Source organism: Niallia sp. Sow4_A1, from assembly GCF_052116745.1.
Classification (GTDB): domain Bacteria; phylum Bacillota; class Bacilli; order Bacillales; family Cytobacillaceae; genus Niallia; species Niallia hominis.
This window is the reverse complement of record NZ_JBQKKM010000037.1, coordinates 1-54,005: the sequence shown is the minus strand read 5'-3', so window position 1 is coordinate 54,005 and position 54,005 is coordinate 1. Positions and strand designations below refer to the sequence as shown.

Annotated in this window: 62 protein-coding genes, 4 pseudogenes and 3 riboswitches; of the genes and pseudogenes, 43 read left to right on the top strand and 23 right to left on the bottom strand. The window is 34.6% G+C overall.

The window, feature by feature from the left end:
- Positions 1 to 116 precede the first annotated feature (116 nt).
- Positions 117 to 254, bottom strand: coding sequence for a hypothetical protein (locus ACTQ5K_RS18370; RefSeq protein WP_155986731.1), 138 nt, complete (start codon positions 252 to 254; stop codon positions 117 to 119).
- Positions 255 to 551: 297 nt separating this feature from the next.
- Here ACTQ5K_RS18370 and psiE point away from each other — a divergent pair, with 297 nt between their 5' ends.
- The 5 genes and pseudogenes from psiE to ACTQ5K_RS18345 form a co-directional block, all read left to right on the top strand.
- Positions 552 to 965 carry a phosphate-starvation-inducible protein PsiE gene (gene psiE / locus ACTQ5K_RS18365; RefSeq protein ID WP_035415921.1) on the top strand — a complete coding sequence of 138 codons (414 nt, stop codon included), beginning with the start codon at positions 552 to 554 and terminating at the stop codon, positions 963 to 965.
- Positions 966 to 1,052: 87 nt separating this feature from the next.
- On the top strand, positions 1,053 to 1,373 hold the full coding sequence (locus ACTQ5K_RS18360) for a putative quinol monooxygenase (protein ID WP_441994191.1): 321 nt from the start codon (positions 1,053 to 1,055) through the stop codon (positions 1,371 to 1,373).
- A 243-nt stretch (positions 1,374 to 1,616) separates the two neighbouring features.
- Positions 1,617 to 2,840, top strand: coding sequence for an ATP-binding protein (locus tag ACTQ5K_RS18355; protein WP_441994190.1), 1,224 nt, complete (start codon positions 1,617 to 1,619; stop codon positions 2,838 to 2,840).
- Positions 2,841 to 3,123: 283 nt separating this feature from the next.
- On the top strand, positions 3,124 to 3,567 hold the full coding sequence (locus ACTQ5K_RS18350; RefSeq protein ID WP_441994189.1) for a cell wall hydrolase: 444 nt from the start codon (positions 3,124 to 3,126) through the stop codon (positions 3,565 to 3,567).
- A gap of 246 nt (positions 3,568 to 3,813) precedes the next feature.
- Positions 3,814 to 3,936 (top strand): annotated as a pseudogene (locus ACTQ5K_RS18345) (VOC family protein); the annotation flags it as partial.
- 466 nt (positions 3,937 to 4,402) lie between these two features.
- Here ACTQ5K_RS18345 and ACTQ5K_RS18340 read toward each other — a convergent pair.
- Positions 4,403 to 4,783 carry a ferritin-like domain-containing protein gene (locus ACTQ5K_RS18340; RefSeq protein ID WP_031534646.1) on the bottom strand — a complete coding sequence of 127 codons (381 nt, stop codon included), beginning with the start codon at positions 4,781 to 4,783 and terminating at the stop codon, positions 4,403 to 4,405.
- 491 nt (positions 4,784 to 5,274) lie between these two features.
- Between ACTQ5K_RS18340 and ACTQ5K_RS18335 the strand changes: the two genes are divergently transcribed.
- Both ACTQ5K_RS18335 and ACTQ5K_RS18330 read left to right on the top strand, forming a co-directional pair.
- Positions 5,275 to 5,658 carry a DUF302 domain-containing protein gene (locus ACTQ5K_RS18335; protein WP_031534647.1) on the top strand — a complete coding sequence of 128 codons (384 nt, stop codon included), beginning with the start codon at positions 5,275 to 5,277 and terminating at the stop codon, positions 5,656 to 5,658.
- Between the two features lie 620 nt (positions 5,659 to 6,278).
- Positions 6,279 to 8,240: a CoA-disulfide reductase gene (locus ACTQ5K_RS18330; RefSeq protein WP_441994188.1), complete on the top strand. Its 1,962-nt coding sequence runs from the start codon at positions 6,279 to 6,281 to the stop codon at positions 8,238 to 8,240.
- Positions 8,241 to 8,446: 206 nt separating this feature from the next.
- On the opposite strand, the gene ACTQ5K_RS18325 is transcribed toward ACTQ5K_RS18330, so the two are convergent.
- Positions 8,447 to 8,623: a hypothetical protein gene (locus ACTQ5K_RS18325; protein ID WP_235247660.1), complete on the bottom strand. Its 177-nt coding sequence runs from the start codon at positions 8,621 to 8,623 to the stop codon at positions 8,447 to 8,449.
- 290 nt (positions 8,624 to 8,913) lie between these two features.
- Here ACTQ5K_RS18325 and ACTQ5K_RS18320 point away from each other — a divergent pair, with 290 nt between their 5' ends.
- The 15 genes and pseudogenes from ACTQ5K_RS18320 to cydC all read left to right on the top strand — a co-directional run bounded on the left by ACTQ5K_RS18320 (position 8,914) and on the right by cydC (position 20,644).
- Complete coding sequence (locus ACTQ5K_RS18320; protein ID WP_441994187.1) at positions 8,914 to 9,264, top strand: rhodanese-like domain-containing protein; 351 nt, start codon at positions 8,914 to 8,916, stop codon at positions 9,262 to 9,264.
- Between the two features lie 49 nt (positions 9,265 to 9,313).
- The gene (locus tag ACTQ5K_RS18315) at positions 9,314 to 9,577 is read left to right on the top strand and encodes a metal-sensitive transcriptional regulator (RefSeq protein WP_031534652.1); all 264 of its coding nucleotides are present in this window, start codon (positions 9,314 to 9,316) and stop codon (positions 9,575 to 9,577) included.
- 86 nt (positions 9,578 to 9,663) lie between these two features.
- Complete coding sequence (locus ACTQ5K_RS18310; RefSeq protein ID WP_341192842.1) at positions 9,664 to 9,891, top strand: sulfurtransferase TusA family protein; 228 nt, start codon at positions 9,664 to 9,666, stop codon at positions 9,889 to 9,891.
- A gap of 63 nt (positions 9,892 to 9,954) precedes the next feature.
- On the top strand, positions 9,955 to 10,434 hold the full coding sequence (locus ACTQ5K_RS18305; protein WP_031534654.1) for a DsrE/DsrF/DrsH-like family protein: 480 nt from the start codon (positions 9,955 to 9,957) through the stop codon (positions 10,432 to 10,434).
- A gap of 41 nt (positions 10,435 to 10,475) precedes the next feature.
- Positions 10,476 to 10,841: a rhodanese-like domain-containing protein gene (locus ACTQ5K_RS18300; RefSeq protein WP_031534656.1), complete on the top strand. Its 366-nt coding sequence runs from the start codon at positions 10,476 to 10,478 to the stop codon at positions 10,839 to 10,841.
- A 12-nt stretch (positions 10,842 to 10,853) separates the two neighbouring features.
- Complete coding sequence (locus tag ACTQ5K_RS18295) at positions 10,854 to 11,150, top strand: rhodanese-like domain-containing protein (RefSeq protein ID WP_031534658.1); 297 nt, start codon at positions 10,854 to 10,856, stop codon at positions 11,148 to 11,150.
- Between the two features lie 53 nt (positions 11,151 to 11,203).
- On the top strand, positions 11,204 to 11,779 hold the full coding sequence (locus tag ACTQ5K_RS18290; protein WP_235247657.1) for a sulfurtransferase TusA family protein: 576 nt from the start codon (positions 11,204 to 11,206) through the stop codon (positions 11,777 to 11,779).
- A gap of 104 nt (positions 11,780 to 11,883) precedes the next feature.
- A pseudogene (locus ACTQ5K_RS18285) lies at positions 11,884 to 12,216 on the top strand (DsrE/DsrF/DrsH-like family protein).
- A gap of 1 nt (position 12,217) precedes the next feature.
- On the top strand, positions 12,218 to 13,345 hold the full coding sequence (locus tag ACTQ5K_RS18280) for an MBL fold metallo-hydrolase (protein WP_441994186.1): 1,128 nt from the start codon (positions 12,218 to 12,220) through the stop codon (positions 13,343 to 13,345).
- A gap of 26 nt (positions 13,346 to 13,371) precedes the next feature.
- On the top strand, positions 13,372 to 13,599 hold the full coding sequence (locus ACTQ5K_RS18275; protein WP_031534664.1) for a sulfurtransferase TusA family protein: 228 nt from the start codon (positions 13,372 to 13,374) through the stop codon (positions 13,597 to 13,599).
- Between the two features lie 53 nt (positions 13,600 to 13,652).
- Positions 13,653 to 14,429, top strand: a complete 777-nt coding sequence (locus tag ACTQ5K_RS18270) for a sulfite exporter TauE/SafE family protein (RefSeq protein WP_031534666.1) — start codon at positions 13,653 to 13,655, stop codon at positions 14,427 to 14,429.
- Positions 14,430 to 14,793: 364 nt separating this feature from the next.
- Positions 14,794 to 16,146 (top strand): cytochrome ubiquinol oxidase subunit I, encoded by a 1,353-nt coding sequence (locus ACTQ5K_RS18265; RefSeq protein WP_441994185.1) that lies wholly within the window; start codon positions 14,794 to 14,796, stop codon positions 16,144 to 16,146.
- Positions 16,143 to 17,156, top strand: a complete 1,014-nt coding sequence (locus tag ACTQ5K_RS18260; RefSeq protein ID WP_349204498.1) for a cytochrome d ubiquinol oxidase subunit II — start codon at positions 16,143 to 16,145, stop codon at positions 17,154 to 17,156. Before ACTQ5K_RS18265 ends, ACTQ5K_RS18260 begins: the two co-directional genes overlap by 4 nt.
- A 39-nt stretch (positions 17,157 to 17,195) precedes the next feature.
- A complete protein-coding gene (gene cydD, locus ACTQ5K_RS18255; RefSeq protein ID WP_441994184.1) occupies positions 17,196 to 18,929 on the top strand; it encodes a thiol reductant ABC exporter subunit CydD in 1,734 nt (577 codons plus the stop codon).
- Positions 18,926 to 20,644 (top strand): thiol reductant ABC exporter subunit CydC, encoded by a 1,719-nt coding sequence (cydC, locus tag ACTQ5K_RS18250; RefSeq protein WP_081836528.1) that lies wholly within the window; start codon positions 18,926 to 18,928, stop codon positions 20,642 to 20,644. Before cydD ends, cydC begins: the two co-directional genes overlap by 4 nt.
- Positions 20,645 to 20,801: 157 nt before the next feature.
- On the opposite strand, the gene ACTQ5K_RS18245 is transcribed toward cydC, so the two are convergent.
- The 3 genes from ACTQ5K_RS18245 to ACTQ5K_RS18235 all read right to left on the bottom strand — a co-directional run bounded on the left by ACTQ5K_RS18245 (position 20,802) and on the right by ACTQ5K_RS18235 (position 22,449).
- A complete protein-coding gene (locus ACTQ5K_RS18245) occupies positions 20,802 to 21,185 on the bottom strand; it encodes a VOC family protein (protein ID WP_031534672.1) in 384 nt (127 codons plus the stop codon).
- Between the two features lie 109 nt (positions 21,186 to 21,294).
- On the bottom strand, positions 21,295 to 21,786 hold the full coding sequence (locus ACTQ5K_RS18240) for a CBO0543 family protein (RefSeq protein WP_031534674.1): 492 nt from the start codon (positions 21,784 to 21,786) through the stop codon (positions 21,295 to 21,297).
- Between the two features lie 99 nt (positions 21,787 to 21,885).
- Positions 21,886 to 22,449 carry a GNAT family N-acetyltransferase gene (locus tag ACTQ5K_RS18235; protein WP_441994183.1) on the bottom strand — a complete coding sequence of 188 codons (564 nt, stop codon included), beginning with the start codon at positions 22,447 to 22,449 and terminating at the stop codon, positions 21,886 to 21,888.
- A 160-nt stretch (positions 22,450 to 22,609) separates the two neighbouring features.
- Between ACTQ5K_RS18235 and ACTQ5K_RS18230 the strand changes: the two genes are divergently transcribed.
- Positions 22,610 to 23,317 (top strand): DNA alkylation repair protein, encoded by a 708-nt coding sequence (locus ACTQ5K_RS18230; RefSeq protein WP_031534678.1) that lies wholly within the window; start codon positions 22,610 to 22,612, stop codon positions 23,315 to 23,317.
- Positions 23,318 to 23,376: 59 nt separating this feature from the next.
- Here the strand turns inward: ACTQ5K_RS18230 and ACTQ5K_RS18225 are convergent, their stop codons facing one another.
- The 4 genes and pseudogenes from ACTQ5K_RS18225 to ACTQ5K_RS18210 form a co-directional block, all read right to left on the bottom strand.
- Positions 23,377 to 23,856: a CBO0543 family protein gene (locus ACTQ5K_RS18225; RefSeq protein WP_031534680.1), complete on the bottom strand. Its 480-nt coding sequence runs from the start codon at positions 23,854 to 23,856 to the stop codon at positions 23,377 to 23,379.
- Complete coding sequence (locus ACTQ5K_RS18220) at positions 23,849 to 24,343, bottom strand: CBO0543 family protein (protein WP_031534681.1); 495 nt, start codon at positions 24,341 to 24,343, stop codon at positions 23,849 to 23,851. Before ACTQ5K_RS18220 ends, ACTQ5K_RS18225 begins: the two co-directional genes overlap by 8 nt.
- A 102-nt stretch (positions 24,344 to 24,445) precedes the next feature.
- Positions 24,446 to 24,928, bottom strand: a complete 483-nt coding sequence (locus tag ACTQ5K_RS18215; RefSeq protein ID WP_081836529.1) for a hypothetical protein — start codon at positions 24,926 to 24,928, stop codon at positions 24,446 to 24,448.
- Positions 24,929 to 25,580: 652 nt separating this feature from the next.
- Positions 25,581 to 25,928, bottom strand: a pseudogene (locus tag ACTQ5K_RS18210) (manganese catalase family protein); the annotation flags it as partial.
- A gap of 20 nt (positions 25,929 to 25,948) precedes the next feature.
- Here ACTQ5K_RS18210 and ACTQ5K_RS18205 point away from each other — a divergent pair.
- On the top strand, positions 25,949 to 26,497 hold the full coding sequence (locus ACTQ5K_RS18205; protein WP_441994182.1) for an ATP-binding protein: 549 nt from the start codon (positions 25,949 to 25,951) through the stop codon (positions 26,495 to 26,497).
- Between the two features lie 227 nt (positions 26,498 to 26,724).
- Here the strand turns inward: ACTQ5K_RS18205 and ACTQ5K_RS18200 are convergent, their stop codons facing one another.
- From ACTQ5K_RS18200 to ACTQ5K_RS18180, 5 genes are all read right to left on the bottom strand, one after another.
- Complete coding sequence (locus ACTQ5K_RS18200) at positions 26,725 to 27,087, bottom strand: hypothetical protein (protein ID WP_235247650.1); 363 nt, start codon at positions 27,085 to 27,087, stop codon at positions 26,725 to 26,727.
- Between the two features lie 16 nt (positions 27,088 to 27,103).
- The gene (locus tag ACTQ5K_RS18195; protein WP_031540030.1) at positions 27,104 to 27,433 is read right to left on the bottom strand and encodes a YolD-like family protein; all 330 of its coding nucleotides are present in this window, start codon (positions 27,431 to 27,433) and stop codon (positions 27,104 to 27,106) included.
- 310 nt (positions 27,434 to 27,743) lie between these two features.
- Entirely contained in the window at positions 27,744 to 27,986 is a 243-nt protein-coding gene (locus tag ACTQ5K_RS18190; RefSeq protein WP_031540028.1) for a DUF2164 domain-containing protein, read from the bottom strand.
- A 44-nt stretch (positions 27,987 to 28,030) separates the two neighbouring features.
- Positions 28,031 to 28,477 (bottom strand): GNAT family N-acetyltransferase, encoded by a 447-nt coding sequence (locus ACTQ5K_RS18185; protein ID WP_031540026.1) that lies wholly within the window; start codon positions 28,475 to 28,477, stop codon positions 28,031 to 28,033.
- An 18-nt stretch (positions 28,478 to 28,495) separates the two neighbouring features.
- The gene (locus ACTQ5K_RS18180) at positions 28,496 to 29,053 is read right to left on the bottom strand and encodes a GNAT family N-acetyltransferase (protein WP_031540025.1); all 558 of its coding nucleotides are present in this window, start codon (positions 29,051 to 29,053) and stop codon (positions 28,496 to 28,498) included.
- A gap of 176 nt (positions 29,054 to 29,229) precedes the next feature.
- On the opposite strand from ACTQ5K_RS18180, the gene ACTQ5K_RS18175 reads away from it, so the two are divergent.
- Positions 29,230 to 30,276: an LLM class flavin-dependent oxidoreductase gene (locus ACTQ5K_RS18175; RefSeq protein ID WP_031540024.1), complete on the top strand. Its 1,047-nt coding sequence runs from the start codon at positions 29,230 to 29,232 to the stop codon at positions 30,274 to 30,276.
- A gap of 17 nt (positions 30,277 to 30,293) precedes the next feature.
- Here the strand turns inward: ACTQ5K_RS18175 and ACTQ5K_RS18170 are convergent, their stop codons facing one another.
- The 6 genes from ACTQ5K_RS18170 to ACTQ5K_RS18145 form a co-directional block, all read right to left on the bottom strand.
- A complete protein-coding gene (locus tag ACTQ5K_RS18170; protein ID WP_031540023.1) occupies positions 30,294 to 30,761 on the bottom strand; it encodes a hypothetical protein in 468 nt (155 codons plus the stop codon).
- Between the two features lie 167 nt (positions 30,762 to 30,928).
- A complete protein-coding gene (locus ACTQ5K_RS18165; protein ID WP_155986788.1) occupies positions 30,929 to 31,114 on the bottom strand; it encodes a hypothetical protein in 186 nt (61 codons plus the stop codon).
- A 70-nt stretch (positions 31,115 to 31,184) separates the two neighbouring features.
- A riboswitch (cyclic di-GMP riboswitch) is annotated at positions 31,185 to 31,267 on the bottom strand.
- Positions 31,268 to 31,505: 238 nt separating this feature from the next.
- Positions 31,506 to 31,985, bottom strand: a complete 480-nt coding sequence (locus ACTQ5K_RS18160; protein WP_031540022.1) for a hypothetical protein — start codon at positions 31,983 to 31,985, stop codon at positions 31,506 to 31,508.
- A 64-nt stretch (positions 31,986 to 32,049) separates the two neighbouring features.
- Positions 32,050 to 32,790: an AAA family ATPase gene (locus tag ACTQ5K_RS18155; RefSeq protein WP_031540020.1), complete on the bottom strand. Its 741-nt coding sequence runs from the start codon at positions 32,788 to 32,790 to the stop codon at positions 32,050 to 32,052.
- Positions 32,791 to 32,803: 13 nt separating this feature from the next.
- Positions 32,804 to 34,021 (bottom strand): Y-family DNA polymerase, encoded by a 1,218-nt coding sequence (locus tag ACTQ5K_RS18150; RefSeq protein WP_268817775.1) that lies wholly within the window; start codon positions 34,019 to 34,021, stop codon positions 32,804 to 32,806.
- Positions 34,022 to 34,085: 64 nt separating this feature from the next.
- The gene (locus ACTQ5K_RS18145) at positions 34,086 to 34,415 is read right to left on the bottom strand and encodes a YolD-like family protein (protein WP_235247648.1); all 330 of its coding nucleotides are present in this window, start codon (positions 34,413 to 34,415) and stop codon (positions 34,086 to 34,088) included.
- A 230-nt stretch (positions 34,416 to 34,645) separates the two neighbouring features.
- A riboswitch (SAM riboswitch) is annotated at positions 34,646 to 34,754 on the top strand.
- Positions 34,755 to 34,831: 77 nt separating this feature from the next.
- Positions 34,832 to 35,021, top strand: a riboswitch (cobalamin riboswitch).
- A gap of 219 nt (positions 35,022 to 35,240) precedes the next feature.
- On the opposite strand from ACTQ5K_RS18145, the gene metE reads away from it, so the two are divergent.
- The 10 genes from metE to ACTQ5K_RS18095 all read left to right on the top strand — a co-directional run bounded on the left by metE (position 35,241) and on the right by ACTQ5K_RS18095 (position 44,395).
- The gene (gene metE / locus ACTQ5K_RS18140; RefSeq protein WP_284561654.1) at positions 35,241 to 37,526 is read left to right on the top strand and encodes a 5-methyltetrahydropteroyltriglutamate--homocysteine S-methyltransferase; all 2,286 of its coding nucleotides are present in this window, start codon (positions 35,241 to 35,243) and stop codon (positions 37,524 to 37,526) included.
- Positions 37,527 to 37,895: 369 nt separating this feature from the next.
- Positions 37,896 to 38,615 carry a YebC/PmpR family DNA-binding transcriptional regulator gene (locus tag ACTQ5K_RS18135; protein ID WP_031538040.1) on the top strand — a complete coding sequence of 240 codons (720 nt, stop codon included), beginning with the start codon at positions 37,896 to 37,898 and terminating at the stop codon, positions 38,613 to 38,615.
- A gap of 239 nt (positions 38,616 to 38,854) precedes the next feature.
- Entirely contained in the window at positions 38,855 to 39,892 is a 1,038-nt protein-coding gene (locus ACTQ5K_RS18130) for a serine hydrolase domain-containing protein (protein ID WP_235247646.1), read from the top strand.
- 565 nt (positions 39,893 to 40,457) lie between these two features.
- A complete protein-coding gene (locus ACTQ5K_RS18125; protein WP_441994181.1) occupies positions 40,458 to 40,904 on the top strand; it encodes a DinB family protein in 447 nt (148 codons plus the stop codon).
- Between the two features lie 174 nt (positions 40,905 to 41,078).
- Positions 41,079 to 41,237, top strand: coding sequence for a hypothetical protein (locus ACTQ5K_RS18120; RefSeq protein ID WP_441994180.1), 159 nt, complete (start codon positions 41,079 to 41,081; stop codon positions 41,235 to 41,237).
- A 120-nt stretch (positions 41,238 to 41,357) separates the two neighbouring features.
- Positions 41,358 to 41,804: a hypothetical protein gene (locus tag ACTQ5K_RS18115; RefSeq protein WP_441994179.1), complete on the top strand. Its 447-nt coding sequence runs from the start codon at positions 41,358 to 41,360 to the stop codon at positions 41,802 to 41,804.
- A gap of 254 nt (positions 41,805 to 42,058) precedes the next feature.
- Positions 42,059 to 42,523, top strand: a complete 465-nt coding sequence (locus ACTQ5K_RS18110) for an HIT family protein (RefSeq protein WP_235247643.1) — start codon at positions 42,059 to 42,061, stop codon at positions 42,521 to 42,523.
- A gap of 60 nt (positions 42,524 to 42,583) precedes the next feature.
- Complete coding sequence (locus tag ACTQ5K_RS18105; protein WP_031538032.1) at positions 42,584 to 43,072, top strand: hypothetical protein; 489 nt, start codon at positions 42,584 to 42,586, stop codon at positions 43,070 to 43,072.
- A 203-nt stretch (positions 43,073 to 43,275) separates the two neighbouring features.
- Positions 43,276 to 43,701 (top strand): hypothetical protein, encoded by a 426-nt coding sequence (locus tag ACTQ5K_RS18100; RefSeq protein WP_031538031.1) that lies wholly within the window; start codon positions 43,276 to 43,278, stop codon positions 43,699 to 43,701.
- Positions 43,702 to 43,972: 271 nt separating this feature from the next.
- Positions 43,973 to 44,395, top strand: coding sequence for a VOC family protein (locus ACTQ5K_RS18095; protein WP_031538030.1), 423 nt, complete (start codon positions 43,973 to 43,975; stop codon positions 44,393 to 44,395).
- 181 nt (positions 44,396 to 44,576) lie between these two features.
- Here ACTQ5K_RS18095 and ACTQ5K_RS18090 read toward each other — a convergent pair whose 3' ends face one another.
- Positions 44,577 to 45,908 carry a methyl-accepting chemotaxis protein gene (locus ACTQ5K_RS18090; RefSeq protein WP_441994177.1) on the bottom strand — a complete coding sequence of 444 codons (1,332 nt, stop codon included), beginning with the start codon at positions 45,906 to 45,908 and terminating at the stop codon, positions 44,577 to 44,579.
- A 373-nt stretch (positions 45,909 to 46,281) separates the two neighbouring features.
- Here ACTQ5K_RS18090 and ACTQ5K_RS18085 point away from each other — a divergent pair, with 373 nt between their 5' ends.
- The 7 genes from ACTQ5K_RS18085 to ACTQ5K_RS18055 all read left to right on the top strand — a co-directional run bounded on the left by ACTQ5K_RS18085 (position 46,282) and on the right by ACTQ5K_RS18055 (position 51,340).
- On the top strand, positions 46,282 to 46,677 hold the full coding sequence (locus ACTQ5K_RS18085) for a VOC family protein (RefSeq protein WP_031538028.1): 396 nt from the start codon (positions 46,282 to 46,284) through the stop codon (positions 46,675 to 46,677).
- A gap of 18 nt (positions 46,678 to 46,695) precedes the next feature.
- On the top strand, positions 46,696 to 47,289 hold the full coding sequence (locus tag ACTQ5K_RS18080; protein ID WP_441994175.1) for a kinase: 594 nt from the start codon (positions 46,696 to 46,698) through the stop codon (positions 47,287 to 47,289).
- Positions 47,290 to 47,528: 239 nt separating this feature from the next.
- Positions 47,529 to 47,735 (top strand): helix-turn-helix transcriptional regulator, encoded by a 207-nt coding sequence (locus ACTQ5K_RS18075; RefSeq protein ID WP_235252741.1) that lies wholly within the window; start codon positions 47,529 to 47,531, stop codon positions 47,733 to 47,735.
- Between the two features lie 30 nt (positions 47,736 to 47,765).
- A complete protein-coding gene (locus tag ACTQ5K_RS18070) occupies positions 47,766 to 48,140 on the top strand; it encodes a hypothetical protein (protein WP_031538025.1) in 375 nt (124 codons plus the stop codon).
- Between the two features lie 175 nt (positions 48,141 to 48,315).
- On the top strand, positions 48,316 to 49,077 hold the full coding sequence (locus ACTQ5K_RS18065) for an AAA family ATPase (RefSeq protein WP_031538024.1): 762 nt from the start codon (positions 48,316 to 48,318) through the stop codon (positions 49,075 to 49,077).
- A gap of 175 nt (positions 49,078 to 49,252) precedes the next feature.
- Positions 49,253 to 49,921 carry a Type 1 glutamine amidotransferase-like domain-containing protein gene (locus ACTQ5K_RS18060; protein ID WP_031538023.1) on the top strand — a complete coding sequence of 223 codons (669 nt, stop codon included), beginning with the start codon at positions 49,253 to 49,255 and terminating at the stop codon, positions 49,919 to 49,921.
- Positions 49,922 to 50,404: 483 nt separating this feature from the next.
- Positions 50,405 to 51,340: a DNA/RNA non-specific endonuclease gene (locus ACTQ5K_RS18055; RefSeq protein WP_251627977.1), complete on the top strand. Its 936-nt coding sequence runs from the start codon at positions 50,405 to 50,407 to the stop codon at positions 51,338 to 51,340.
- A gap of 751 nt (positions 51,341 to 52,091) precedes the next feature.
- On the opposite strand, the pseudogene ACTQ5K_RS18050 reads toward ACTQ5K_RS18055, so the two are convergent.
- Positions 52,092 to 53,226 (bottom strand): annotated as a pseudogene (locus ACTQ5K_RS18050) (IS3 family transposase).
- Between the two features lie 152 nt (positions 53,227 to 53,378).
- On the opposite strand from ACTQ5K_RS18050, the gene ACTQ5K_RS18045 reads away from it, so the two are divergent.
- Positions 53,379 to 53,816, top strand: a complete 438-nt coding sequence (locus ACTQ5K_RS18045) for an SMI1/KNR4 family protein (RefSeq protein ID WP_031538011.1) — start codon at positions 53,379 to 53,381, stop codon at positions 53,814 to 53,816.
- Positions 53,817 to 54,005: the final 189 nt, after the last annotated feature.

Genomic DNA, 54,005 nt, shown 5'->3' with positions numbered 1-54,005 from the left:
GTCATGTGGTCACCTCGGAAAACAATTTACACATCTAAGTTTAAAAGGCGGTTACAATCAATCATCAATAGCTATCAGTTTTTCAGTGCCCTCCGAATAGGGGTCAGGGGTTGGAGCTATTTTCTTTTTGGCTCCTGGATCGATACATGCTTTGGACGTTTTGGATACGATGCTTTGCCTGCATCTGGTCCAGTAAGATCATTTCGCTGGTCTAGAACTTTCCCAGTATATTCAATCGGATTTTGCTTGTTCATCTTTACCACCTCCAATAATAGGATGGGTAAAAATAAAAATCCAATGACAGGTAATTTTTCCATGGAGGAGTAAACCTTTTTTCATCGATAGGGGAAAAAAGGTTACAAGGATAAAAATTGGAAATGATATCTACTTAAAAGAGTCTGATTCAAATGAAAAATTCCATTCCGATTAGCTTCGTTTTGTTTTGTTCGATTTGTACTATTGAGAAAGTGTCCGCTCTTTACTTCTTGGTTATTTGATCCAAAAATAGCTCATATTAAGTTATACACACTTAAAAAAGGAGTTATAGATAATTGAATCAAATAAAGATATTCTCGCTTATACCTATATTTTTACAAATACTGTTAAATGCTTCCCTGTTTCTTATAGGATTGATTTTAAGTTTTCTGCTTATAAAGGAAACATGGTATATTTTTACATATGTAGCCTTTGTACCAGAGAATGAACAAGATTATTATTTATTCACAGAGGAGCTGCTTACTTACTTTTTATACTTTGAATTTATCGCTTTAATTATAAAGTATTTTGGATCTCAGTTTCACTTTCCGTTACGCTATCTTATTTACATTGCTATTACAGCAATTGTAAGACTAATTATTATTGAGCATGATGATCCAATTAATGCTTTCTGGTGGGCATTGGCTATTCTCATTTTAATTATTTCCTTATTATTAACAAACTTAAAACTTCTAAAAAAGGATTATTAATCCATTATGTTTCCTTATTGAATAAAAGGATTAGATGGGGGGGATGTAGAAACAAATATGGGGGTTGATAAAGGAAGGAGGACCAGTATGGGGAAATTCAGTTTGTTTGGAAAATTTACTGTTCAAGAGGGCGAACGTGAAACAATGGTTTCTATTTTGTTGGAAGCAGCAGAATCAATGAAGAATCTGGATGAATGTGAAGTGTATCTTGTTAATATTTCTGAAAGTGATCCAAATTCTGTTTATATTTATGAAGTTTGGAGTAATGAAAATGCCCATCAAGCCTCTCTGACTCTTGAAGTCACACAAACATTAATAAGGCGCGCCAAACCACTCCTTACTGGAATGGAAAGAATCAATACTCTTCAAACAATAGGTGGAAAAGGAGTACGATCAAAGTCTTACTAGTTTCAATAGCCTCAAAGTTCAGATGTTACATACTATGTAAAAATTAAGCGTCTATCCCTTTTTTTCATAAAGGTAGACGTTTTTTCTTATTTAATAAGAAATAGAAGGCTAAATAATAGCTTTAGAGAAAAACTAGACTACAAAAAGAAGGAACATTAAGGTAAAATAGACTTTTATATAGCTAATGGACCATTTTTTTCGAGTAATTTAGAAAGATACAATAGTATTGTGAGGATTTTTTAAATGATAGACAATGAATTTTTACCTAGTATAAAGCTTTATCGTATGATTATTGGCATTTTTATTGTATTAATGAGTGCAGGGTTAGTTTTAATATACATAGAAGATGATCGAATCATTTCTTTATCTTTCCTTTTGCAATTTATATTCGTTATAAGCATTTCTGTGCTATTAATCATCTTTCCAAAAAGGGATTCCGTAAATTATAGAGCTGCGATTATTATTTGCATGTCAGCATACTTTTTCTTTATGTATTTACGGTTTCCCGAGAGATTTGCTTTGCTATTACTTATTAGTTTTATCCCAGTTATTCCAGTGTTATTTTTGCATATCCGATTATTCTATATCACATTGATTGGTAACATTACAATTACTATTAGCATTATTATCTACATGATGATGGTTGATACACCTAGTATACATATTTATAATTATTTGGACTTCTTTGGAGTTGCGATTAATTTCTTGGCGACACAGCTTTTGCTACTTTTTCTTTTTCTTCTCTTCCAAAAAAGGATGAAGAATCAAGAATTATATTACGATCAAGTGAAGCAAGCTGAAAAACTTAGGACAACTGGACAGCTTGCGGCAGCTGTTGCACATGAAATTCGCAATCCTATAACGGTGGTAAAAGGATTTATTCAACTACATGAAAATGATAAGGCATTGCCAGAACATATCAAAAAGCATTACAAACTAATGTTGGATGAGCTACTAGTTGCCGAAACGGTTATTTCTGATTTTTTATCACTGGCAAAACCGGCGGAAACCAAGATGGAGATTGTATCGGTCAATACTGCACTTCATACTGTGATGGACTTACTAAACACCTATGCTATGAATGATACGATTCATATTGAATTAGAAATGGCAAGAGATTATGAAATTAAATGTAATATAATGGAGTTTAAGCAATTATTTATAAATTTATTAAAAAATGCGATTGAAGCTTCTCATCATGGAGATACAATTCGAGTAAAAGTGACCGGTGAACAGGATAATGTGAAAATAATGATAATCGATAGCGGTTCTGGAATGAGCCGAGAACAACAGGAGCAGATAGGAACCCCTTTCTATTCCTTAAAAGCCAAAGGTACAGGACTCGGCTTAATGATCTGTTATAGCATTATCCAAAAGTATGATGGAATGATTAACATTTGGAGCGAGGAAGGAAAGGGGACAGAGGTGACAGTCACCTTTCCTATTGTTAAAATCGATTCTTTGTAAAATTTTGTGTGAAACGTCTGACTCCTTGCTACATAAGGATTTAGACGTTTTTTTTATTAGGTGGAGGATTCGTTGAAAAAACTTTTTAAAAGGTTATCTGCCTATTATTTCATTTATAGAATAATAATTTATTTTTTAGGTAATCGGACAGGGATTTCATTGAATAAAACTATAAAAAAGAATGCTTTTCATTTTTTTTAGGGCAAACGAAGTATTCTTATTTTCTTAATAAAAATTTTGTTAATGAATCTTTTTTTTATACTATATTTTAGGGGTGACAAAAATGCCAAGAGTTAGCTACAAAAGTTCAGACGTTGACCTAATGTCAAGGATGATGAGGGCGGAAGCAGAAGGGGAAGGCCCACAAGGAATGCTGTATGTTGGAAATGTAATTGTTAATCGTCTTAAAGCAGATTGTACAGATTTTAAAGGTTTAAGAACCATTTCACAGGTTATTTTTCAAGTACAAGGAGGAAATTATTCTTTTGAAGCTGTTCAAAAAGGGAATGTATTTTATCAAAGAGCAAGAGCAGCTGAAAAAAAATTAGCAAAACAAAATTTAGATTACTGGCGAGAACATCCAGGAAAATATGCCCTTTGGTATTTCAATCCATATGCTCCATGTCCTCCAACGTGGTATGGTCAACCGTTTGCAGGTCAATATAAAGATCATTGTTTTTACGAGCCAAAACCTGGAACCTGTGAAACTGTTTATACAGGAGGATAAGCCTATTTTAATCTGTACAGTAGATGATGGAGTAGGGTTGCAATAGGTTCATTTGGTAATAAAAAATAAGAGCTCTAAAATCCAATATAAATACAGAATTTAGCCCAAGTATCGGAATTAAGTTCAAAGAATTTAAAATATTTATTAGGAGTCTGTAACCTGGTATGCTAATTTCAATGGTTACAGACTCCTTTTTAGAATGAGAATATGAAGTATTTGGAACAGTGTAAATTGTATTTCAATTAGAGTCCAGAATTATCTGAATTTAATCAACACTTAATTGATAATCAAGTTAAGGTAGAGGAGATAAAAGAAGATAATGGTCATACTTTTTTCCACTTTTATGACCCAAATGGTAATAAACTTTAAGTACCTGGTAAGATTATTATCAATAAATTACCTTATTACATTACCGTGTGCTTTAGCCGAGCAAGAAAAGAAATTTATGTAGATTGTTCAAATAATAACAGAAAATTTTGTATAATTCATATTAATGCTACAATAATTTCTAATGATATACGTCTAAAACCTCGATACATAAGGGATTAGACGTTTCTTTATTATATCATAAGTAAGGCTAAGAAGAATTATCACTCAAAATAAGAGTTAACGCTTATTTTATTAGATTAAAAATTGTACAACCTTTTTTTATGCAGTCTTGAGATTACTATTTCTGTAATCTGATGGATTTATAGGACTACATTGTGGAAATTATACTTAAACTACCCTGAGTATTGACTCGAGTAAGATTAATGCTCTTTCTTGTATAAGACCATTAGGCACAGTCTTAAATAAATTTTATAAAAAAACTAGGTTGGTACCTAGAATTAAAAACTTATTTCAAGAAATATAAGAACCAAACTGCATGATTTTGTTCATCATGTGCTGCTCTTTGAAACTCTTCTTTAATTTTTGGATTATCTGTTTTAGATACAATTTCTAAATAAAAATCGACTGTTTCTTGTTCATCTTTAAACGCAAAATCTAATCCTTGTTTATATTTCTTTGGGCATTCTTCACTAATTTTTGGTTTATATTTTTCACCTGTTAATTGTGTATATAAATTTGAAAAGCTATTAAAATGTCTTATTTCATCTTTTCTGATTTCGTTGATTTTATCTTTTATATATTGAGTAGAAGCTAAATTAATTAAATGCTGATAACATGAAATGGCTGAATATTCACCATCTATTGCCTTTTCTATTAAAGTCACAATATTTTCCCTAGAATGAGCATGAAAAGCTGTTGTAAGGCCGGTAACATTTGGAACAAGTGGTCCTAGATAATGATAGTATGCATGTGGATCAGATGGAAGTTGTTTAATGTGATATGTTCCATGCCCATAGTGAACGTGACATGAATTCCCAGGGCAATGTAAAAGCTGATTCCAAGGTCCATGTTTAATAAAGGGATAACCTTTATACATTACACCATCAAGACCGGTGATTATTTCTGGTTGCATGATTTACCTCCTATAATTTGTTTGTATCATATTATGACATCGCTCTTCTATAGATGTTTGTCTCTAAGAGAATTGGGTGTTCAACTCAATTTTATCTGTGGATTGTTTTTTTCACTTTTATTTAATAAAAGTCTGGGTATTGATAATAAGGGTATATTTTCTTTTCTGCCTTTAGTAATTTTAAAAAATATCCTGATATATATTTCACCACCATTATAAATACTAAAAGTTAAGGAGTGTGACAAATGTTTGATTATACTGTAGAAACCAGTAAAAATATTAGTGAGGCAATCTATAGCTTGGAAGAAAATTTAAAAGAAGAAAAGTTTGGTGTATTATGGATGTTTGATATAAAAGATAAACTTCAAGAGAAAGGACTAGAGTTTGAATCTGACTATAAAGTTTTAGAGGTTTGTAACCCACATGAAGCACAAAGAGTGTTAAAGGAGAATTTGTTAGTTGGTTATTTCTTGCCATGTAAAATGATTGTTTATACCGACCAGGGAAAAACTAAAATTGGCATGCCGAGACCAACAGCTTTAATTAACTTAGCAAATAATGAAGAAATCAAAAAACTTGCACAAGATATTGAGGTCCGTTTAATTAGCTGTATTAATAAAAGTATATAAAGTTGAAGAGTTGAGTTAATAAGTTTCTTTAATCCTTGAAAAACTATATGATTCAAGACCTGTTTCCATGTAATTAGATCAGGTCTAATGTTATTCCGCACATTGAATTTAAACTTTTTTAATAGGCTTTTTTCGTAAAGTTTGTTGCTATCGCCCTCAGCCGGAATACTTCGCTTTTCCGTGGGGCAGATAAATATCCCTTTCGCATATGGGGATATATGGATGTAATACTCAAAAAACTAGAAAAGAGATTTACCGATGATTTTTAGGATTAATCATCGGTTTTTCAGTTGTCTCACTCAAGCTCCTGCAGAGTCTCAGACTGTCCTTGCTAATCCCACAGTAGGGAGTCTACGTGTATTCGGCTGCTCTATTTTCCAACTAATTCTTTTTTTCTATTGAAAAAACAGTCTTTTAGAAGAAATGCGCTTAAAAAAATGATTGGATGGAATATTTTTACAATATTATAAGTATTTAATTGTGAAGATATTGTGAAATAAACTCAAATAACCTTCACAAAATTAATTTATATTTTATAATACCCATACAGGTATAAACCTATCGGGGTATATTCAAGGGTATTGATTGGAATTAAATTAAAAATAGTTGGAGGGAATAACATGTCACAGAAACTCATTATAGTAGGTGGAGTTGCAGGTGGAGCAACAGCTGCAGCAAGGTTAAGAAGAATAAGTGAAGATGTAGAAATTGTTCTTATAGAAAGGGGAGAATATATTTCATTTGCTAATTGCGGACTGCCTTATTACATTGGAGAAACAATCAAAGACAGAAGCAAATTATTAGTCCAGACCGTTAAAGGAATGTCGAATCGATTTAATCTGGACATTCGGAATTTTAGTGAAGTATTAAGCATTAATCCCAAAAATAAAAAAGTCACAATTAAGAATTTACAATCAGGGAAAGAGTATGAGGAATCCTATGACAAGTTATTATTGTCACCAGGGGCTAAACCAATCGTCCCACCAATTCCAGGATTAAGTGAAAATGAGGTATTATTTACATTAAGAAATATTCCAGATACAGATAAAATAAAAAAATATGTTGATACCAACCAACCTAAAAAGGCGATAGTAATTGGCGGAGGATTTATTGGAATTGAAATGGCTGAAAACTTGTTGGAAAGAGGAATAGAAGTAACGATTATTGAAATGGCAAAGCAAATTATGGCTCCAATTGATTTTGAAATGGCTAGTATTTTACACGGAAATATAAAAGAAAAAGGTGTGAATCTAATATTAGAAAACGGGGTCCAAGCATTTGCTAATAAGGGAAAAAAAGTTATTCTCTCTGATGGAACAGAAATAGAAACCGATATGACCATTCTTTCTATAGGTGTTAAACCGGAAAATGAATTAGCTAAGGTAGCAGGACTTGAACTAGGAGAGCGTGGAGGAATTGTTGTAAATGAATACCTTCAGACTTCTAATGAGGATATTTATGCTGTCGGGGATGCAGTTGAGGTGGTGGATTATATTAGCGGGAAAAAAGCTATGATTCCACTTGCAGGACCGGCTAACCGACAAGGCAGAATTGCGGCAAATAACATGATGGGGAAAAAGGAGAAGTATCATGGCACATTGGGAACTTCCATTGTTAAAGTATTTGATTTAACAGTTGCGACTACTGGCAATAATGAAAAGACGCTAAAAAGCTTAGGAGTTTCATATGAAGTTGTTCATATTCATCCAAGTTCTCATGCAGGGTATTACCCAGGAGCAGCACCAATTGCTTTAAAATTAATCTTTGATAAAGAAACAGGAAAAATATTTGGTGCACAAGCTATAGGAGCAGATGGTGTTGATAAACGGATTGACGTAATTGCAACAGCAATAAAAGGTGGATTAAAGGTGAATGATTTGACTAATTTAGAATTATCTTATGCTCCCCCATATTCTTCAGCAAAAGACCCTGTTAATATGGCTGGCTATGTAGCTTCTAACATAATGGAAGGTGAATTAGAAATGGTTCAGTGGCATGAAATCGATGAGATTGTTAAAGATGGAGGGTTATTGATTGACGTTCGCGAGCCAATGGAACGGGAATTTGGATATATTAAAGGTTCCTTGAATATTCCGTTAGATGAATTAAGGAACCGATTAGATAGTCTTCCAAAAGAACAAACGATATATGTCAGTTGTCAAGTTGGATTAAGGGGATATCTGGCAAGCAGGATATTAAAAAATAGTGGATATACTGTTAAAAATGTTGATGGAGGTTTTAAAACGTATTCCTCTGTATTTAAAAGCGTTATAAACAAAACGATTGAAACGAAAACAAATCAACTTGAGGAATCAGAAGATATTGATGAAATACCGGTGAATGCTGTTGTTGATGTTACTGGTTTATCTTGCCCAATGCCGATTGTAAAACTAAAAAAAGCGATTGAGCAGTTGGATAGCGGTCAAATATTAGAAATCCATGTGACAGATAAAGGTGCATTAAATGATCTGCCTGCATGGTCAAAAAATGCCGGACATATCCTTTTAAAAACAAAACAAGAGGAAAAAGTGATTAAATTTTGGATTGAAAAAAATGAAGAAAAATTAAAGGGAAGCATTTAACTTCTATTTAATCAAAAATACTTTTAAAAGCATGCCTCCTATTTTTGGAGTCATGCTTTTTATCTTTCGCAAAATCATCTGTCAAAGTTAACAGTAAGGTATTGGGGAATATAATTAATAGCTAATGTTTTTGTATACTCATTCTTTGTTGGAGGATATAGTCTTAGTTCCCATAAAATTTATGATTCCTGCCATTTTAATATTTTTTAAGAAACATGATTGCTTTCAACATACGTTTCAAGAGCTGGATGATATTCTTTTTGATAATGATTATCAGGACAAGACTTTTTTACTATTGAATTCATAAAAGCTGTTTTATCCGTTACTAAAGTTTTCTGACATTCAGGGCACTTTTCGCTAAATAAAGTTTTAAATAAACGCATAATGGCACCTCCACAATAACCTTAAAATCATATTGTAATACTTGGTATTATAAATGAGTAGTTAAAAAAACTCAATGGATTGAAATCCAAAAGTTAAAATAATAGGAGGTAGTAACAGCAATTATACTTATTCGATATTATCAAGGTTTGTAAATGCTTGTGCTCTTGAGTAAGATGTCCAGTGATTAAGTAATAAAAAACAAAAAGGAGTGTTGACAAAATACCTATCGGGGTATAATATAGATTTTGTCAGTTATTCCTGCCTCTTTAATTTAGGAGGAAAGATTCATATGACTATTGTTATTTTAAGTTTTATTATTATTGGTTACTTTATCTTTAGAAGGAATATCCCAATAATTGGGGTTCCACAAATAAATAAAAAAGATATTGAATTAAGTATGTTGAATGTTGTAGATATAAGAGATTATAATGTTTCTTATAAAAGCCCTATACAAGGTGCGATTAACATTCCAGTTTCTTATATAAATAGGCATTACACAGATATATCAAAAAGCAATCTGATTGTAGTAGCTTCGAATCGCTTGGAAAGGAATGTAGGAGTTCGTTTATTACGCCAAAAAGGTTTCAAGATAGTTGGATACATCCTTTTCGATGAGTATGAAATGGGAGAACATAGGTAACTATAGGAGACAAGTTAAAAAGTAATTATTTGTTAAGGAGGGTAATCATATGGAGTACAATGAGCAAATGAAAAATAGAGTAAAACGTATTGAAGGCCAACTTAGAGGAATTTTAAGGATGATGGAAGAAAACAAAGACTGTAAGGATGTTATAACTCAGCTATCTGCAACACGTGCTGCTATTGATCGGACAATTGGTGTTGTGGTTAGTTCTAATTTAGTAGAGTGTGTGCGCAATGCAGAAGAAAATGGAGAAAAAAACACAGAAGATTTAGTAAAAGAAGCTGTAAATCTGCTTGTGAAAAGCAGATAAAAATAAAAGGGTTGACACCCACTTTTATTTTTATTACTATTATACCCATAGGGGTAAAGGTAAATGATGAAAGGAGAGTTAAAAAAATGAATATAGATAAATTGTTAGATGCAAAAGGATTGGCATGTCCAATGCCAATTGTAAAAACAAAGAAGGCAATAAATGAATTGATTGCTGGTCAAGTATTAGAAATTCATACTACTGATAAAGGTGCAAAGAACGATCTCACTGCTTGGGCAAAATCGGGTGGACATGAGCTACTAAAATATGAAGAAGCGAATGATGTATTAAAGTTTTGGATTAAAAAAGGTTAAATTTTTTTGTTTATAAATATACCCATACAGGTAAGGGTGACTGATACATGAGGAGGAACTATAATGACAGAAAAGAAAAAAACAACAATTGTATTATTTAGTGGCGATTATGATAAAGCAATGGCAGCTTATATCATTGCGAACGGGGCAGCGGCGTATGATCATGAAGTAACCATTTTTCACACGTTTTGGGGACTAAATGCCTTGCGAAAAGATGCAGATATTCAACTGAAAAAAGGCTTCATGGAAAAAATGTTTGGCAGAATGATGCCAAAAGGTGCAGATAAAATGGGGCTTTCAAAAATGAACTTTGCTGGTTTTGGTCCTAAAATGATTAAAAATGTGATTAAAAAACACAATGCAATGCCACTTCCAGATTTAATCGAAATGGCAAGAGAACAAGATATAAAGCTTGTTGCCTGTACGATGACAATGGATTTATTAGGACTTCAAAAAGAAGAACTGTTGGATAATATTGAATATGCAGGTGTTGCTGCTTATTTGGGTGATGCAGAAGATGGAAATGTAAACCTATTTATCTAAATCAGTAGGGGATTCTTCCCTACATAAAGGGAGAGATAATTTTGGAATATCTAAATTATATAATAATTGGGCTACTGTTAATTTTTATCATCAGACGATTCATTCCTACATTAGGTGTAAGACAGATTACAGCATTAGAGCTACGGGATGAGTTAAAGGATAAAAATAAACAATTTATTGATGTCCGTACTCCTGGGGAATATAGAGTAAACAATATTAAAGGATTTAAAAATATTCCACTTCAACAAATTATGCAAAAAGCGGAGAAAGAAATCTCAAAAGATAAAGAAGTAATTGTTATTTGCCAAAGTGGAATGAGAAGTCAAAACGCAATTAAAATGTTAAAAAAATTAGGATATACTAAAGTGACCAATGTAAAAGGCGGAATGAACGCTTGGAGATCATAAGGAGGCAAAAGCATGAAACAATTAACTGCAAAAGAAGTAGAGAAACTTTTAAGAGAAGGTAAAGTGTTAAATATTATTGATGTTCGAGAAGTTGATGAAGTTGCAACTGGTAAGATCCCAGGAGCCATTCATATCCCACTAGGGTTAGTAGAATTCCGTATGCATGAATTAGATAAATCTAAAGAATATATCATGGTTTGCCGTTCTGGTGGAAGAAGTGGTCAAGCAAGTCAATTTCTCGAAGATCATGGATTTAAAGTAATAAATATGACTGGTGGAATGCTTGCATGGGAAGGCGAGACGAAGTAAATATTTTCGGTTAATCAAATACCCGATGGGGTAAAATGGGAGGCTTTAATAAGATGGAATCATTAAAAACAGATTTTTTATTAGATGCAAAAGGGTTAGCTTGCCCAATGCCAATCGTAAGAACAAAAAAAGCAATGAATGATTTACAAGCTGGTCAGGTCTTAGAAGTTCAAGCAACAGATAAGGGCTCAAAAGCTGATATTCAAGCATGGGCTAATAGTGCTGGTCATCATTATCTTGGCACAATTGAAGAAGACAATGTATTAAAACATTATTTAAGAAAATCATCTAATGATGCTTCAATTGAAAGAAAACATCCCAATGTAACTAGCAATGAAGCACTTGAAAAGAAGCTAGAAACGAATGAAAATATCGTGGTTCTTGATGTAAGGGAAGAAGCTGAATATGCATTTAATCATATACCTAATGCGGTTTCGATTCCGTTAGGAGAATTAGAATTGCGTTTAAACGAATTAAAAGCAGATGATGAAATCTATGTGGTATGTCGCACAGGTAACCGTAGTGATCTTGCTGCTCAAAAATTAGCTGAAAAGGGTTTTGATAATGTGATAAATGTGGTTCCAGGCATGAGTGCTTGGACAGGAAAATTGGATTCTTTAATCAAATAGAGAGATTAATATGGACGAAGTAACATTAGATACTACTTCACGTTGTCCATAGTGTGTTCTGCAGAAAAAACTTTTTGGCAGAACACACTGTTCCTTTCCTAGAGGTGAAAGTTGAAACAACAAACAGCAGCAACAATGAATACAAACAATTACCAATGCCTCAAGGCAAAGAACATTTCGCGCAAGGGTGGGTTTGCTAATGCAAATGTACCAGCTATTCCCCGAATTAGTTGCAATGCCCAAGAAATAGGTGTTAAATTCATTGGTTGCCAAATGACAATGAATGTTATGGGATCAGAAAAGGTGCTTTTGTTGATGGAACTGAAGTAGGAGGAGCAGTAACCTTTTTAGAATTTGATAAAGATGCAGACGCAACACTAACTTTTAAAAGGGTTTATTATTTTTTTAACCAAAAATATACCGTAGGGGGTAAATGATATGACTGTTAAAGTTATGCAGACAAAAGAAGTAACTAAAAAAGTATTTAATAAAGAAGAATTATTTATTCTAGATGTTCGTAACGAAAGTGATTTTAAGGATTGGAAAATTGAAGGGGAAAACTTTGATTATTTAAATATCCCGTATTTTGAATTACTTGATGGAGTGGAAGAAATTTTAGAAAAACTTCCTGCTACAAAAGAAATATTAGTTGTTTGTGCTAAAGAGGGTTCTTCTGTAATGGTGGCAGAGATGCTTTCAGAACAAGGTTTAACTGTTTCTTATTTGCAAGGTGGTATGAAGGCGTGGAGTGAACATTTAGAGCCTGTAAAGATTGGGAATTTAACGGAAGGTGGAGAATTACACCAATTTGTTCGCATCGGAAAAGGTTGTCTATCCTATATGGTGATTTCTAACGGAGAAGCTGCAATTATAGACGCCACTCGTATGACAGATATTTTTCTAGACTTTGCAAATGAAATGGGAGTAAAAATTACACATGTTTTTGATACTCATCTTCATGCAGATCATATTTCAGGAGGAAGAGTCATCGCTGAAAAAACAGGTGCAACATACTGGTTACCTCCAAAAGATGCGACTGAGGTAACTTTTGAATACAACGCTCTAGAAGGCGGCGAAGTAGTGACAATCGGAAAAACAGAAATTGATATTCATGCGCTGTACTCTCCAGGTCACACAATCGGTTCTACATCATTTGTTGTGGATGGGAAATTCCTTCTGTCAGGTGACATCTTATTTATTGATTCAATTGGAAGACCCGATTTAGCGGGAATGGCAGAAGACTGGGTAGCAGATTTACGTGAAAGCCTGTATTCTCGTTACAGAGAACTTTCAGAAGAACTAATTGTACTCCCAGCTCACTTTATGATCATTGATGAACTGAATGAAGACGGTAGTGTATCAGAAAGATTAGGTACATTGTTTGAGAAAAATCATGGTTTAAATATTGAAGACGAAAATGAGTTTAGAAGACTTGTAACAGAGAACCTACCACCACAACCAAACGCTTATCAAGAAATTCGTGAAACAAATATGGGGAAAATTAGTCCAGACTTAGATAAACAACGTGAGATGGAAATAGGACCAAACCGTTGTGCAGTCCGATAATTTATAAATAGGAGGAAAATATGATAATGGAATCAACTAAAGTATTAGATGCAAAAGGGTTAGCTTGCCCAATGCCGATTGTAAAGACAAAAAAAACAATGGGAGAGATGGAATCAGGTCAGGTATTAGAAGTTCATACAACTGATAAAGGGGCTAAAAATGATTTAACTGCTTGGGCTAAATCAGGAGGGCATGAATTATTACAACACGAAGATGAAAACGGAGTGTTGAAATTTTGGATTAAAAAAGGTTGAACTATAAGGGGACCAATTAAGGTTCCTTTTTTTTCTAAAGAGGGGGGATCTATATGGATATTAATTTCATCATCACTATTTTCACAATTGGCTTTATCGGTTCCTTTCTTTCTGGAATGTTAGGGATAGGAGGAGCCATTATAAATTATCCAATGTTATTATATATTCCAGTAATTTTAGGGGTGGGTCATTTTACATCACATGAAGTTTCAGTAATTACAGCCATCCAAGTGTTCTTTGCGACACTTGGTGGTGTTTGGGCTTATCGTAGTGGCGGATATTTAAATAAAACATTAATTGTTAATATGGGAATTAGCGTTTTAATCGGGAGTTTTATTGGGGGCATGAGTTCCACTCACATGTCGGATAGTGGAATTAATATCGTATATGGCATTTTAGCTATTATTGCTGTTATTTTAATGTTTGTACCTAAAAAAGAGATCGATGCTAACCGTTTAGAACAAGTCAAGTTTAATAAATGGCTAGCTGCTTCATTTGCCTTTATCGTAGGTGTGGGGTCAGGTATTGTAGGTGCGGGAGGAGCATTCTTATTAGTTCCTATCATGCTTGTCCTATTAAAAATACCAACAAGAATGACCATTGCATCATCCTTAGCCATTACACTTATTTCATCAATAGGAACTGTCTCAGGAAAAATCTCAACAGGCCATGTACCGATATTGCCTTCTCTTATTTTGGTTGTTGCCAGTCTGATTGCTTCACCTATAGGAGCTAACGTTGGAAAAAAGGTGAATACAAGGGTCTTACAAGGAATAATGGGAATTTTAATTTTAGCAACAGCAGTGAAGACTTGGATGGAAATATTATAAGTATTTATTGATTAGCTAAAAGAAGTAGTTGACTAAACTATTATTGTTCTAATATCGTCAACATTAAGTTGAACAAATGGAAAAAAGTGGTGTTATCAAAGTGTTATGTTTATATAAAATTCCAATGAGGTAATAAAAGTGATTTTAACTGAAAATAGTTTTTGATTTAATCAATAGAGGCTAGATAGGTACCTATTTCTATCTACCTTGTCCATACATAAGTTTTAAATAATGTGGGTATTCTAAAAGGGAATCTTTAGTAAAATGAGGATAGATTTATAAAAGTACAGCAATCCTATATCGATATAATATGGCATAATTATGCTCAATAATTCACTAATTTAAAATGAATAGGAGAGAAAATATGGATTTTGATACGGTCACGATTAGTAGATTGATTACAGCAATGACCCTGCTTTTTCATATAATCTTTGCGACACTTGGGGTAGGAGTACCATTGTTTATTTCAATAGCTGAATTAGTCGGTATTAGAAAACAAGACAAGCATTATGAATTGCTAGCGAAAAGATGGTCAAGAGGCTTTGTAATAACTGTTGCAATTGGAGTAGTGACTGGAACAGCCATTGCTCTACAGTTATCTTTAGTCTGGCCAAACTTTATGCAGCTTGCAGGGAATGTAATTGCATTGCCGTTATTTATGGAAGTTTTTGCGTTTTTCTTTGAAGCTATTTTCTTGGGGATTTATTTATATACTTGGGATCGGTTTAAAGGGAAGTATACACATTGGCTATTAACGCTACCGGTCGTTATCGGTGCGGGGATGTCTGCGGTCTTTATAACGACAGTAAATTCGTTTATGAACTCGCCTAATGGATTTACGATGGTGGATGGGGAATTTGTTGCTGTTAATCCATTAAAAGCAATGTTGAATCCATCATCTCCAACTAGAATTTTTCACGTATTGGGAGGTTCCTATTTAACTGTAGCCGCTATTTTAGCAACTATTGCCGCAATTGCGTTAATAAGGAATAAAGGTGCTCATGAATATCATAAAAAAGCATTAAAAATGACGGTTATTGCTATGTTTATATTTTCGGTAATTACTGCATTAGCCGGTGATGTGTCAGCAAAATATTTAGCAAAACATCAGACTGAGAAACTAGCTGCCGCAGAATGGCTTTTTGAGTCAGAGGAGAATGCTGATCTTCTCCTTTTTGGATGGTTGAATAAGGATAATGAAATCGTTGGAGCGATTCGCGTACCAGGATTTCTAAGCTTTTTAGCACATGGTGACTTTATGAGCGAGGTAACTGGATTGGAAGAAACACCAGAACAGGAAAGACCCCCATTAATCATACACTATCTATTTGATTCAATGGTATCTATTGGTTTCTTCTTATTAGGAATTTCCTTTTTATATATTGTTTTAAGGAGGCTTAAGCGCTGGAATGTGCACAGTAAATTAATGCTTTGGCTACTTGCGATAAGTGGACCACTTGCAATGTTAGCTGTAGAACTTGGATGGCTTTTTGCAGAGCTAGGAAGACAGCCTTGGATAGTAAGAGGATATATGACGGTTGATGAGGCAGCAACTTCTTCTCCTTATATCCTGCATATGTTTTTTCTATTTCTAGCATTGTATATAGTGCTCGGTACATTATTTACGATAACCTTGCGAAAATTATTTAAAGACAATCCAGCTGAAGTGGAGTTAGAGAAGCATTACCCTGAATGGAAAGAGGGAATTGAAAAATGAGCTATGAAGTAATTGGGATTACGGTTTTGTGGCTGTTTTTATACGGTTATCTCATTGTAGCATCGATTGATTTTGGAGCAGGTTTTTTTGCATATTATGCAAAGATTACGAAGCAAGATCATATCATTAATCAAATAATTTCGCGCTATTTATCGCCTGTTTGGGAAGTTACGAATGTGTTTTTAGTTTTCTTTTTTGTAGGAATCGTCGGTTTTTTCCCATCTACGGCATATTATTATGGATCCGCTTTACTTGTGCCTGCAAGTTTTGGGATTATTTTGCTAGCAATTCGAGGTTCCTTTTATGCTTTTGAAAATTATGGTTCAAAACAAAGTAATGTTTATATGTTTCTATATGGAGCTACAGGGCTATTCATCCCGGCATCGTTATCGGTCGCCTTAACGATTTCAGAAGGAGGATATATTTCTGAACAAAACGGTCAAGTTTCGTTAAAGTATTTAGAATTATTTACCAGTCCATTAGCATGGAGTATTGTTGCGTTAGCTATTGTTTCTGTTTTATTTATTAGTGCAAGCTTTATCACCTATTATGCATCAAGAGCAAAAGATATAGCAGCACTACTGTTAGTACGTAAATGGGCATTATTTTGGGCAACACCAACCATTATTATGGCGTTGACAACGATGATTGCTTTAAGTCAGAGAAACCAGGTCAACTATGAAAATATGTTGGATTTATGGTGGATATTTGGCTTATCGATGGGCTTTTTCATCATTGGGATTAGCCTATTATATATTGGCAGAAATTATGGCATTGCATTTATTGCTATTATGCTGCAGTTTCTCTTTGCCTTTTTCGGATACGGAATGGCTAAGTATCCCTATTTACTCTATCCATACATCAATATTGAAGATAGTGTTACAAATTCATCTATGGCAATGGCGCTTATAATTGCCTTTATTGGGGGACTTTTATTATTAATTCCTTCTCTAATCTTATTGATGCGCCTCTTTTTATTTGATGCAGATTATGCCAAAGGAAAAAAATGAAGAATACGCTAAATTATAGATTAGAGGGCTGAATTGTTCATGGGAAATTTAAAGAAAACGGTTTGGATTCATAAGAAGAAGGTTTATTTTTTAATGGGTCTCACATTGATCCTTGGACTCGCAATAGTTGCACAGGCTTACGTGATGACAAGTATTGTCGATGGTGTTTTTCTAAAAAAACAAACATTTTCAGCAGTTATACCGTGGTTGATAGCGTTACTCCTCATTCTATTTGTAAGGTCTAGTATGGATTATATAAGTAAACGGATTGGTGTTTTGATTGCAAGCGATGTCAAGGGAGATACGCGTAAGAAGTTATTAAAGAAGTATGTTTCTAATTCTGTCCAACTAGCTGAAAAAGGTCAGACTGGGGAAAAAGTAAGTATGCTACTTGATGGTGTGGATGAGATGGATAGTTTTTATAGTCAGTTTATCCCTCAGGTTATGCAAAGTATATTTGTGCCGATTCTAATGCTTATTGTTATTTCCACACAGCATATGAATTCAGGGATTATTTTAATGGTCTGTGCCCCATTTATTCCTATTTATATGATAGTAATTGGTATCAAAACACGAAAAAAAGCAGAAGAGAAGTTAGAGAAATTAGCTTCTTTTTCTGCTAAATTTTTAGAAACTTTACAAGGGTTAGTAACTATAAAGCTATTTGCACAAACAATTCGACAAAAAGAAGAATTAGAAAAAAGTAGTGTAAGTTTTCGCGATACTACGCTAGAAATATTGAAGATTGCATTTACACAATCTTTTGCCCTTGAACTTATATCGATGTTGAGTATTGGGATAGTAGCACTAGAACTTGCTATTCAAATAATTATATATGAAAGTCTCTCCTTTTTTACTGCATTTTTGATTTTAATATTGGTTCCGGAATTTTATAGTTCATTAAAAGAACTTGGAGTAACGTTTCATAATGGTAGAAGCAGCATGGGAGCAGCTAAAAAAGTATTAGAAGTATTTGACGAAGAAGATGAACCTACTATATGGGGGGAACAAATTTTTCCAGAGTGGGAAGTGCCACCAACCATTGAGCTCAATCAAGTGAATTTCACTTACGCAAATACTAACTTTCAATTAGAATCTGTGACAGCTTCTTTTTTACCTAAGCAAAAAATTGCTATTGTTGGCGCTAGTGGAGCAGGAAAGACAACCTTACTTCATTTATTAGCAGGTATGATTACTCCTGAGAAGGGAGCGATTTACATTAATGAAGAAGAGCTCACAAAGTATACAGAATTCTCTTGGTTAGAGAAAATTTCTTATATATCGCAAAACCCTTATATTTTTTCAGGAACGATAGCTGAAAATATTGCGATGGGAACTACAGAAGAAGTTGGCATGGAAGCAATTAAAGCGGCAGCACAATTAGCAGGGATCGCTTCATTGATTGAATCATTAGAAAATGGGTTTGAAACTAGAATTGGTGAAGCTGGAAGGGGGCTTTCTAGCGGTGAAAAGCAAAGAGTATCCATTGCACGTGCTTTTCTAAAAAAACCTCATATTGTATTGTTGGATGAACCAACACGTGGGCTGGATTTAGCTACTGAAAAAATCTTACAACAATCAATCCAAAAATTAAATGAGACAGCAACGGTTATTACCGTTGCGCATCGTTTACATACGATAAAAAATGCTGACCAAATTCTTTTTTTAGAAAATGGAAAGCTACTAGCTGTTGGTACACACGAATCATTATTAAAAATTTCACCCGCATATAAGGAGTTAGTAATGATCCAAAAAAGGAGGAGTCAAAAGTGAGTGCACTGCAGAAAATAATTAAATTGATGTTAATGGAGAAAAAAGATATTAGCATTGCTGTCATTTGTGGATTTATTGCTGGAACTAGCAGTGTAGGTTTGTTTGCTGCAAGCGGTTATCTAATATCTAAGTCTGCATTAATTCCTCCTTTTTATACATTGATAATATTGACTTCGACAGTAAAGTTACTCGGTCTTGTTAAGGCAGGAGCGAAATATGGAGAGCGACTTTATTCTCATAGAGCGACATTTACGATTCTAAGTAATTTACGAGTAACTTTTTTTGGAAAACTAACGCCACTTATTCCACAAATTTTTCACAAATACAGAAGCGGGGATTTACTTGCGCGTGTTGTCGGAGATGTAGAAAGCCTTCAAAATTTCTTTTTAAGGGTGTTTTATCCACCGCTAGTGCTCTTACTTGTTTTTGTTAGTACTATCTTATTTACTAGTTTTTATTCCATCGCCATTGCTTTGATTCTATTACTTGGATTTTTCCTAACGACGATTATCATTCCAGCACTATTTTCCCTAAAGCAAGTCAAAATTAAAGGGAAAGTTAGGCAGGATCGTGGTGATCTATCAACTTACATTACAGAGGTAATGTATGGATTTCGTGAATTAAAGCTGTTTCATCAATTACCAAGTAAACAACAACAGCTTTTGAGTCACTCTGAATTGTATATTAATCAACAAAAAGTAGAAAATTTAAATAAAGTGTCTAGTCAATCGTTTAATGGTTTTATAACGTTTGTTACAAGTTGGTTTGTCATAGGAGCTGGAGCATATTTTGTTACTAATGGGATGCTTGAAGGGATATTTTTGGCAATGCTTGTCATGATTTCTCTAACTGTCTTTGAGCCTGCTGCACCGATGGCGGTTTTTCCTATTTATATGCAAGAAAGTAGAGATGCATCTACACGTTTATATGAAGTAGTAGAAGATCTGAGTTTCATAGAAGATAAAAGGGAGTCTACTATTAATGAATTACCTAGCCTCGCACCATCATTAGCGTTTATAGACATTCAATTCACTTACACGGGAAATTGGCGTAGAACGATTCCAAACTTATCATTTATGATGCCAGCCGGGTCAAAGACGGCGATTGTTGGTGCGAGTGGCTCTGGAAAATCCACCTTGCTTCAGCTTATCTTAAAGCTACAACATGTAGATGCTGGAAAAATTTATTGGGGAGATTTTGACACATCGACAGTATCCAGCGAGGCAATTTGGGAACAAACTAGAGTTGTCTTACAGGAAAATTATTATTTTTATGGAACTATTCGTGATAATCTTCAATTAGCTGGATCACAGCTTAGTGACGAACAAATGGAAGCGGCATTAAAAAAGGCAAGGTTAGAACATTTTTCGCTAGAGCATCGCGTGTTAGAAAAAGGAGAAAATCTTTCAGGGGGAGAAAAACAACGTTTGGCTATTGCTAGAGCATTTTTGAAAAAAGGGCATTTATGGTTACTAGATGAGCCAACGTCATCACTTGATGCACAGACAGAACAAAATATTTATCAGGAAATTTTTGAGTGTGCTGAACAGGATACATTCATTTTAGTTAGCCATCGTTTACAGGAATTAGATCATATGGATCAAATTATTGTAATGGATCAAGGGGGAATTGTCGAGTGCGGTTCTTATAGGGAGTTAATGAATAAACAAGAATATTTTTATAAAATGAAGGTAGTAGAAGAAAGTTTGCTTTAAGAACGAAGCGGATTTAAGTCTTCCTTAGTTGTTATATATTTCAGGTTAATTCTAACTTGAGATATTAACAATTAGTATTAAAAAGGGATAAAATACAAGATATATAAGTAAAATCAATGCAGCAAAGAATTGCTGCATTGATTTTAAGTTATATTCATTAATTATTACAAATCATTAGTACATTTCCATCTAAGTCTTTAAAGTTAAAATAAGCAAAATCGCCAATTCGCTCTATTTCTTTAACAATGATAATTCCTTTGCTTTTTACAAATTCATATGCTTCATCAATATCCCGAACGAAAAAATTAAATAAAACATGTTCCGAGGGCTGGAGCTTAAAGTCTGGATCGAAAGTGTGATCATCCAATGTCAGTCCTGTTTCGGAAGGAAGAGGAATATTATATACTGGTGATTTTACATTGCTCTTATGAAATGGAAGCCCAAGTAAGTCGCTATACCATTTTGCTGATTCTTCGAGGTTGCTAACATGTATAAACACATTATTTATTTTACATATGATAGGAGAAATAATTGAATGCATAAACATTCCACCTTTATTTTGGATTATAAAATTACTTCGATAAAAAAGAAGAAATTCCTTTAAAATGAGGAATGTTTATGTGGAAAAATACAATAACTAAATGAAAATATTAGGCTTCTTCTGCCTGCTTATTCGCAGCTTTTCGAACTAAAACGATTACAAAACGCACAAATAAAAAGGTTCCTGCAATGGAAAGAAAACTATAAGTGGAATTCCAATTTTTTTTATATCGAATTAAGTTAGTCTTTCTTTCTATCCAATATTCAGCAAGTGCAGAAGGAAGGCTAAAGAATAAGCACTTTATCAATATGCCGATGATACTTGAATTTTTCGTTACTTGATTGAAATAGATACATGTTACTGGAAAAAGAAGATAGCTGAATAATACGCTCACATCAAAGGTTTTGATTAATTTTATTGGATAGACGAGATACCCTTTTTTTACCAAAAGATTATCTAAAATGGAAGCTATATAACTTTTCACCAAGAAAATAATGAGCCAATCCTTTAATGGAGGCTTTCGAAGTAGGTTAAAAAAAGCACCTATTCCTATGATACATAAAATTCTTAATATGTTTTCATCACGCTTGCGTTTCCTCATACTTTTGTCTCCTTTGATTTTATATTAGTTTAACCAAAGGAGGCAGAGTTAATGTTGAATTTTACATGGAAAAGGAGGGCTGATTCTTTGTATGAATATCTATTTAGTATGCTTTAAAGAAGGAAAATCTCCTTTAAGGATAGAGTACATGTATAAATCATCAAATTTCCCGCAAGTATATTCATAATGTCTTAATAATCCTTCTCTTAGAAAGCCATGTTTTTCGACTAATCTTTGCGAAGAGGTATTTAATGGTTCGATTAATGCTTCGATTCTTTCTAAGTTCAAATGCTTGAAGCCATAGGCAAGCACAGCTTCTAAAGCCTCGCTAGCAATGCCTTGCCCCCAATAATTTCTGCTTAGTTCATATCCTATTTCTGCTTTATAATGTTTCTGCTGCATATTCAAAAATCCACAGCTGCCAATCACGGTATCTTCGTCTTTTAATGTAATGCACCATCTGATTCCAGTGCCGTTTTTCCAGATTGATTTATACCAATTAATTTCTTCCATCACTTCTTCAGAAGACTTATATGGTTCTAGCCCCATATGTTGAACAACATCTTGATCAGATAGGTAGGTAAACATATCCTTAGCATCATTAGCGCTTACGTTTCGTAAAGCTAAACGCTCTGTTTCAATAAGTGGAAATACGCGCTCCATTGACAATTCTCCTTCTTTGTAAATAAAATAGCTTTAGTACATATTCAATATACAAATAGATAATTCCTGCTAAATCTAATCTATGGCTTATATGGTAGAAGAAAGATATAAAGGGAACGAATAATTAGAAGATACTATATCATTAGGAGGAAGGGAACCAATGGAGTTTGAAACAGTGATGCAAGAGTTAGAAGCACTTGGGAAGGAAAGGACGAAGAAGCTTTATATGGGCAATGGTGCAAACGAGCCAGTATTTGGCGTAGCTACTGGTGCGATGAAGCCAATTGCTCGGAAAATTAAGAAGAATCAACCGTTAGCAGAAGAGCTATACGCAACGGGCAACTATGATGCGATGTATTTTGCTGGTGTCATTTGTGATCCAGATATCATGACAGAGGAAGATTTTGAACGCTGGATAGATGCGGCCTATTTCTTTATGCTGTCAGATTATGTGGTGGCCGTGTCTTTAGCAGAAACGGATTTTGCGCAAGCGGTTGCCGATAAATGGATTCAAAGCGGAGAAGAACTGCGAATGTCTGCAGGCTGGAGCTGTTATTGCTGGCTGTTAGGAAATAGACAGGACTTTGAATTTAGTGAAAGCAAGCTTGCAAGTATGCTTGATCAAGTGAAAAATACGATTCATCAATCTCCAGATACGGTGAAATCAGCTATGAATAACTTTATCTACACCGTTGCCATATCCTATGTGCCCCTTCATGAAAAAGCAGTAGAAACGGCTAAAGAGGTTGGTCTAGTTGAAATCAAGAAAGGCAAGAAAAAAAGCACGATGTCAAATGTGTCAGAAAGAATTCAAAAGGATTTAGATAGAGGCATACTTGGCTTTAAGCGTAAATATGTGAGATGTTGAATGTTTGTTTTATTAGCATAATTTTTAAAGCCAAAATCCTTTAGTGGACTTTGGCTTTTTTAGTCAGACGATTCACTTAAACCTTTCCTAAACCAGAAAGCAAATGTTTTTACAAGGTATAATATACATAGGTCGATCGTGACAGCAAACCACCAATGCCAGTTTATATCATGAACAAGCTCAGTATGTCTCTCCACTAAAAACATATAAAGATGCATACCGTTGCAAAAAATTAGATAATGAATCCATTTTCTCATCCAATTCTGCTTTTCTGGATAAAAAAGCATGAAAAAAACAGCGAAAGTTGGCAAAACCACATAATAGAGGGAAAAACTCATTTTGGTTGCCTGTTCAAATTCTCGATAAGGAAAACTTACTAACCCTATATTTACTTGGATATATTGAAATATCCAGGCTGTTGCATGAGCAAACAAAAAAATAATTTGGAAATACCTTTTTTTCTCTTTCGGAATAAATTTAATGAGCAAAAATAAACAAGTAATCCATGAGAAAATTAAAATAACTAGTTCTTTATTCATTTGTCTCTGTTCCTTTTACCCCTTTTTTAAACCAATGATAATAAGTATGATTAAGAAATAAGGTAACCATAACTGTTATTAGCGTATAAGATCCATGCCAGCTTATATAGTTCACGAGCTCGGTATGTCGCTCAATGATGACTTCCAGGCAGGTGAAAAAGCCAGCAAAGAGAAAATAATAAAAAAAGGTCCCTGTTTTTTTTATTTTTTTCGGGTAATATAAATTAAACATAATTGCTGTTACGGGAAAAAGGAAAAATTCAAAGGTGAAGCTTGATCGATTAAATTCGTTTGCGAAGGAGAAAAGCTGAATAGGATAATCAATCATGTTCCATTCCACTGCAAGTAATCCAGCTGGCCAAGTGATGATCTGCAGAGATAAAAATATCATCCAAGCTTCTCTAGCTTTATTTTTGGGAACAAGAAAGAAAAGGGCAAGGATGCTTATTGCAATGATTCCTATTAAAATCCACCTTTCCATATTCATCCAATCTTCACCTGCTCCATTAGATAATTATTAATCATAGTATTACCTAAAGGAAAAAAATATATGTAAAGCAGCTAACGATAATTTAACCAATGTTTAACGTTATACCGAACTTTCTATTTTCTGTATATAACGATAATACTTAATGACGATTACTAGTAAAACTGGATTAAGTAAAGCCGAGTACCACCATTTCCACCAGCCATAATGGAAGTAGCCCCAAGGCTCTGGAGATAGAGTAAGGAATTCATAGAGTAGGAATGCAATATTCCATAGTAGGATTGCGGTTATTTTATGTAAAATAGATTTTTTGAATGGAAAATAATTGAGAAAAATTATATTGACAGGAGGTACTAGAAAGATAGCATATAATAAAACATGCCATTCTATTTCTATCGTAAAATACCAATATGCATGCAGCTTAAAATCGATAATTATATCAAATAATAATTGAAATGCGATAGAAAAAATATAAATATGTAGTATCTGATTCTTGTTTAAATGCTTATTCAACCGAAAGGCAAAGAAGTTAAAAAGAAGTACGGAAATTAATAATCCAATCACATTGATCATTTCTCCTAACATTGTATAATTTTTCCTTCATTTTACCAGTAAACACCCATAATATAAATAGTAATTATTTACATTTTATTTTTGTTTTATAAATACAGAAAATGATTCTAAAAAAATGTTTTAGAACTGTGTTTATGTATGTAATGATTTTGCTTAGGAAGAACATTTTTTGAAAATATCACTATCCCATAATAGATGGCGATATTAAATTATATTCCTCCTATTCATTAGATTTTGTATTTCTCACTTGGAAAAATCATCAAGATTATCTGCGAAATAAACTCCAAAAAGATGGGAAACATCAGAGTAACTCCTTTCTGGTAATATAATTACTTTGCAGAAAAAGATATGTTTTTAGAGAAAAATCTAATTTGGTTCCTTGTATATTATGTATATTCAAAGGGAATTAGGAATAAAAAATGTATTTTCCTATATCCAAAATTACACATAGTGCATAAGATAAAGAGGATGGACAACCAATATTTTTGCCAGCTAGGAACACACAAAAGCTCTACTCATTTCATCCTGAGTAGGGCGATTTTTGTATGCTAAAGGCAATAGACGTAGATTATCAATTTGTTGCATGCATTATTTTTAAAATTAAAGTAGAAAAAGGCAAGTAAAAAGGAAGAGGCACCATGCTTCTCCCTTTTGTTGGATAGAATTAATTATTTAAATCAGCAAGTTCAGATGCATGCTCATCCGGCATATTTGGTAACTCTGGAACGGGATGTCCTTGTGGTGGTGGGACAACATTTAAGTTGCCATTATTTCTGCTCGGCGTTGTTCCTTGGAAGATTTCACCCATTCTTGTATTATCAAGGCGGAAATTAAATTGCGCATTATGGAAGCCCATTTTCACGTATTTTCAACATTCTGGATATTTGTTTATATCATAGTTTGGAACAGGGAGGATTTTACCCCAATCTACTCCTAAAGTCTCTAGTGTTTTAGCAAAGGCATTTTGATGGGAAAAGATAGTTGTTTTTTGTAAAATGAAGGTATTAACTAATTTATGGAGGGGGGAAAAGGATGAGCAGATTAGTCATCATGACGGTTGGCATGACTCATAGCGGGAAAACGACATTTGCAAAAGCGCTGGAAAACAGGCTTGAAAACGCGGTTGTTGTCGACCAAGATAACCATAGTGAATTTTTACAGACCCACTATGAAAAGCTGGTGCCAGAAGGTGGAACCAATCATATAAAGCATGCTTTGACAAAATTGATTGTTGATTATGCCGTTCATCACTCGGATTGTCATCTTATTTTGAGCAATGCCAATCGTAATCAGGCAAGTCGCAAGGAATTGCTTTCCTATTATAAAAAACATGATTTTACTTCTGTTCTTGTTCATTTTGAGCTTCCGTTAACCCTATTAAAAGAGCGAATTGCCACAACCAACCGTGATACACTTCGTTTAAGAACTGCCTGCTCTTATGATGAGGTGCTTGCTCGTCAAAACAAGGAAACAGGTATGGAGGCATTTGCTCCAATAGCAGGAGAAGCTGATTATTTATTCACAGTAAAGAAAGAAGAGGATGTGTCAGCTATTATGGAAGCAATTAGTAAGCTCACATAACTTTTTTAGCAATCGTAAACAATAGAAGATTTATATGCCGTACATATATGGAATATCGTAGTAGAGGATGGATAACGAACAAAATAGTTTGTATTCCGATTCTTTTTTCACGAAATAATTAAAGTGTATGGATAAGGGATAAAAGCAATGCTTTCCTACTTGTAGGAGGACATTGCTTTTTTATGGTGAGGGAGATTCATTTGTAGCTTTTCAAAGATTCTTGCTAATTAACCAGCATTTTCCTTAAACAAATAGTAGCATAATAGCTTTTCCGTATTTGCTTTTAATACCGCATTAGTATAACGACGGACTTCATGATAGTTGGCCACATAATAATGATATTCGGTAAAGCTTTTATCTGTATTTCCCTTTACCAGTTTCATGTTATTTTTATACAATTTCTCCTTGAATCCTTTTAAATCGGCTTGGACTTTTAACATTGTATTTTCTATAAGGTTTATATAGACTTGGTTTAACTTAAAGGGAGTTGTTTTTGCTTGCTGGTAATCTCTTTCTAAAACAGCTAGTAAGAGAGGTAAATAAATGAGATGCTCCAGTATTTTTATTTCTTCCTTTGATAGTCTATTCATGATGTCTTCCTCTAAATTATCGACGTTCCACATCGATTAGCATATGAAACGGAATGTAGTGAATGGTATTGTTTTCATCCTCGATTCGAAGCTCTTTTTTTATGTAGTCAATAAAAACTGTTCTTCCAATCAGTATTTCGATAAAACCCTGTTTGAATAAGGAGAATTTTAGGGATAAATGGTACTCCATTCCTTCGTGAATCAGTAAATCGATGTCATTTAGCTTTTCTTGATCTAATTCTGGTTTTTTCACCTTTTTCTCATTTAATAGTTCTTCTTTCACAGCAGCAACATGTTCTGGCAGCATCATCGCCACCCATTTTTTTGTTCCACGGTCTTTAATCATGAAAAACACACTCCTTCTATACTCCATATAATAACAGAACGTTTGTTCTTTTTAAAGGTTTTTCAGAACATTTGTTCGTTTATAATATATGCCAAATAAATAAATTTATGTAAGAAAAAAGCATGAAACCAATAAGAAGTATATTTCGTGTAAGGAGACGGAAAAAAGGGCGGGCAGCTTCATAGTATCCTAACGCCGCCTTTTGGAAATGGTGGGATGGCTTTAACGATGGAATTAATTTTTGAAAAAGAACAAAAAGAAGGGGAGAGCTTACTCTCACCCTTGGATTGAAGTAGAAGATAGAGAGCCCTTATTTAAGCGGTCTTTCTAGTGTTAATAGCTCGTCTTCAAGAGCGCTAGTTCTTTCTTCGACTATTTTTCTTGCGTCTTTAACCCCAGCATTATAAAAATGGGGAGCAAGGGATTCCTTCACGAAGTCTAACACTCTTTCAGCAGCGAATTCGGAGATGTCTTCCTCTCTTTCTTCAGAAAAGAAGAATTGAATATCGGCAATCATATCATCTTGTTGTTTTTTTGTCAGTTTATAAAACAATCGTATCCCATCCTTTTTTGTTATGTCTAATAGTATTGGAGCATCTAATCTAAGACTTTTGCAAAGCATATAGCTTCTGGTATATGCTCATATTTCCCATAATTTTCTATTTTGCTATAGCCATTTTTCTGATAGAATGCAACAGCATTTCTGTTTTTTACTCTTGTTTCCAACCAGATTTTTTTGTAGCCGGATTTTTTGGCTAATGCTTCTAAATGCAGAAGGATCGTTTTTCCAATTTGTTGACCAGGATATTTCGCATACATCCTTTTTATTTCGGCAATGTCAGGAGTGAGTGGGCGAAAGGAACCGCAACCAACAGGCATTCCTTTTTCATACGCAACAACGAATTTCGCGTTTGGTTTCGTCAAATCAACTAATTGAATTGAATTTTGCCCACTGCTTCCTGTTAGAAATTCAAGGGTTGAGGATAATTCCTCCATGAGCATTTTTGCATCCTCTGAAAAGGGGCTGACTTCCATGATTTTCATTTTATCCCTCCAAGCAAATCAGCTATGATTTCTTGCCCATTCTTCACGTAACAGTCCATAGATAACATGGTCTACATAATGATCATAAAGCCATTCGGCTTGTCTAATCGTACCTTCTTCTGTGAATTTTAGTCTTTCTGGCAGGGCTCTGCTTTTCTTGTTCCCGGTTGCTGCGGCAATTTCGATCCGATTAAGATCTAATTCTGTAAAGCCATATGTAATGAATGCTTCGCATGCTTTTGTCATAATTCCCTTTCCTTGATATTCTTCTCCTAACCAATAGCCGATTTTCCCAATTCTGCTTGTACGGTTAATCTCATTGTAGCCAATCGTTCCAGCAATTTTTCCCTTATAAGAAATAGCTACTGATTTTGGATAGCCACCTGTTTCCACCATTCCTTGCAATCTTCCACGAATATTTTCTTTCGTATCTTCTACTGTGTTCGTATAATCGAGCCAGCCAAGCCACTCTTTTAAATAGGCTTTATTTTTAATCGTTAATTGAAAAAATTCTTCCGCATCGTCTAAACGAAACACTCTTAATGCTAAATCTTTATCGATTGTATGCTGAAACATCGTATCCCTCCAGTTAAATGATGTATGTTTCCCTTATTGTAAGGGAAAGGAGCAGGAAGTTCATTACTTTTTTATCAGTAGCACACAATAGTTGTAATTCGAGACATCTCCTGTTTTAATTAGAGAAGTAGTACCTAGTTTGATTTTTTGCTTTTGATTAAGGGGGATATACAATAGTGGAGATAGGAATAAGTACATTTGTGGAAACGACACCAGACCCTCATTCAGGGAAGGTCGTTAGTCATGCAGAACGAATTCGTCAAGTAGTAGAGGAAATAATTTTAGCAGATAAAGTGGGATTAGATGTCTTTGGAGTAGGGGAGCATCATCGAAAGGATTACGCGGCATCAGCACCTGCGCTGATTTTAGCAGCGGCAGCTACACAAACAAGCCGGATCCGCTTAACAAGTGCAGTTAGCGTTCTTTCCTCTGATGATCCAGTTCGAGTATTTCAAGATTTTGCAACATTGGACGGACTCTCAAATGGACGTGCCGAAATTATGGCAGGTCGCGGCTCCTTTATCGAATCATTTCCGCTCTTTGGCTATGATTTAAATGATTATAATGAATTATTTGATGAAAAATTAGATTTGCTTTTAAAATTACAGGCATCTGAAAAAGTGACATGGAGTGGAAAGCATCGTCCAAGTATTAATAATCTTGGGGTTTATCCTCGGCCAGTACAGGATCCATTGCCGATTTGGATTGGAAGTGGTGGGAACAGTGAGTCCGTTGTCCGTGCCGGTATCCTTGGTTTACCATTAGTGTTAGCGATTATTGGAGGGAATCCAGCGCAGTTTGCTCCACTTGTTGACCTTTATTACCGTGCAGGAGAGCATGTCGGCCACGATCCGAAGAAATTAACGGTTGCTTCTCATTCCCATGGATTTGTTGGAGAGACAACAGAAAGTGCTGCAGATGCGTTCTTCCCATCCACACAATATGCCATGAATGTTCTTGGAAAAGAAAGAGGATGGGGAGCCTATACAAGAGAGACTTTTGATGCAGCGCGGAGTGAAAACGGTGCACTGTATGTAGGAGATCCGCGCACGGTCGCAGACAAGATTATTGCTCTTCGCAAAAATGTAGGCATTACTCGGTTTATGCTCCACGTTCCCGTTGGCAGCATGCCCCATGATCAAGTGCTTAGAGCAATTGAATTGCTTGGAACAGAAGTAGCTCCACTTGTCCGTAAAGAAGTTGCTGAATGGGAAGCCAGATAAAGATTAGGGAATGCTTCTTAGTGAGCATTCTCTATATTTTTATCTGATACAATAAATTTTTGAAACCAGTAATTAAGAAAAGACAGGCCATATGAAATAAAGAATAAATGAATAGAGGTGAATTTCTTTAATTTATAAAAGCCTACTTTTTGAAAAAATGTATTTAATGGAAAAGCAAAAATAAGATCCATTATGAAGTTTATTAGTGTGTATAGTAGAAACTTCTTATGTGTTAAATGAAATATCCAAATATTAATCGCTACAAAAGGGCCGAATATAAATCCCAATGCATCTGCGACTAAAGAATTTAATCCGCCTTTTACTTTCCACCATTTAAAGATAAGCGATAAAAGCGTCTCGATTAAAAGAATAGACGCAGAGAAAAAAGTAACAGGAAGAAACTTTTTGATAATCGATTTCGGAAGAAACAATAAGCTTCCCCAACTAATCAGAACCATGCATATTCGTAAAAAGACAATCGACATAGGCTGTCATCTCCATTTTAAAAGTTTTTCATTAAAAATGAAATCGCTTTTATTTTCCGTGAATTTTTTGAGATTATCCTAAAAATGTATTCGAAGCGGAATGAGTATAGAAATTGTTTATGTAGTTGAGTTTTCTGCGAAGAGGGGAAAAAGGAAAAAATCCATCATTAATTAATGATGGACTGGCAGTAAGGACAGGTGATATCTGTAAGCTGCTTGAATTCAATTCGCTTAAAGTCTGATTTTTTAAAGGTAGAATACGATTTGTATTTCGAACCACACATACAGTAATTCTTGTCCTTTACAACATGTCTAATACACGGCTTTTCAGTTACAACGGTTGGATAAAACATAACATTCCTCTTTTCTAATTTTATAAGGCAAATTAGACAGGAAGATTTTTCAACAAGATATATGTATAATCTTGGCAACCCGGCTACCATAGCAATTGCGTTAGGCCCGTGGCTTTGCGTCTTTTACTTTCGTAAAATTTGCCCAAATTTAATTTTACCACTTTATTCGGTTAATTCAAGGTATAAAGTCGTATTTTTTTATTACTTTATAAAAAAATATGAGTTGATAGTCCTGATTTCCGTTCGGAATAGTGAAGTCAATAGGTATAAGGGCTGTTTTAATCGGTGTATAGAATAAAACGTTTCATCATTTTAAGTCAAACTGTAGAAGAAAGAAAAGAGGGAGTCGCTAAAGGAGTATTCGTTATGATCTCAAGAAGCAACAGAATAATCATTCCGTCGCCGAACGGGATTTCTTCTCCAGTTTGGTTACTAGCTTATAATATTTTATTAAAATAAATAGTAAAATGGGATTGATGCAAAAGGAGTAGGAGATTTTCCACCAGCCATAATGAAAATATCCCCATGGTGATGGTAATAAAGTGAACCATTCATATCCTACAATGATAAGATTCCACATGAAAATAAATAAAATTTTATATAGAATCTTTTTCTTCATCGGATAAAGATTTAGGAAAATAATATTTACAGGTGGTACCAATAGTAAAATATGAATGATTGATTCCCAATCCACCTCTGATTTACTGAAGTACCAGTAGGCATGGTATCCTACATCAATATATAAATCAAACAGCAGTTGAAAAGCGATAGTAAATATCCATATATGTAAAATTTGATTATGCGTTAATTTTTTATTCGTTATATAGGCAATAAAATTAAAGATAAAGACAGAGAGTAATAATCCAATCATAATAATCTCCTTAAGTAATCAGATAGTTATACTATTTACTGATTAAGAGGAGAATATCCAATTTTTACATACCCTCTATTTCTTCCTCCAATATATCTCGCAGCATTTTCTCTCGATATTGTAAAAAGTATTTGGTAATTTGATAATGCTCTGTATTTTCGTATTCGACTTCCTCCATTTGGTCGCCATCAAAGCTAAGAATTGTCGCATTCGGATAGCCTAATAAAATCGGAGAATGAGTCGCAATAATAAATTGGCATTCTTCGGTCTCTGCTAAATCATGGAGGATGCGGAGAAAGCTTAATTGCCGTTGTGGTGATAGCGCAGCTTCCGGCTCATCTAATAAATAAATCGCTTCTCCTTTAAAACGGTGAAGAAAGAGAGATAGGAAGGATTCGCCATGGGACTGCTGTAATAATGATTTTCCGCCATAACTCGCATATTTATTCGCACTTTCTAGTTGATCAATATGTGTAGCAAATTCATAAAAGGATTCCGCCCGCAGAAAAAATCCGTTCGTAAGCTTAGTAGGAGACCATGATAACTGTAGATATTCTCCCAAATCGGATTGGGAAGAATGAACATCATAGCTGTTATTTCTGCCACCGCCTGCTGTATTAAATTGGCATTGATAGGCAATAGCTTCAAGCAAGGTAGACTTTCCAGAGCCATTTTCCCCAACAAAAAACGTCACCTTCTTTTTAAAATCAAGGGAGCTAAAATGGCGGAGTGCAGGGATTATAAAGGGATAAGTATTTTTGGAAGGAATGCTTTCCTCTTTTAATCGAATTTGTTTTAACATCAATCCACCTCATTTCTTATTTTTTATGTCCACCAAGTAAATTAGCGCGCTTTAGGGCTGTACCCCCAGAGGTGTAGGAAACAGCACGCAAGATGGCGGTCGAGCCATAGCGATTTCGAATCGTATCGACAACATAGCCAAGCTTCCTTTTTTTCCACCCGCCTGTGTCAAATAAATCTAATTGCATTTCATAATCATTCTCTAATTTTGTAATAGAAACAGAAATTTGTCTAACCGTTTGTCCCCGGTAGTTTTCGTGAAATAATTCAAGGCAGACCTGATAAATAATCATCGTTACATTTGTTGGGTTTTCGATTGTTCGAGATCGTTGAAAACCACCGCCAAATTCATCTTTGCTGTAAGAAATTCCTAAAGTGATGGTTCTTCCTGCATGATGATTGCTTCTGGCTCTTTTTGCTACATCCTCACACATTTCAAGGAGAACGGATTTTATTTCGTGGATTTCTTTATAATCTCGCAGCAATATCTGGCTTTTCCCGTAGCTAATTTGTCCTTGCATAATGGGTGCACCAATTTCCGATAAATCAATTCCCCAGGCATGGTGGTAAAGCTGATTCCCCATAATCCCAAATTTCTTCTCAAGTAAGGTTAAATCATAGCGTGCTAACTGGCCAACCGAAAATATCCCCATATTATTTAACGTTTTTTCTGTTCGTTTTCCAATTCCCCACATATCGCGCAGCGGGGAAATAGGCCATAATTTATGGGGAATGTCCTCATAAGACCATGTGCTTATACCACCATCTACTTTTTTCGCTTCTAAATCAAGACAAAGCTTTGCCATGAGCATATTGGGTCCGATGCCAATTGTCGAAGGCAGCCCAAACTCGCGCATAATATCGCCTTTCATTTTCTGAGCTATTTCCATTGGTGTGCCAAAGGTTTTTCCCATTCCACTTACATCAAGAAAGCTTTCATCGACAGAATAGGTATGGACAGCAGAGGGGGGCACATATCGGAAAAATAATTTCGTTATCTCGGTCGATACTCGAATGAATAGTCCCATTTTCGGATTTCGCACGATAATTCTTGGATCATCTGGTAGTTCAAAAAGTCTTGAGCCTGTTTTTATGCGAAAGTCTTTCTTCATGGCAGGAGATGCCGCTAAGACGACACTGCCCTTTTGGTCGGTATTGCCAACAACCACAAGATGGCAGGTGAGAGGATCTAATCCTTCTGTGACAGCAATAATGCTCGCATAAAAGCTTTTCATATCTACACAAAGAATGGATCTATTTGGAAATTGCGTATAATCAAACACGGTAATGCTCCTTTTATTAATCGTTTTGTATGTTTACCAAGCTGGGAAAAGGAATGGAGTGCGTATGATTATTCGTATCGAGAATACGAAGCTCTCGGTTTAGATGGTCTATAGAAGTTGTTTTTCCAGATAAACATCTGATAGCTCCATCATGAAAAATCTCAAAGTGAAGCAAAAGATTATATTCGATTCCTTCAAGTAACAGTAACTCCATTTCGCGTATTTTATCTTCTTCTAAAATAGGCATTTTTATTTTTTGTGATTCCACTAAAATCTCTTTTATACTTTGAACATGTTCAGGCATCATCATCGCTGACCATTTAATTGTGCCTCGATCGCGCAGCATCTAAATCATCTCCTTACTTTTTTATCATAACAGAACAAGTGTTCGTAATCAAGAAGGGCTGGAAAGAAATCTATTATGTAAAAATAGGAAAAGGCATGTAAAAGGGAATAATCTTGAAAATTTTACGTATCCAAAAGAAATAAAAAATTATATACAGTATGTAAAACAAGAATTGACAATGAGAAATTACCGTGCTAATATTTTGTTAATTCGAAAAAGTACATAAAAAACTCTTATGTAGAGAGGTGGAGGGACTGGCCCGTTGATACCTCAGCAACCATTCTTTTTTAAGAAAAGGTGCTAATTCCAGCAAAGCGATGATGCTTTGAAAGATAAGAGGGGGATAAAGATACACGACGAAACCTCTCTTTTTTATAAAGGGAGGTTTTTATTTTTTATTATAGAAATGAACTGAAAATTAAATAGCGCAAATAGGTGCTTATGAATTCCCATTCATGGCTTAAAAGGGAAGACCGGTTAGAATCCGGCGCGGTCCCGCCACTGTAAGGAGGAACAAATTCTCATATCCACTGTCTTAACTAGATGGGAAGGAGAGAAGGAGTGATGATCCTAAGTCAGGAGACCTGCCTATTTGTAAGTAAGCTACTCTACGTGGATATAGAGGAGGGAGAATATGTGTTGGGAGAAGAATTGTCTCAACTCTAGTTAGTGCTGAACTTAAATGAGAAATCTCATAAGAGTCTGACTCCACTGTTTATCTAGGAAGCAAGAAAGTAGAGAGCTTCTATATAGATATGTGGACGTCCGGCTCTTTTTTTGACTAACTTTTGCTAGAGATAAAAAAATCGGAAATGGGGAAACAGCATGTATAAAAGTTCTAATTTAGGCTATCCAAGAATTGGAGAGAAACGAGAATGGAAAAGAGCATTGGAGCGTTATTGGAAGGGGGAGAGTTCGGAAGAAGAGCTGCTGGAAGAAACGAAAAAGCTTCGATTAAAAAACATACAAAAGCAAAAGCTTCAAGGAATTGATTTAATTCCTGTCGGTGATTTTAGTCTCTACGATCATGTATTAGATACGGCTGCGATGTTTGGGCAAGTGCCAGCTAGATTTGCTTATAATGGGGGGAAGGTTCCCTTGCAAACTTATTTTCAGATTGCTAGAGGAAATAAGTTTGCAGTAGCATCAGCCATGAAAAAATGGTTCAATACAAACTATCACTATATGGTGCCAGAGCTGGGAGAAAGAAAGCCACTATTAACAGAGAATCGCCCACTGGCATTTTTCCGGGAAGCAAAGGAAGCATTAGGAATCGAGGGAAAACCGGTATTGTTAGGACCACTGACCTTTATAAAATTAGCAAAAGGCTATGAAGAAGATAAGCTAGAAGAAACAGTGGAATCTTATCTCCCTTTATATGCACAAATTTTAACAGAGCTAGAAAGAGAGGGAGTGGAATGGCTTCAAATAGATGAACCATATTTAGTTACAGATGTCACACCAAGAGAATGGAACATTACACAGCAAATCTATCAAACATTGCAAAAGGCGGCCCCAAAATTAAAAGTGATTCTTCAAACCTATTTTGACGCTGTGACAGATTATAAAACGATTATTTCGTTACCTGTCGCAGGAATTGGTTTAGATTTTGTTCACGATGACGGAGAGAATTTAGCATCTATTCAGCAATATGGATTTCCAAAAGAGAAAGTCCTTGCTGCAGGTATTATTGATGGCAGAAATGTGTGGAGAGCTAATTTGGAAGAAAAGGGAGAGCTGCTTGCAGAAATACAGAAGGCTATCGGAAGTGACAAGATAATCATCCAGCCGTCATCAAGCTTGCTTCATGTACCAGTAACGGTGAAGGAAGAGCAAATAGATTTGATTTTAAAAGAGGCACTTTCCTTTGCAGATGAAAAATTACAAGAAATAAATACGTTAACAGAGGGAGCCAGAAAAGGAAAAGCAGTCATTCGAGCTCAAATCGATAAAAGTAAAGAAGCGATTATTAGATTGAACTCGTCCAGTGCAAGAAATAATCAAGTTCTTCAAGAAGAATTAAAAAGGGCTGCTGGCAAACCAGAAAGAAGCGATAATGCAAAAATAAGACAGCAAGCACAACAAGAAGCTTTCAAACTTCCAATTCTTCCGACAACGACAATCGGAAGTTTTCCACAGACGAAGGAAGTGCGGAAGGAGCGGTTAAAATGGCGAAAAGGAGAAATAACCAATGAAGAGTATGAGACTTTTATTCAAGCAGAAATTAAAAAATGGATAGAGATACAAGAGGATTTAGAGTTAGAAGTATTTGTTCATGGAGAATTTGAACGGACAGATATGGTGGAGTATTTTGGTGAGAAGCTAGCCGGCTTTCAGTTTACTAGGTTTGCTTGGGTTCAATCCTATGGTTCTCGTTGTGTGAAGCCACCCATTATTTATGGTGATGTCGCATATGAGAATCCAATGACCGTGAAAGAAACGGTCTATGCGCAAAGTCTGACGACTAAACCTGTAAAAGGAATGCTGACAGGGCCAATCACCATTTTGAACTGGTCATTTGTAAGAGATGATATTTCAAGAGCAGAAGTAGCGAAGCAAATCGCTTTCAGTCTCAAGAAAGAAGTGGAGGAGCTTGAGAGAAACAATATTCGTATGATTCAAGTAGATGAACCAGCTCTTCGGGAAGGACTGCCACTAAAAAAAGAAAAATGGAAGAAATATTTAGATGCAGCTGTCTACTCTTTTAAACTTGCAACAACGTCTGTGGAAAGAGAAACGCAAATTCATACACATATGTGCTACTCGAATTTTGAGGACATTATTGATGCCATTGATGCACTCGATGTCGATGTGATTTCTATCGAAACATCCAGAAGTCACGGGGAATTTATTCAAACATTTGCAAAGAAAACATACGAAAAAGGAATTGGACTTGGCGTATATGATATACATAGTCCAAGAGTGCCAACAAAAGAAGAAATTACCGAAAACATCGAAAACGCTCTAGCTGTTCTTGATCCACGCTTATTCTGGATTAATCCGGATTGTGGCTTGAAGACAAGGAATGAAGAGGAAACAATCGGTGCACTAGAAGTAATGGTAGAGGCAGCAAAGGGAATGAGAGAAAAGCTATTAGTGCAAAACCAGTGATAGATATAAAAACTTGTAACTTTTTATTTGTTGCAAGTTTTTTGTATTAGGCGCTGTTATTATTCATTGTGATTTTTTAGTAGCAGGAGAACGAATAAGCGGAGAATTTCCGACTAATGTATAGAGAAGGAGCCTAAATAGCGGATATAAAAGTAATGTTAGAATTTTCTCTGGACAAATTTGTCTAAGCTTTGCCACAAAGTTTTTAACAAAAAGCTGAATAAAATGGCCATTTCATGTATAATGTTAGTGGCTTTAAGAAATGGCAGGTAGATAAACGCGAAATACAATCAATAAAAGTTGAAGAAATGCTGTGTTTTTATCTATAATAAATAAGTTGAATGTATAAGCAGAAAGAGAGTGTTCATAATGGGTCGTAAATGGAACAATATTAAAGACAAAAAAGCTTCAAAAGATGCAAATACTAGTCGTATTTATGCAAAATTCGGCCGTGAAATTTTTGTAGCGGCAAAACAAGGGGAACCAGATCCAGAATCTAATCAAGCGCTAAAAGTTGTCCTAGAGCGCGCAAAAACATATAGTGTACCAAAACATATTATTGACCGTGCAATTGAAAAAGCAAAAGGCGGTTCCGAAGAAACATATGATGAGCTTCGCTATGAAGGCTTTGGTCCTAACGGTTCGATGGTAATCGTTGATGCTTTAACAAATAACGTAAACAGAACAGCTTCAGATGTTCGTGCCGCATTTGGTAAAAATGGTGGAAACATGGGAGTAAGTGGTTCCGTTTCTTATATGTTTGATGCAACAGCCGTTATTGGGGTAGAAGGAAAAACAGAAGAAGAAGCATTAGAGCTTCTAATGGAAGCAGATGTAGATGTACGCGATATTATGGAAGAAGAAGATTCTGTTATTGTATACGCAGAGCCAGATCAATTCCACGCTGTACAAGAAGCATTTAAACAAGCTGGTGTAACAGAATTCACCGTAGCCGAGCTAACAATGCTTGCACAAAACGATGTAACATTAGATCCAGACGCACAAGCACAATTCGAGAAAATGATTGATGCGATTGAAGATTTAGATGATGTGCAGCAAGTATATCATAACGTCGATTTAGGCGAGTAAGCTAGATAAGGATAAGGGAAAACTCACTTTTTGGTATGGAAATGGAACCATACAGAAAGTGGGTTTTTTGTTGTTTGAAGAAGAATATTTAAGCATATTTAAATTATTAATTTCCAAACTACACATAAATGTGTACGATTCTTGTTCAATAAACAGAGCAAAATTATTTTTCCAAATATATGTATAAGAACGTATATTCGTGTTATAGTTTCATTATAAAGTTATCTGGGGTGAGAATGATGAACTTACGAAACATCCATATGGAAGAACGAATGGAATATTATAATGTAAACGGTTTAAGTATTGCATTATTCGAAGAAGGTCAAATCAGTGGAACAAAAAACTATGGGTTACTTGAAGTGAAAAGCGATAGAAAGGTAAGTGATGATTCTATTTTCAGTGCATGTTCCATTAGTAAGTTCCTGACTGGAATAATAGCAATAAAGTTACTGGATGAAGGGCTTCTTGATTTAGATGAAAGTGTAAATGAAAGACTTGTAACGTGGAAAGTGCCTGAAAATAAATATACAAAAAATAAAAAAGTTACTTTAAGAAACTTACTTAGTCATCAATCGGGAATCAAGGACCCTGAAGGTAGTTTTTTTGAACAGAATTTAGATATAGGGTTTCCCTCGATGGTTGAATTGTTAGAGGGAAAATCCCATTATTGTAAAGTTCCTATTGAGGTGCAATTCGAGCCAGAAAGTGAATTTCATTATTCTGACGCGGGCTATTGTATTATTCAGCAACTAATAGAAGATGTAACGAAAAAGCAGTTTAATCATGTGGTAAATGAGCTAATATTTAAGCCATTGAAAATGGAAAATAGCTATTTAAATACAACGATGTTCGAGATAGGTAAAAAGGAGTTTTCTTGTGGTCATAATAAAAACGGTAAGTTGGTAGAAGAAAAATATCCTATCTACCCTTATCCTGCAGCTGCAGGATTATGGACGACTGCATTAGATTTAGCTACACTAGTCCTTGAGTTAATGAATGCATTAAAAGGAGAAAGTAAAATTGGAATTTCAAAAAGATTAGCTAAAGAAATGATAACTTCTCAAATAGGAAAAAGCTGGACTGGATTAGGTGTATTTTTAGATGGTTCCGAAAAAGAATTAGAAATTACATCTATGGGATGGGGAGTAGGTTTTCAATGTATGATGGTGGCGTACCCACACATAGAGAAAGGTGCCGTTATTATGACGAATGCAGAATTAGGTGTGCATCAATTGAAAGGGATTATTGGAGAAATTTATAAATCTCTTTTATTGTAATAAGCGTTAAATGTCTTATTGAACTAGCACTTTCTTTATTATTCCCAATAGGTTTTATCATAGGATTAAGTTTGCTTTTAGTAGGAATATTTAAGAAATCAGATACAAATAATTCCATGTGATAGATATTTGATTAAAGGAAATTGACATAAGTTGTTATTCTTTTTTTTGATTATTTCAGTAACTAAAGGGGTTAGTTGAAATAATAGAAATATAAAAGGGGAAGATAAACGATAATCAGGTTCTTTCAGTAGTATAAGATTTTGTGAAATGATGTACTTAGAGTAACGGAGGCCTTTCTTTAAAAAGAAAGTATATTTAATATATTGATAGTTCCTAATATTCCTAAAAAAGTTAGAAGAATTTATTTGTAGATGATTGTATCTGAAAATATAGTATGAATGGGAGTAGCAAACACAAGTTTTGCTACTCCATCTTTATCTAGGAATTCATTTCTCTTTGGACTAACAGGGTAGCATGGTTGAATAAGCTGAATTTTCTTGTTATTATAAAAGTGAACATACGTTCGTTTGGTTTTTTCCTAACTTTTGGGGGGGCTTAGAAAATGAATAAAATCAATCAATATGAAGACATAATTGAAAAATTATTTGAATTAAAGGACTATCCTGAAAAAATCCTTAATGAACCTATTTCAGAAGGAAAGTGGTCCATTAGAGAGATAGTGGGACATTTGTTTTATTGGGATAAATTTATATTAGAAAAGATGGTACCTTTGATGGCTAACGAGATGGTTTTACCGCCTTTTCCCAATCACGATTTACATAACAAGGAAGCTGTCGCCCATTTAAAGAAATATAAAAATGTTAGGGAGATAATCGACGATTTCGCAAAAACACGGAAACAATTAGTGAAAGAGTTAAAAGAGCTTGATAGGGATATCGAATTTCATATCGAAAATGAGCCAAACTCATTTTCACCAGAAAAATTCGTTGAAATATTTTTGGAACACGATATCCACCACTTAAACCAAGTGAAAGAAAAACTTAGATAATTAATGCTCTTTTAGCATAGGAATCTTCAAGGTTTTACTGGAATAGAATTGGAAAGTTAAAGAAGGATATTCTTAAAATGAGCAGAGTAGATAGGTTGTAATCTTCCGAGTATGGTTTTGTTATGTAGATTTAGGTTATTTAATGTACATAACTAAAAATTGGATGGGATTTAAATGACGATTAGTCTAAGTTTTGTTTTTGCAATTGGCTTTATTTTTATTCATTTCTTTTCTAAAGCAATGAAGTTTATCAAAGATTCACCTAGAAGTAGGTTTCTCTCCATTGCGGGAGGGATTGCTGTTTCTTATGTATTTATCCATCTATTGCCCTAATTAAGTAAACATCAAAGAGTATTGGAGCAAGCAGGAGCTAAAGGAGTCTTTCACCTATTTGAGAATCACGCCTATCTGATAGCTCTACTGGGATTGACTATTTTCTATGGACTAGAAAGAATGGTGAAGAATTCAAAAAAAGAAAGTGGTATGAAAAAAACGAAACCCGGTGTATTCTGGATTCATATAACATCTTTTTTTGTATATAATGCGCTAATAGGCTACCTTTTGATTAGAGAAACATATAAAAGTCATTGGGGGATGTTTTTCTACTTCTTAGCAATGGCGGTTCATTTTGTTACCAATGATCACAGTCTAAGGAAAGATCACAAAGAAATATATGACCATTTTGGAAGATGGTTACTGACATTGGCAATATTATTAGGATGGGTGGTTGGAGTATTTACAGAATTAAAAGAAGTTTATATCTCATTGCTCACAGCATTCTTGGCAGGTGGGATAATATTAAATGTACTAAAGGAAGAGTTGCCAGAAGAAAGAGAGAGCAGTTTCGTTGCTTTTTTTCTTGGTTTGGTGAGTTATTCTGTCTTGTTATTGCTTATTTAGCATTTATAAGGGGGTACATTAAAGAGGATTAGTCCCTTATATGTCGAATTAAAAGCATTATGAGATTGAAATGGATGGAAAGATCTAGGATGTATGAATAGCCACAGTAGAAGTAAGAAAAAAAGTTTGTGAATAAAGCATAAGGTGCGTTATTTAAATAAAAGGTAAATTATTACAACTAGAGGGAATATGAGCCTGGGAGAAAAGGTCTCCTTTTTATTTTTACTATTAATTTTCTTAAAAGGGGAATTAGAATGAATAAAAGTTGTTTTATCTGTAATAAGCATGTTGGCAATATCAAAACTTCGGGAGTAATGATTTATGAAGATGATTATGTATATGTTGGTCATATCGATAGAAAGGGAAAGCTAAACTATTTAGGTCATATTATGATTGATTTAAAAAGACATACTCCCTCACTTGCAGATATGACAGTAGAAGAAGCAAAGGCATTTGGAGTAATAATGACAAGAGTTAGTAAGGCTCTTAAGGAATCAGAAAACGCAGAACATATCTATTCACTTGTTTCTGGTAACTCTGTTCCGCATCTCCATATGCACATTGTGGCTCGTTATCCAAATACACCAAAAGAACATTGGGGACCAATGGAAGTTTATGATTGGCAAGATGCTCCAATGGGAGACAATGATCAAGTTGTGAAACTATGCAATCGAATAAAATTACATATAGAAAATAATTCATATAATAAACAAGCTTAGCGATGTATTATTAGATTTATTCAGGATAACATATTATTAAAAAGGAAAATAATACAAACGATGATTTTTCTATTTATTTCCATTATTTTATTTAATTTAATTGCCTTTCAAAAAAATAAAATAGCTAGCATGAATGCAATGTTTAGTATTTGGATATTTACCATTGCATTTCAGAACGTTTTTGATGTGATGGTCGAATTCAAGTACCATGGATATTGGTATTTTGATAAAGGTATTGATTGGCTTGGTGTCCTTGCACATACATTACTGATTCCTCCAGTAAACATCCTATTTTTAAGTTGGTTTCCTTTTGTATCCGATTTGAAAAGAAAGGTAATTTATATTGCTAGTTGGACAGTGGGAGTTATCATTTATGAAGCACTTGTTTTACTTCCAGAACCTTGGGGATATTTCCATTTGGGTTGGTGGCATTTATGGTATGAATTAATTGTTGTACCTATCCTTCTACTTATCTTATTAGTTTATTATAAATGGATTGGAAAGTTAGAAGTGATACTATTGGAAAGTTATAAGTATAATAAACAGTAATACAATTTCAGTAGGATGTAATCTTTTTAGGGAATTTAGCGATGAAAGGTTAGCTGAGGGAACATGGTTAAAAAGATAATGATAAAAGAAAACTCACTTTTTGTATGAAAAGGTCATACGAAAGGTGGGTTTTTTGTATAAAAAAAGAGTTATAATGGATGGGAAATATTAACTGAAGGAGTTTTTCAAAAAGGAGGAAAAGTATGAAAAAGCTTAACTTAAAAGTATGGATTCCTAGCATTGCTATAGAAGGAGCACTAGAATTAGTTGAGTTCAAATACTCAAAGGGCTTACAAATAACGTTAGAAGATATTCAGAATAATACTTATCAAATACAATTTAATAAAGAAAAGAATGGAAATTATATTTTAGCCTGTAGATTTGCAGATGAAATGAAGCGGAGTGATTTAGCAGAACCAGCTTTTCAGGCTCGTAAAAACGAAGTGGATACAGTCAGAAAATCATGGTCCTTATATAAGGCTATAAATTCAGATTTTGTAGATTGGTATGATCAACTACCTGGTCCAGGAAGTGAGCATTATCATATAGACCATTATATTATTGTTACCTCGGATGAAACCTTTGAAATTTTGAGTGAAGTAGAACCAACCATCATTAAATTAGCTTAAAAAAAGGTGTTAGATTAAAACTATTTAAAGATTCTCGTTATAAAAAAGAGCAGTTTTACAAGTGTTCATGAATCTCCTTAGCGAAAATATAAAACGTAGGAATGATATCAGGCCAAATTATAATATATGATCCAAACTCACAATTAATCACCTAACCAAGCAAGAATGTTAGCCAAATTGATATAGTGTAAATTGCTAAAAGAAAAAGGATATCTTTTCCTTTTGTCGAATGAAAGTATGAATCTTATATTATCCCAAAAGGAGGATCAAGATGAATACAATCATTCACAGAGTTGGAACAATCTATCTACCAGTTGAGAATCCAGAGTTAGCTTCAAACTGGTATCAAGAAAAATTAGGTGCAATTGAAAATTTCAGAAATGAAGAGAAAGCCATTCTGGATTTTGCGAATCAAAGCTTCTTTCTTGTTAAATCGCAGAAAGGAGAAAAAGCAGCCTTTCAAGATGGCAAAGATAAGGAGCATTTCTTTCTGACATTTGAAGTAGACGGTATAGAAGATTTAAAGAAACTTCATTACGTGTTAATGGAAAAAGGTGTAACGGTAGGGGATATAGAGGATAGAGGACATCCAGGTAATAATTTTGTCTTTTTCGATATGGATGGAAATAAATTTGATGTATGGAGTGAGTTAAGTCCAAGTTTTAAAGAGAAATACTTGATTAGTCAGGATTAATGAAAAATTCCAATTGAAGCTGTCTTTTAGATATTAAAGAAAGGAGACGATTAAAGATTGCGTTTTGTTTCCTTTAACTAAAAAGGTTTAATTGCACCTTGTATAACACAGAAAAAGAGACCAGGGTCCCCACCAACCTGGTCTCTTTTGTTTCAGTGTTTTGAATGATTTTGAATCATTATTAGGAAATCTTAAACTTATTAATCTGCTTATTTAATCTACTAGCTAAAATGTCTAATTCTTTGGCAGCACTAGCAATGGTTTCAGTTGATAGTAACTGTTCTTTTCCTGTTGCGGATATTTCTTCTGTACTTGCTGCAAATTCCTCCACACGGGATGTTAAATCTTGAATTTGATTCGACACCGTTTGCGAACTTCCATTAACCGTCTTCATAGCAGTTGCAGTTTGTTTAAAGCCGTCTACAATTCCTTCATACATTGTTCTAATTTTATCAAAAGCTTTTTCCGTAATATTTAATGCATCTCTTTGTTCATCGATTAATTTATTGGATTGTTCAATATTTGCAACAGCTAAATCGGTTTTCTCAGAAGTCTTTTCGATAATCGATGTTATCTCTCTTGCTGAATGGGAAGACTGTTCTGCTAATTTCCTTATTTCATCTGCTACTACGGAAAATCCTTTTCCAGCATCACCAGCTCTGGCAGCCTCTATAGAAGCATTTAGTGCCAATAAATTCGTTTGTTCTGCAATAGAGGTAATAATTCCAACAAATCCTGTAACTTGATGAATCATTTCTTTTAGTTCATTAATGGAATGATTGACTTCATTTGATACAAGAAGTGTTGCCTCCATTTTCCTCGTCTGTATATCGACACTTAATTGACCTTCCTTAATAGAATCCAATGAATGAGTAGCTTGTTCTGCGTTTTCAGATGTTTTCGCAGCTATTCCATCAATTAAAGAAACGACATCTGCTAAAGTCCCGCTAATTCCACTCATGGTGTCTGCTTGTTCGGAATTTCCGAGTGCTAGCTGATCTATTGTATTAACGATTTGTGTAATGGAGCTCACATTTTCATCTGTGTTTTTAGTAAGGTGATTGGATTGATTAGTGACCGTGGAAGACACTATTTGCAGTTCGGAAGTAATATTCTTAAGTGCTTTTCTAGTTTCATATAGTGCTCTTGCCATATTCCCTGTTTGGTCTTTTATTTCTACTAATTTTTCTAAGTCATCATCTGTATCAGCCAAATCTAAATCGGCTGTTTTCTTTGCAAATTCCGTCACCTTCACAATCGGTTTTTCGATTGCTTTGCCTAAAATATAAGATAAGATAATACCAATAATTAATGAAATAATTAATCCCCATAATATGGGTGTAGGAATCATAAAGCCAGTTTGCATTGGCTGTGCCGCGCCAATACTTGGATCAGCAGTAGCTGTATCGCTGCCACTCCCATTCATAAATAAAGAGGCACTTACATTAATAATAGCTACTAACACTGAGTTTAATAAAGATAAAAGGATAATCTTTGTTGATATTTTTTTCATATAGTTATGACCGCCGTTTACAATTTAATTTTTGAATGACCAATATAATTATATTGGAATTTCTTAGATGTAAAATATATAATATTCAAAAAGATTATATATTTCTAGCCTAATCATTAGGAAAATAGTTATCTTGTTTTTCCAATTCTCTTTAAAACTTGCTAAAAAGTCTTCCGCGATCCTCCTTAATGTGAAAATCTGAGTATAAAGTCCTGTTTATGGTTCTTATTATTACTATTTAACCTTAATTTATCCTTAAGAGAGAATATAGGCGGAAGTCTGATAGTAGGAAATTAGTTGAAAAAGATAGAATAGTGCGGAGAAATAATTTTAAAATAAGCAAATATGGCAACTAATACAACGAGGTGAGTAAATGTTTTTTGAAATGACTTATCAAATAAGAGTATCGGATATAGTGAACGGAATAAAGTGGTACAGTACTTTTTTTCAAAGGGAACCGGATTTTGTTCCCCATGAAGGGTTTGCAGAATGGGAAATACTGCCGGGATGCTGGCTGCAAGTGGCAGAAGGTATTCCATCCGAAGGAAGCGGACCGCTCCGCTTTGCCGTAAAGGATATTAACTTCGAGCAGGATCGGTTAAGGAGCGAGTTAGAAATAGAAGGTTTACAGATAGAAGGGAGGGCAGAGGTGCCAGTTAGATGGGGAACTTTCCAGGATCCATGGGGAAATCAGATTGGTTTGTTTGAATACAACGATAAAGAGGAAGAACGAGAACGAATGATGGCTATTTTAAGCAAACAGCTGTAAAGGAAAAGAGGGACTAATTTGCAAGATAAGATAAATGCTATAGTAGAAAACATGCTACCAACGGCAAAAGGGAAAAGAGTAGTCGTAGGTGTAGACGGGCTAAGCCGGTCTGGAAAAACAACCATGGTAAAAAAACTAGAAGCAAGTCTCCTTGAAAGAGGACTTTCTGTGAAAGTTTTACATATAGATGATTATATTGTAGAAAGAAATCGGCGTTATCATACTGGTTATGAGGAATGGTATGAATACTATCATTTACAATGGGATGTCCAAGCATTACAGGAAAAACTTTTTAAAAAGCTCAAAAATGCAACAGAAATACAGTTGCCTACATATAATTCCCAATCGGATACCCAACAAATAGAAATAATTTCATTGTTACATACTGACTTAATCATAATGGAGGGAGTTTTTTTACAACGAATAGAATGGAGAGATTTTTTTGACTTTATTCTTTATTTAGATTGCCCAAAAGAAATTAGGTTTTCACGAGAAAGGAAAGAAACGCAGCTGAATCTAGATAAATTCAAAAATAGGTACTGGAAGGCAGAGGATTATTATATTGAGAAAGAATGTCCGAAAAAACGCGCAAATATCGTATTTCACGTTTAAGGGAAAAGGGCGACAAGATAGGGCAAGTGATTTTTTTTTTGCAAGATGGTGGATTCTCCTCATTGTTGCCCCTTTTTTGGCTGTAGAAGAGTAAAGAGTGTCCTCTATTGGGAAAGAAGAATAGAAGAGTGCAAAGGAGATAGACTTTGTATTAAATAGTCATCACTAGAATGTAAAGGTAACTTGACGTTAAGTTTCCTTTACATTTATACTGTAAAGGAATATAGGTGGTGATGAATTTGAAAAATAAATTAAGTGAACATAGAAAGCAATTTGGTTTGTCTCAAGATAAATTAGCTGAAAAGTTAGGTGTTTCCAGACAAACAATTATTTCAATTGAAAAGGGGAGATACAATCCATCCCTCCCTTTAGCAATGATGATCGCCGAAATATTTCAAACAAATGTGGAAAATATTTTTATCTTAGAAGAAGGAGATTATAAATAAATTTTGCTTACAAATTAGGAGGGAGTATATATGAAATCAAGGTTAGGTTATATAGTCATTGGTTTTCTTTTATTGATAGAAAGTGGTTATTTCCTATATGGTGGAATGACAGGTGATTTTCCATTATCTCCAACTTATGCACTAATTCTTGCGTTATCTGTTATGTTTCTTTCTCTTGGTTATTTGCATCCACAATTTAAGAATAAAGATGAAAGAATGAAAGTAATACGAGAAAAAGGAATGTTTTACTCCTATTTTATTATAATGTTTTATTTTTTTCTGTTTATTATATTAATTCACTTTCAAGTTATTAGTATAAGTGCAATGGGAATTGTTTTAATTCTTGCTGCACTTACTATTATGACAGTCTTCCTTTCGATGGTTGTTTTATCTTTGATTTTATGATGAGGGGATTAACTAATAATGAAAGTGGCTGCTAATTTCCTTGTTGTTTCATATGGATTCTATTTCATGTAAATTTAACGATTTATGGTAAAATAAGGTTATGTTTTAACGGGAATATAAGTTATTTGACTGAAGAAGTTAGTTTTTATTCAGACAGAATGAGGTGATTTTTTTATTGAAAACGTTAGAGCAAGATTCTCAGTACATTAGGTCTGTAAGTCTTAAAAGAGACCATATTTTATCTTATGACAACTTTCCGCTTAATCTGCCAACTATTCAGAACTTAAATGAATTACAGTTTCATCCTAATGTTACTTATATTATCGGTGAAAACGGAATGGGAAAATCAACATTACTAGAGGGGATTGCTATTGCATTAGGATTCAATCCAGAAGGCGGCACATTGAATTTTCATTTTTCGAGTTATGACTCTCATTCAAATTTAGACGAATACTTACGTTTAATCAAAGGAGTAAACCGGCCAAAGGAACACTTTTTCTTTAGAGCTGAAACTTTTTATAATGTAGCAACCAATATAGAAGATTTAGATAAAGAAGAACCATTTTTGGATCCCAAAATTATAGATTCTTATGGAGGTAAATCACTTCATGAACAATCCCATGGAGAATCATTCTTTGCCGTATTTAACGAGCGTTTTCAAGGAAATGGTTTATATATTTTAGACGAACCAGAAGCAGCCTTGTCACCCTTAAGACAAATGACGATGCTGGCTAGAATCAATGAACTTGTTAATAAAGGATCTCAATTTATCATCGCTACCCATTCGCCGATAATTATGGCATATCCAAATGCTAAAATCATCCAAATTACAGAAGAAGGATTAAGTGAGTCTAAATTGGAAGATACTCAACATTATTCTATTATGAAACAGTTTTTTGCAGATAAGAACCGAATATTACACCACCTTTTCAATTAACAAGAATTTATAGCATAGGACAGATTATACTTATCTAGTATTGGATAGATAAGTTAACTAGGCATCTGAATAGCAATGATTCAATTAAAATGTTCGAATTGTTCATTAAGCTAGGGATGCAATCCTAACAATCTAAACAAACTTGACAATACGAAGCAAAGACAGGAGTGAGGTTATGAAATTTCTGCTTACATCTGGAGGCGTCAATAACAAAATCATACACGACGCACTGGTTGATATGCTAGGAAAGCCGATTGCTGAGGCAAACGCTCTGTGCATTCCCACAGCGATGTATGGACATCCTTGGGTTGGCCCTGGAGTCAAAGCATGGCAGTTCATCAGTGGAAAAGAAGAGAATCCCATGGTCAACCTTGGCTGGAAGTCAGTTGGCGTGTTGGAGCTTACAGCACTTCCAAGTATCGACGAAAACCAATGGATACCACTTGTTCAAGAAACAGATGTACTGCTAGTGTCAGGCGGCGACGCCCTTTACCTGTGCCACTGGATGCGTCAATCTGGACTGGCAGACCTTTTAACATCACTGAACTCAGTTTATGTTGGAATGAGTGCTGGGAGCATGGTTTTGACACCTAGAATAGGAGAATACTTTGTTGGCTGGACTCCACCAAGTGGAAGTGATGGAACACTGAGAATAGTTGATTTTTCCATTTTTCCGCATCTAGATCACGAGATGCTGCCAGGAAATACCATGGCTGCTGCAGAGAGATGGGCAGTCGAGATACAGGGACCTGCATATGCAATTGATGATCAAACTGCAATCAAAGTAGTTGACGGAGCGGTAGAAGTTTTATCTGAAGGGCAATGGAAACTATTTACACCTTGAGCATGATATACGCCCGCTTCTTTAAATAATTTCATGGAATAGTGGGATAGTTCGACATGTTTGGTGGCGTTGCTGTGTAGCTTACCTAGCAAGGGCGGATGATCATAACTCAGCAACTACTGTCTAAATTCAATAGTAGTAAATGGCGCTGGATTTTTTAACGCTCATTCAGAATTAATAGATCCTTTAAAATAGGGAAGATTAGAGGCAAAAAACAAAAGAGACCAAAAGGAAGTAACTATCCTTTTTTGGTCTCTTTTATTTTTATAGGGATTTCATAAATTATGCTTCATTATTCAAATTGCTATTTAAATTGAGCAAGCCTTTTTTGAAAAGATAATCTTTCACACTTCCAATAAATATCTGCTGAAATAATGCTAATCTTAGAATATACTATTATCATTGGGTTAATGTTGTTAATTAATCCTAACATTCCAAGATTTTTAGCAGGAATAATATAAAACTACCATGGGAGAGCATAGAATGAACAAAAAAATGAACTATTTAATCATGATTTTAATGACGATTGTTATGGTTGGTTGTGCCAATGTAGAAGATACTTCAAATAAAAATGGAGAAACAGAAATACAAGAAGTAACCACTGTTAATACAAATGAAAATAGTGAAGAAGAAACGAGCACGAAGGATGACGATGAATCAGTAGTAGAAGAGACACAAACCGAGCCAAATAATGAACTGTTCGCAGGGTATAAACTTATGGAAGTTGATGGAGGAGATCTGTCTGGACACCGTGAATCAAACGTTGTCGTTGACATTGGTTATGGCGACCGTGAATATTGGGCATTTACCAATGAATACGGGCAATTAGTACGTGTTGTAGCTGATGAAATCATTCTTCAAGATGACGATAATGAACCTGTATTATCTTCTGGCAGATACTATCCCGACGAGGCGAAGGTTCCTGGTGTGGAAAGTGATGTTTTAGATGAAGGACATATCATTGCCGATTCACTTGGAGGGGTCTCAAATGCTTATAATATTACCCCACAAGATAGTACGCTAAACCGACATGGTGATCAAGCTTATATGGAAGAAGTGATCCGCAAGGCAGGCGGAGCGACAAATTTTGAAGCAATTATCACCTATCCGAATACAGAAACGCAAATTCCCTCCAGTTATCAGTATACCTATACAATAAAGGGAAATGTCATTACGGATTCATTTGACAATGTGAATCCTGATGAAGTAAACGAATCTCTTGGTTTAACAGATAGTGAGCCTACCGATTCAAGTAGTTCCAACACAAATGAGGATATTTCCAGCATTGATACAAATGGAAATGGTATGGTGACAATCGCAGAAGCAAAGGCAGCCGGTTTCAGTATGCCAATAACAAGTGATCATTGGTTGTACAAATATATGCGCGATAATGATAACGACGGGATGGTAGGAGAATAAGCGACTAGAACTTTAGAAGATTGGAAAACTCCTCCCATACTAGGGGAATGATTTGAATTCATTCATCGAAGCAACAGATAAAAAGTCCAAAGAAAAAGATTGTTAGCACTTTGTGGGTAATAAAAGGGAGAGAAATTAGTAACAGTTTCCATTAGAAAAATAGGAAACAAATTATACGAAAAAATGCAGCTGATACAATCAGTTGCATTTTTTTTTATACTTATAAACATATTAATAGACACCTAATTTGATTTTTGAAAAGCACTAAGTTAGCTCACTTGTTCTGTGTTTGAGTCACCTTAGCTGCAGTTGATTTCACAATGTATGCTTATAATGCTACTATTGTGAATCAAAAATCTGATATGGTTTTCACACATCTTCTTGGAGAAAGGATAAGGTTAAAATTTTTAGAGGGTAAGAGAGAGTGAGGAGGGTTGTAACCTAAGTTATTAAAATATGCATAAGCAGGGAGTATAGAGTGTTTGAAATCCTTCTATATAGATTTTTGGCACTTTTTATTTATATTTTAATTGGTATGTCAACACTAAACTGAACAAAATTATTAAGGAACACATACCATTTTATAGTTTCTAAATAATTGGTACTTAGACGAAAAACAGTGTGTGCTGTTTGTCACTTGACTCGGAGCCTCTGCGGGCAAGATTATGAGCCAGGAAGCAAGATTTATCAAATAATCTGGCTCAGCCATCAAAGCTATCACGCCCGCCTCTCCAAGTAAAGTGGGTGCTTCTTACTTAATATGACTCGTTTTTATTAGATGCTTGCGCTTATATTCTTTAGGGGTTAAATAGTCCAGTGATCCATGAATTCGAATATTATTAAACCAATTAACGTAATCAAATAGCTCTAGATCAAGTTTTTGTTGACTATCGAAAACCTTCCCATTAACGAACTCTGTTTTAATAGTTTTGAAGGTTGCCTCGGCAACTGCATTGTCATAAGGTGTCCCTTTTTCACTTAAAGATCTCGCAATACCAAACGTCTCTAATGCCTCGTCTATCAGTTTATTTTTAAACTCACTTCCTCGATCCGTGTGAAATAATTCGAGGCGGTTTAGGTTATGTTTTACCGATGAAAAGGCACGTTGAACTAGCCCAGCACTCTTATTAGGGCCAGCACTGTAACCAATAATTTCACGATTATATAAATCTACTAAAACACAAATATAATGCCAGTTTTGCTTCACTCGAACATATGTTAAATCACTCACAATCACTTTCAATTCCTTGTCTTGCTTAAATTCACGATTCAAGACATTTCCAATTTCGGACTCATTTACGATTGATTTTCTAGGTTTGTATTGGGCAACTGTATATTTGGAGACAAGTCCTTGTTCTTTCATTATTCGCCCAATACGACGACGTGACACTTTCCATCCTTGCTTTTGAAGTTCTTTTTTTATTTTTCTTTGTCCATAAATATTCCGACTATCTTTAAAAATTTTAACAATTATAGCTGTTAATTCATCATCCTGATTATCTCGGATTTCCGCCTCATAGTAGTACGTGCTTCTAGGTAGTTGTAGGACGGCGCACATTGCTGATATCGAGTATTTGTGAAGGTTATTCCGAATCACATCTACTTTCGTCCCATTATCAGCGCGGCTTGCTTTAAAATATCATTCTCCATCATTAGCCGTTGATTTTCTTTACGAAGCCGAATTAATTCTTCTTGCTCCGGAGTTCTATTGTCTTTTTCCTCAAACGATCCACTTGTATTATGCTGGCGAACCCACTTATCAAAGGCAGATAGCGTCAGCTCATATTCTTTGATAATCCTTCACTTCTAGATTTACCTGTAAGGTGCAGCTGAACAATTTGTTCTTTAAATTCTTTCGTGAATGTTCTTCTTTCTCTTTTGGTCAGACTTCATTCTCCCTAACTTTAATGAATTAAGTTTATTTGACCTTAATAAATCTGTCCAACTAAGTGTAACCTATCCAAATTTAGGTTAAGAAGGATTTTAAAAGTAAAAAATGAATATAAAACATACTCATCCAAAATTAGGGGGAAATGAAATGTGGAAAGAATTTGTCAACTCCATTTCTAAGGACTATCACTTTAAAGACCCTGTAACAAAGATTGAGCTTGCTCAGATTCAAAAAGAATTAAATGTTGAATTACCAGAAGAATTAACGGCCATTTTTAATGAAACAAATGGTGTGTTTGACAACAGGAATTGTCCTTTGGTTTGGTCAGCTTCCCAAATTATGAAGGACAATCTATTTTATAGAAATTTTGAAGATTATAGAGATATTTATATGCCATTTGATAATCTTCTCTTTTTTTCAGACGCAGGCAATGGCGATTTATTTTGTTATGCAATATTAAAAAACGGAACCATTGAAAAAACCGATATTTACGTTTGGAATCACGAGGATGATAGTCGTACTTGGGTTGCAGCGTCATTAAAGCATTTTATTGAAGGCTGGATTACTAGTGAGATTGGTGTTTAGTCGGTTTGAAAACAGAGTTTGTTAAGAATTACACTTAAAGTAACGGAGCAGTTTAGTTGAAGAAGAAAAATTAAATATTAACTCAACTTTCGCACCAAAAAAATAAGTGCAAATCGTTAGTTGTATTGCGTCTATGGTCTATTAAATATGTTGCTTGACAGTGTTTAATAAAATGAAATAACACCTCAT

Excerpts from the sequence above, each read along its gene's own strand:
- ACTQ5K_RS18370 (WP_155986731.1), bottom strand. The coding sequence starts at position 254 with ATGAACAAGCAAAATCCGATTGAATATACTGGGAAAGTTCTAGACCAG.
- ACTQ5K_RS18360 (WP_441994191.1), top strand. The coding sequence starts at position 1,053 with ATGGGGAAATTCAGTTTGTTTGGAAAATTTACTGTTCAAGAGGGCGAA.
- ACTQ5K_RS18355 (WP_441994190.1), top strand. The coding sequence starts at position 1,617 with ATGATAGACAATGAATTTTTACCTAGTATAAAGCTTTATCGTATGATT.
- ACTQ5K_RS18350 (WP_441994189.1), top strand. The coding sequence starts at position 3,124 with ATGCCAAGAGTTAGCTACAAAAGTTCAGACGTTGACCTAATGTCAAGG.
- ACTQ5K_RS18335 (WP_031534647.1), top strand. The coding sequence starts at position 5,275 with ATGTTTGATTATACTGTAGAAACCAGTAAAAATATTAGTGAGGCAATC.
- ACTQ5K_RS18330 (WP_441994188.1), top strand. The coding sequence starts at position 6,279 with ATGTCACAGAAACTCATTATAGTAGGTGGAGTTGCAGGTGGAGCAACA.
- ACTQ5K_RS18325 (WP_235247660.1), bottom strand. The coding sequence starts at position 8,623 with ATGCGTTTATTTAAAACTTTATTTAGCGAAAAGTGCCCTGAATGTCAG.
- ACTQ5K_RS18320 (WP_441994187.1), top strand. The coding sequence starts at position 8,914 with ATGACTATTGTTATTTTAAGTTTTATTATTATTGGTTACTTTATCTTT.
- ACTQ5K_RS18315 (WP_031534652.1), top strand. The coding sequence starts at position 9,314 with ATGGAGTACAATGAGCAAATGAAAAATAGAGTAAAACGTATTGAAGGC.
- ACTQ5K_RS18310 (WP_341192842.1), top strand. The coding sequence starts at position 9,664 with ATGAATATAGATAAATTGTTAGATGCAAAAGGATTGGCATGTCCAATG.
- ACTQ5K_RS18305 (WP_031534654.1), top strand. The coding sequence starts at position 9,955 with ATGACAGAAAAGAAAAAAACAACAATTGTATTATTTAGTGGCGATTAT.
- ACTQ5K_RS18295 (WP_031534658.1), top strand. The coding sequence starts at position 10,854 with ATGAAACAATTAACTGCAAAAGAAGTAGAGAAACTTTTAAGAGAAGGT.
- ACTQ5K_RS18290 (WP_235247657.1), top strand. The coding sequence starts at position 11,204 with ATGGAATCATTAAAAACAGATTTTTTATTAGATGCAAAAGGGTTAGCT.
- ACTQ5K_RS18280 (WP_441994186.1), top strand. The coding sequence starts at position 12,218 with ATGACTGTTAAAGTTATGCAGACAAAAGAAGTAACTAAAAAAGTATTT.
- ACTQ5K_RS18275 (WP_031534664.1), top strand. The coding sequence starts at position 13,372 with ATGGAATCAACTAAAGTATTAGATGCAAAAGGGTTAGCTTGCCCAATG.
- ACTQ5K_RS18270 (WP_031534666.1), top strand. The coding sequence starts at position 13,653 with ATGGATATTAATTTCATCATCACTATTTTCACAATTGGCTTTATCGGT.
- ACTQ5K_RS18265 (WP_441994185.1), top strand. The coding sequence starts at position 14,794 with ATGGATTTTGATACGGTCACGATTAGTAGATTGATTACAGCAATGACC.
- ACTQ5K_RS18260 (WP_349204498.1), top strand. The coding sequence starts at position 16,143 with ATGAGCTATGAAGTAATTGGGATTACGGTTTTGTGGCTGTTTTTATAC.
- cydD (WP_441994184.1), top strand. The coding sequence starts at position 17,196 with ATGGGAAATTTAAAGAAAACGGTTTGGATTCATAAGAAGAAGGTTTAT.
- ACTQ5K_RS18245 (WP_031534672.1), bottom strand. The coding sequence starts at position 21,185 with ATGCATTCAATTATTTCTCCTATCATATGTAAAATAAATAATGTGTTT.
- ACTQ5K_RS18240 (WP_031534674.1), bottom strand. The coding sequence starts at position 21,786 with ATGAGGAAACGCAAGCGTGATGAAAACATATTAAGAATTTTATGTATC.
- ACTQ5K_RS18235 (WP_441994183.1), bottom strand. The coding sequence starts at position 22,449 with ATGGAGCGCGTATTTCCACTTATTGAAACAGAGCGTTTAGCTTTACGA.
- ACTQ5K_RS18230 (WP_031534678.1), top strand. The coding sequence starts at position 22,610 with ATGGAGTTTGAAACAGTGATGCAAGAGTTAGAAGCACTTGGGAAGGAA.
- ACTQ5K_RS18225 (WP_031534680.1), bottom strand. The coding sequence starts at position 23,856 with ATGAATAAAGAACTAGTTATTTTAATTTTCTCATGGATTACTTGTTTA.
- ACTQ5K_RS18220 (WP_031534681.1), bottom strand. The coding sequence starts at position 24,343 with ATGAATATGGAAAGGTGGATTTTAATAGGAATCATTGCAATAAGCATC.
- ACTQ5K_RS18215 (WP_081836529.1), bottom strand. The coding sequence starts at position 24,928 with ATGTTAGGAGAAATGATCAATGTGATTGGATTATTAATTTCCGTACTT.
- ACTQ5K_RS18205 (WP_441994182.1), top strand. The coding sequence starts at position 25,949 with ATGAGCAGATTAGTCATCATGACGGTTGGCATGACTCATAGCGGGAAA.
- ACTQ5K_RS18200 (WP_235247650.1), bottom strand. The coding sequence starts at position 27,087 with ATGAATAGACTATCAAAGGAAGAAATAAAAATACTGGAGCATCTCATT.
- ACTQ5K_RS18195 (WP_031540030.1), bottom strand. The coding sequence starts at position 27,433 with ATGATTAAAGACCGTGGAACAAAAAAATGGGTGGCGATGATGCTGCCA.
- ACTQ5K_RS18185 (WP_031540026.1), bottom strand. The coding sequence starts at position 28,477 with ATGAAAATCATGGAAGTCAGCCCCTTTTCAGAGGATGCAAAAATGCTC.
- ACTQ5K_RS18180 (WP_031540025.1), bottom strand. The coding sequence starts at position 29,053 with ATGTTTCAGCATACAATCGATAAAGATTTAGCATTAAGAGTGTTTCGT.
- ACTQ5K_RS18170 (WP_031540023.1), bottom strand. The coding sequence starts at position 30,761 with ATGTCGATTGTCTTTTTACGAATATGCATGGTTCTGATTAGTTGGGGA.
- ACTQ5K_RS18165 (WP_155986788.1), bottom strand. The coding sequence starts at position 31,114 with ATGTTTTATCCAACCGTTGTAACTGAAAAGCCGTGTATTAGACATGTT.
- ACTQ5K_RS18160 (WP_031540022.1), bottom strand. The coding sequence starts at position 31,985 with ATGATTGGATTATTACTCTCTGTCTTTATCTTTAATTTTATTGCCTAT.
- ACTQ5K_RS18150 (WP_268817775.1), bottom strand. The coding sequence starts at position 34,021 with ATGAAAAGCTTTTATGCGAGCATTATTGCTGTCACAGAAGGATTAGAT.
- ACTQ5K_RS18145 (WP_235247648.1), bottom strand. The coding sequence starts at position 34,415 with ATGCTGCGCGATCGAGGCACAATTAAATGGTCAGCGATGATGATGCCT.
- metE (WP_284561654.1), top strand. The coding sequence starts at position 35,241 with ATGTATAAAAGTTCTAATTTAGGCTATCCAAGAATTGGAGAGAAACGA.
- ACTQ5K_RS18135 (WP_031538040.1), top strand. The coding sequence starts at position 37,896 with ATGGGTCGTAAATGGAACAATATTAAAGACAAAAAAGCTTCAAAAGAT.
- ACTQ5K_RS18130 (WP_235247646.1), top strand. The coding sequence starts at position 38,855 with ATGAACTTACGAAACATCCATATGGAAGAACGAATGGAATATTATAAT.
- ACTQ5K_RS18125 (WP_441994181.1), top strand. The coding sequence starts at position 40,458 with ATGAATAAAATCAATCAATATGAAGACATAATTGAAAAATTATTTGAA.
- ACTQ5K_RS18120 (WP_441994180.1), top strand. The coding sequence starts at position 41,079 with ATGACGATTAGTCTAAGTTTTGTTTTTGCAATTGGCTTTATTTTTATT.
- ACTQ5K_RS18115 (WP_441994179.1), top strand. The coding sequence starts at position 41,358 with ATGGTGAAGAATTCAAAAAAAGAAAGTGGTATGAAAAAAACGAAACCC.
- ACTQ5K_RS18110 (WP_235247643.1), top strand. The coding sequence starts at position 42,059 with ATGAATAAAAGTTGTTTTATCTGTAATAAGCATGTTGGCAATATCAAA.
- ACTQ5K_RS18105 (WP_031538032.1), top strand. The coding sequence starts at position 42,584 with ATGATTTTTCTATTTATTTCCATTATTTTATTTAATTTAATTGCCTTT.
- ACTQ5K_RS18100 (WP_031538031.1), top strand. The coding sequence starts at position 43,276 with ATGAAAAAGCTTAACTTAAAAGTATGGATTCCTAGCATTGCTATAGAA.
- ACTQ5K_RS18095 (WP_031538030.1), top strand. The coding sequence starts at position 43,973 with ATGAATACAATCATTCACAGAGTTGGAACAATCTATCTACCAGTTGAG.
- ACTQ5K_RS18090 (WP_441994177.1), bottom strand. The coding sequence starts at position 45,908 with ATGAAAAAAATATCAACAAAGATTATCCTTTTATCTTTATTAAACTCA.
- ACTQ5K_RS18085 (WP_031538028.1), top strand. The coding sequence starts at position 46,282 with ATGTTTTTTGAAATGACTTATCAAATAAGAGTATCGGATATAGTGAAC.
- ACTQ5K_RS18070 (WP_031538025.1), top strand. The coding sequence starts at position 47,766 with ATGAAATCAAGGTTAGGTTATATAGTCATTGGTTTTCTTTTATTGATA.
- ACTQ5K_RS18060 (WP_031538023.1), top strand. The coding sequence starts at position 49,253 with ATGAAATTTCTGCTTACATCTGGAGGCGTCAATAACAAAATCATACAC.
- ACTQ5K_RS18055 (WP_251627977.1), top strand. The coding sequence starts at position 50,405 with ATGAACAAAAAAATGAACTATTTAATCATGATTTTAATGACGATTGTT.
- ACTQ5K_RS18045 (WP_031538011.1), top strand. The coding sequence starts at position 53,379 with ATGTGGAAAGAATTTGTCAACTCCATTTCTAAGGACTATCACTTTAAA.